Annotated in this window: 55 protein-coding genes (2 of these 55 only partly in view); 33 read left to right on the top strand and 22 right to left on the bottom strand. The window is 68.5% G+C overall.

Going from position 1 to position 55,244, the window contains the following annotated elements; all coding sequences use genetic code 11:
- The 3 genes in view from LAJ19_RS08840 to LAJ19_RS08830 are tightly spaced (at most 4 nt apart) and all read left to right on the top strand, a layout consistent with a single transcriptional unit that may run on beyond the window.
- Nucleotides 1-427, top strand: partial view of a DUF1999 domain-containing protein gene (locus tag LAJ19_RS08840; RefSeq protein WP_225475403.1) — the 3' portion only. Its footprint begins 74 nt before the window's first position; the window shows 427 of its 501 coding nt (coding positions 75-501); its start codon lies beyond the left edge, outside the window; its stop codon occupies nucleotides 425-427.
- Nucleotides 427-651 (top strand): heavy-metal-associated domain-containing protein, encoded by a 225-nt coding sequence (locus LAJ19_RS08835; protein ID WP_225475402.1) that lies wholly within the window; start codon nucleotides 427-429, stop codon nucleotides 649-651. The genes LAJ19_RS08840 and LAJ19_RS08835 overlap by 1 nt, the downstream gene beginning before the upstream one ends.
- 4 nt (nucleotides 652-655) lie before the next feature.
- Nucleotides 656-973 (top strand): DUF503 domain-containing protein, encoded by a 318-nt coding sequence (locus tag LAJ19_RS08830; protein WP_225475401.1) that lies wholly within the window; start codon nucleotides 656-658, stop codon nucleotides 971-973.
- A 58-nt stretch (nucleotides 974-1,031) separates the two neighbouring features.
- Here LAJ19_RS08830 and lepB read toward each other — a convergent pair whose 3' ends face one another.
- Nucleotides 1,032-1,814, bottom strand: coding sequence for a signal peptidase I (gene lepB / locus LAJ19_RS08825; RefSeq protein ID WP_225475400.1), 783 nt, complete (start codon nucleotides 1,812-1,814; stop codon nucleotides 1,032-1,034).
- Between the two features lie 571 nt (nucleotides 1,815-2,385).
- Here lepB and LAJ19_RS08820 point away from each other — a divergent pair.
- From LAJ19_RS08820 to LAJ19_RS08790, 7 genes are read left to right on the top strand one after another with little or no spacing between them, the layout of a single operon-like run.
- Entirely contained in the window at nucleotides 2,386-3,138 is a 753-nt protein-coding gene (locus LAJ19_RS08820; RefSeq protein WP_225475399.1) for a serine/threonine-protein kinase, read from the top strand.
- 46 nt (nucleotides 3,139-3,184) lie between these two features.
- Nucleotides 3,185-3,904, top strand: a complete 720-nt coding sequence (locus tag LAJ19_RS08815; protein WP_225475398.1) for an endonuclease III domain-containing protein — start codon at nucleotides 3,185-3,187, stop codon at nucleotides 3,902-3,904.
- A gap of 48 nt (nucleotides 3,905-3,952) precedes the next feature.
- Nucleotides 3,953-4,996, top strand: coding sequence for a 3'(2'),5'-bisphosphate nucleotidase CysQ (locus LAJ19_RS08810; RefSeq protein ID WP_225475397.1), 1,044 nt, complete (start codon nucleotides 3,953-3,955; stop codon nucleotides 4,994-4,996).
- 1 nt (nucleotide 4,997) lies between these two features.
- Complete coding sequence (locus LAJ19_RS08805; RefSeq protein WP_225475396.1) at nucleotides 4,998-5,579, top strand: GNAT family N-acetyltransferase; 582 nt, start codon at nucleotides 4,998-5,000, stop codon at nucleotides 5,577-5,579.
- 4 nt (nucleotides 5,580-5,583) lie between these two features.
- Nucleotides 5,584-6,507, top strand: a complete 924-nt coding sequence (locus LAJ19_RS08800) for an NAD(P)-dependent oxidoreductase (RefSeq protein ID WP_225475395.1) — start codon at nucleotides 5,584-5,586, stop codon at nucleotides 6,505-6,507.
- 1 nt (nucleotide 6,508) lies between these two features.
- Nucleotides 6,509-6,949 carry a methyltransferase family protein gene (locus LAJ19_RS08795; protein ID WP_225475394.1) on the top strand — a complete coding sequence of 147 codons (441 nt, stop codon included), beginning with the start codon at nucleotides 6,509-6,511 and terminating at the stop codon, nucleotides 6,947-6,949.
- Between the two features lie 46 nt (nucleotides 6,950-6,995).
- Complete coding sequence (locus LAJ19_RS08790; protein WP_225475393.1) at nucleotides 6,996-8,159, top strand: alkaline phosphatase family protein; 1,164 nt, start codon at nucleotides 6,996-6,998, stop codon at nucleotides 8,157-8,159.
- Here the strand turns inward: LAJ19_RS08790 and LAJ19_RS08785 are convergent.
- Nucleotides 8,156-8,578, bottom strand: a complete 423-nt coding sequence (locus LAJ19_RS08785) for a hypothetical protein (protein ID WP_225475392.1) — start codon at nucleotides 8,576-8,578, stop codon at nucleotides 8,156-8,158. The two genes, LAJ19_RS08790 and LAJ19_RS08785, sit on opposite strands and share 4 nt — an antisense overlap.
- A complete protein-coding gene (gene mnmA, locus LAJ19_RS08780; protein ID WP_225475391.1) occupies nucleotides 8,578-9,759 on the bottom strand; it encodes a tRNA 2-thiouridine(34) synthase MnmA in 1,182 nt (393 codons plus the stop codon). The genes LAJ19_RS08785 and mnmA overlap by 1 nt, the downstream gene beginning before the upstream one ends.
- A gap of 128 nt (nucleotides 9,760-9,887) precedes the next feature.
- On the opposite strand from mnmA, the gene LAJ19_RS08775 reads away from it, so the two are divergent.
- Nucleotides 9,888-10,361: a hypothetical protein gene (locus LAJ19_RS08775; protein ID WP_225475390.1), complete on the top strand. Its 474-nt coding sequence runs from the start codon at nucleotides 9,888-9,890 to the stop codon at nucleotides 10,359-10,361.
- Nucleotides 10,362-10,690: 329 nt separating this feature from the next.
- On the opposite strand, the gene LAJ19_RS08770 is transcribed toward LAJ19_RS08775, so the two are convergent.
- Complete coding sequence (locus LAJ19_RS08770; RefSeq protein ID WP_225475389.1) at nucleotides 10,691-11,011, bottom strand: hypothetical protein; 321 nt, start codon at nucleotides 11,009-11,011, stop codon at nucleotides 10,691-10,693.
- 70 nt (nucleotides 11,012-11,081) lie between these two features.
- Here LAJ19_RS08770 and lysA point away from each other — a divergent pair, with 70 nt between their 5' ends.
- Nucleotides 11,082-12,230 (top strand): diaminopimelate decarboxylase, encoded by a 1,149-nt coding sequence (gene lysA, locus LAJ19_RS08765; protein WP_225475388.1) that lies wholly within the window; start codon nucleotides 11,082-11,084, stop codon nucleotides 12,228-12,230.
- 61 nt (nucleotides 12,231-12,291) lie between these two features.
- Nucleotides 12,292-13,209 (top strand): nuclease-related domain-containing protein, encoded by a 918-nt coding sequence (locus tag LAJ19_RS08760; RefSeq protein WP_225475387.1) that lies wholly within the window; start codon nucleotides 12,292-12,294, stop codon nucleotides 13,207-13,209.
- Nucleotides 13,210-13,274: 65 nt separating this feature from the next.
- Here the strand turns inward: LAJ19_RS08760 and LAJ19_RS08755 are convergent, their stop codons facing one another.
- Nucleotides 13,275-13,895, bottom strand: a complete 621-nt coding sequence (locus LAJ19_RS08755) for a phospholipase A2 (protein ID WP_225475386.1) — start codon at nucleotides 13,893-13,895, stop codon at nucleotides 13,275-13,277.
- Nucleotides 13,896-13,996: 101 nt separating this feature from the next.
- On the opposite strand from LAJ19_RS08755, the gene LAJ19_RS08750 reads away from it, so the two are divergent.
- Nucleotides 13,997-14,590, top strand: a complete 594-nt coding sequence (locus LAJ19_RS08750; RefSeq protein WP_225475385.1) for a TetR/AcrR family transcriptional regulator — start codon at nucleotides 13,997-13,999, stop codon at nucleotides 14,588-14,590.
- Nucleotides 14,591-14,779: 189 nt separating this feature from the next.
- The gene (locus LAJ19_RS08745; RefSeq protein WP_225475384.1) at nucleotides 14,780-15,553 is read left to right on the top strand and encodes a TerC family protein; all 774 of its coding nucleotides are present in this window, start codon (nucleotides 14,780-14,782) and stop codon (nucleotides 15,551-15,553) included.
- Nucleotides 15,554-15,580: 27 nt separating this feature from the next.
- Here the strand turns inward: LAJ19_RS08745 and LAJ19_RS08740 are convergent, their stop codons facing one another.
- Complete coding sequence (locus LAJ19_RS08740; RefSeq protein ID WP_225475383.1) at nucleotides 15,581-16,498, bottom strand: DMT family transporter; 918 nt, start codon at nucleotides 16,496-16,498, stop codon at nucleotides 15,581-15,583.
- A gap of 87 nt (nucleotides 16,499-16,585) precedes the next feature.
- Between LAJ19_RS08740 and LAJ19_RS08735 the strand changes: the two genes are divergently transcribed.
- The gene (locus tag LAJ19_RS08735; RefSeq protein ID WP_225475382.1) at nucleotides 16,586-16,843 is read left to right on the top strand and encodes an NAD(P)H-dependent oxidoreductase subunit E; all 258 of its coding nucleotides are present in this window, start codon (nucleotides 16,586-16,588) and stop codon (nucleotides 16,841-16,843) included.
- Between the two features lie 13 nt (nucleotides 16,844-16,856).
- Here the strand turns inward: LAJ19_RS08735 and LAJ19_RS08730 are convergent, their stop codons facing one another.
- Both LAJ19_RS08730 and LAJ19_RS08725 read right to left on the bottom strand, forming a co-directional pair.
- The gene (locus tag LAJ19_RS08730) at nucleotides 16,857-18,143 is read right to left on the bottom strand and encodes a S41 family peptidase (RefSeq protein WP_225475381.1); all 1,287 of its coding nucleotides are present in this window, start codon (nucleotides 18,141-18,143) and stop codon (nucleotides 16,857-16,859) included.
- Nucleotides 18,144-18,343: 200 nt separating this feature from the next.
- Nucleotides 18,344-19,066 carry a hypothetical protein gene (locus LAJ19_RS08725; protein ID WP_225475380.1) on the bottom strand — a complete coding sequence of 241 codons (723 nt, stop codon included), beginning with the start codon at nucleotides 19,064-19,066 and terminating at the stop codon, nucleotides 18,344-18,346.
- 58 nt (nucleotides 19,067-19,124) lie between these two features.
- Here LAJ19_RS08725 and LAJ19_RS08720 point away from each other — a divergent pair, with 58 nt between their 5' ends.
- The 7 genes from LAJ19_RS08720 to LAJ19_RS08690 all read left to right on the top strand — a co-directional run bounded on the left by LAJ19_RS08720 (nucleotide 19,125) and on the right by LAJ19_RS08690 (nucleotide 27,228).
- A complete protein-coding gene (locus LAJ19_RS08720) occupies nucleotides 19,125-20,306 on the top strand; it encodes a class I SAM-dependent rRNA methyltransferase (protein ID WP_225475379.1) in 1,182 nt (393 codons plus the stop codon).
- Nucleotides 20,307-20,375: 69 nt separating this feature from the next.
- Complete coding sequence (locus LAJ19_RS08715; RefSeq protein WP_225475378.1) at nucleotides 20,376-21,092, top strand: M23 family metallopeptidase; 717 nt, start codon at nucleotides 20,376-20,378, stop codon at nucleotides 21,090-21,092.
- On the top strand, nucleotides 21,089-22,051 hold the full coding sequence (locus LAJ19_RS08710; RefSeq protein WP_225475377.1) for a TolB family protein: 963 nt from the start codon (nucleotides 21,089-21,091) through the stop codon (nucleotides 22,049-22,051). The genes LAJ19_RS08715 and LAJ19_RS08710 overlap by 4 nt, the downstream gene beginning before the upstream one ends.
- 221 nt (nucleotides 22,052-22,272) lie before the next feature.
- Nucleotides 22,273-25,365, top strand: a complete 3,093-nt coding sequence (gene uvrA, locus LAJ19_RS08705) for an excinuclease ABC subunit UvrA (RefSeq protein WP_225475376.1) — start codon at nucleotides 22,273-22,275, stop codon at nucleotides 25,363-25,365.
- Nucleotides 25,362-25,973, top strand: a complete 612-nt coding sequence (locus tag LAJ19_RS08700; RefSeq protein WP_225475375.1) for a hypothetical protein — start codon at nucleotides 25,362-25,364, stop codon at nucleotides 25,971-25,973. Before uvrA ends, LAJ19_RS08700 begins: the two co-directional genes overlap by 4 nt.
- A gap of 112 nt (nucleotides 25,974-26,085) precedes the next feature.
- The gene (locus tag LAJ19_RS08695) at nucleotides 26,086-26,793 is read left to right on the top strand and encodes a DsbA family protein (protein ID WP_225475374.1); all 708 of its coding nucleotides are present in this window, start codon (nucleotides 26,086-26,088) and stop codon (nucleotides 26,791-26,793) included.
- A gap of 3 nt (nucleotides 26,794-26,796) precedes the next feature.
- A complete protein-coding gene (locus tag LAJ19_RS08690; RefSeq protein WP_225475373.1) occupies nucleotides 26,797-27,228 on the top strand; it encodes a disulfide bond formation protein B in 432 nt (143 codons plus the stop codon).
- A gap of 61 nt (nucleotides 27,229-27,289) precedes the next feature.
- On the opposite strand, the gene LAJ19_RS08685 is transcribed toward LAJ19_RS08690, so the two are convergent.
- The 3 genes from LAJ19_RS08685 to LAJ19_RS08675 all read right to left on the bottom strand — a co-directional run bounded on the left by LAJ19_RS08685 (nucleotide 27,290) and on the right by LAJ19_RS08675 (nucleotide 29,940).
- A complete protein-coding gene (locus LAJ19_RS08685; protein ID WP_225475372.1) occupies nucleotides 27,290-28,045 on the bottom strand; it encodes an SDR family NAD(P)-dependent oxidoreductase in 756 nt (251 codons plus the stop codon).
- A 139-nt stretch (nucleotides 28,046-28,184) separates the two neighbouring features.
- Nucleotides 28,185-29,135: an electron transfer flavoprotein subunit alpha/FixB family protein gene (locus LAJ19_RS08680; protein ID WP_225475371.1), complete on the bottom strand. Its 951-nt coding sequence runs from the start codon at nucleotides 29,133-29,135 to the stop codon at nucleotides 28,185-28,187.
- A gap of 43 nt (nucleotides 29,136-29,178) precedes the next feature.
- A complete protein-coding gene (locus LAJ19_RS08675) occupies nucleotides 29,179-29,940 on the bottom strand; it encodes an electron transfer flavoprotein subunit beta/FixA family protein (protein ID WP_225475370.1) in 762 nt (253 codons plus the stop codon).
- Nucleotides 29,941-30,222: 282 nt separating this feature from the next.
- On the opposite strand from LAJ19_RS08675, the gene LAJ19_RS08670 reads away from it, so the two are divergent.
- Nucleotides 30,223-30,903 carry a hypothetical protein gene (locus tag LAJ19_RS08670; RefSeq protein WP_225475369.1) on the top strand — a complete coding sequence of 227 codons (681 nt, stop codon included), beginning with the start codon at nucleotides 30,223-30,225 and terminating at the stop codon, nucleotides 30,901-30,903.
- Here the strand turns inward: LAJ19_RS08670 and LAJ19_RS08665 are convergent.
- Nucleotides 30,900-31,301: a carboxymuconolactone decarboxylase family protein gene (locus tag LAJ19_RS08665; RefSeq protein WP_225475368.1), complete on the bottom strand. Its 402-nt coding sequence runs from the start codon at nucleotides 31,299-31,301 to the stop codon at nucleotides 30,900-30,902. The genes LAJ19_RS08670 and LAJ19_RS08665 overlap by 4 nt on opposite strands.
- Nucleotides 31,302-31,540: 239 nt before the next feature.
- On the opposite strand from LAJ19_RS08665, the gene LAJ19_RS08660 reads away from it, so the two are divergent.
- The 5 genes from LAJ19_RS08660 to LAJ19_RS22065 all read left to right on the top strand — a co-directional run bounded on the left by LAJ19_RS08660 (nucleotide 31,541) and on the right by LAJ19_RS22065 (nucleotide 37,341).
- On the top strand, nucleotides 31,541-33,781 hold the full coding sequence (locus LAJ19_RS08660) for an ATP-dependent Clp protease ATP-binding subunit (protein ID WP_225475367.1): 2,241 nt from the start codon (nucleotides 31,541-31,543) through the stop codon (nucleotides 33,779-33,781).
- Between the two features lie 268 nt (nucleotides 33,782-34,049).
- Nucleotides 34,050-34,331 carry a DUF2087 domain-containing protein gene (locus LAJ19_RS08655; RefSeq protein ID WP_225475366.1) on the top strand — a complete coding sequence of 94 codons (282 nt, stop codon included), beginning with the start codon at nucleotides 34,050-34,052 and terminating at the stop codon, nucleotides 34,329-34,331.
- The gene (gene radA, locus LAJ19_RS08650; RefSeq protein WP_225475365.1) at nucleotides 34,324-35,682 is read left to right on the top strand and encodes a DNA repair protein RadA; all 1,359 of its coding nucleotides are present in this window, start codon (nucleotides 34,324-34,326) and stop codon (nucleotides 35,680-35,682) included. Before LAJ19_RS08655 ends, radA begins: the two co-directional genes overlap by 8 nt.
- 249 nt (nucleotides 35,683-35,931) lie before the next feature.
- Nucleotides 35,932-36,837 carry a cation diffusion facilitator family transporter gene (locus tag LAJ19_RS08645; RefSeq protein ID WP_225475364.1) on the top strand — a complete coding sequence of 302 codons (906 nt, stop codon included), beginning with the start codon at nucleotides 35,932-35,934 and terminating at the stop codon, nucleotides 36,835-36,837.
- Between the two features lie 99 nt (nucleotides 36,838-36,936).
- Complete coding sequence (locus LAJ19_RS22065; protein WP_225475363.1) at nucleotides 36,937-37,341, top strand: ArsR/SmtB family transcription factor; 405 nt, start codon at nucleotides 36,937-36,939, stop codon at nucleotides 37,339-37,341.
- A gap of 541 nt (nucleotides 37,342-37,882) precedes the next feature.
- On the opposite strand, the gene clpB is transcribed toward LAJ19_RS22065, so the two are convergent.
- Entirely contained in the window at nucleotides 37,883-40,441 is a 2,559-nt protein-coding gene (clpB, locus tag LAJ19_RS08635; protein WP_225475362.1) for an ATP-dependent chaperone ClpB, read from the bottom strand.
- Between the two features lie 389 nt (nucleotides 40,442-40,830).
- On the opposite strand from clpB, the gene LAJ19_RS08630 reads away from it, so the two are divergent.
- The gene (locus tag LAJ19_RS08630) at nucleotides 40,831-41,025 is read left to right on the top strand and encodes a hypothetical protein (RefSeq protein ID WP_225475361.1); all 195 of its coding nucleotides are present in this window, start codon (nucleotides 40,831-40,833) and stop codon (nucleotides 41,023-41,025) included.
- A 121-nt stretch (nucleotides 41,026-41,146) separates the two neighbouring features.
- Nucleotides 41,147-41,284, top strand: coding sequence for a hypothetical protein (locus LAJ19_RS08625; RefSeq protein WP_225475360.1), 138 nt, complete (start codon nucleotides 41,147-41,149; stop codon nucleotides 41,282-41,284).
- A 143-nt stretch (nucleotides 41,285-41,427) separates the two neighbouring features.
- Here LAJ19_RS08625 and LAJ19_RS08620 read toward each other — a convergent pair whose 3' ends face one another.
- The 6 genes from LAJ19_RS08620 to glnA form a co-directional block, all read right to left on the bottom strand.
- Nucleotides 41,428-42,150, bottom strand: coding sequence for an ABC transporter ATP-binding protein (locus tag LAJ19_RS08620; protein ID WP_225475359.1), 723 nt, complete (start codon nucleotides 42,148-42,150; stop codon nucleotides 41,428-41,430).
- On the bottom strand, nucleotides 42,143-42,952 hold the full coding sequence (locus tag LAJ19_RS08615) for an ABC transporter ATP-binding protein (protein WP_225475358.1): 810 nt from the start codon (nucleotides 42,950-42,952) through the stop codon (nucleotides 42,143-42,145). Before LAJ19_RS08615 ends, LAJ19_RS08620 begins: the two co-directional genes overlap by 8 nt.
- Nucleotides 42,949-44,574, bottom strand: a complete 1,626-nt coding sequence (locus LAJ19_RS08610) for a branched-chain amino acid ABC transporter permease (RefSeq protein ID WP_225475357.1) — start codon at nucleotides 44,572-44,574, stop codon at nucleotides 42,949-42,951. The genes LAJ19_RS08615 and LAJ19_RS08610 overlap by 4 nt, the downstream gene beginning before the upstream one ends.
- Nucleotides 44,571-45,578 carry a branched-chain amino acid ABC transporter permease gene (locus LAJ19_RS08605; protein ID WP_432804240.1) on the bottom strand — a complete coding sequence of 336 codons (1,008 nt, stop codon included), beginning with the start codon at nucleotides 45,576-45,578 and terminating at the stop codon, nucleotides 44,571-44,573. The genes LAJ19_RS08610 and LAJ19_RS08605 overlap by 4 nt, the downstream gene beginning before the upstream one ends.
- Nucleotides 45,579-45,922: 344 nt before the next feature.
- Nucleotides 45,923-47,080, bottom strand: a complete 1,158-nt coding sequence (locus tag LAJ19_RS08600) for a branched-chain amino acid ABC transporter substrate-binding protein (protein WP_225475355.1) — start codon at nucleotides 47,078-47,080, stop codon at nucleotides 45,923-45,925.
- A 567-nt stretch (nucleotides 47,081-47,647) separates the two neighbouring features.
- A complete protein-coding gene (gene glnA / locus LAJ19_RS08595) occupies nucleotides 47,648-49,006 on the bottom strand; it encodes a type I glutamate--ammonia ligase (RefSeq protein WP_225523237.1) in 1,359 nt (452 codons plus the stop codon).
- 343 nt (nucleotides 49,007-49,349) lie between these two features.
- On the opposite strand from glnA, the gene LAJ19_RS08590 reads away from it, so the two are divergent.
- Nucleotides 49,350-51,503: a glutamine synthetase III family protein gene (locus LAJ19_RS08590; RefSeq protein ID WP_225475354.1), complete on the top strand. Its 2,154-nt coding sequence runs from the start codon at nucleotides 49,350-49,352 to the stop codon at nucleotides 51,501-51,503.
- Nucleotides 51,504-51,613: 110 nt separating this feature from the next.
- Nucleotides 51,614-52,426, top strand: a complete 813-nt coding sequence (locus LAJ19_RS08585; RefSeq protein WP_225475353.1) for an AAC(3) family N-acetyltransferase — start codon at nucleotides 51,614-51,616, stop codon at nucleotides 52,424-52,426.
- A gap of 29 nt (nucleotides 52,427-52,455) precedes the next feature.
- Here LAJ19_RS08585 and LAJ19_RS08580 read toward each other — a convergent pair whose 3' ends face one another.
- From LAJ19_RS08580 to LAJ19_RS08570, 3 genes are all read right to left on the bottom strand, one after another.
- Complete coding sequence (locus LAJ19_RS08580; protein WP_225475352.1) at nucleotides 52,456-53,439, bottom strand: NAD(P)/FAD-dependent oxidoreductase; 984 nt, start codon at nucleotides 53,437-53,439, stop codon at nucleotides 52,456-52,458.
- Between the two features lie 76 nt (nucleotides 53,440-53,515).
- Nucleotides 53,516-54,877: an FAD-dependent oxidoreductase gene (locus LAJ19_RS08575; protein ID WP_225475351.1), complete on the bottom strand. Its 1,362-nt coding sequence runs from the start codon at nucleotides 54,875-54,877 to the stop codon at nucleotides 53,516-53,518.
- A gap of 146 nt (nucleotides 54,878-55,023) precedes the next feature.
- Nucleotides 55,024-55,244, bottom strand: the 3' portion of a protein-coding gene (locus LAJ19_RS08570; RefSeq protein ID WP_225475350.1) for a helix-turn-helix domain-containing protein. The gene runs 385 nt beyond the window's last position; 221 of the gene's 606 nt are visible here — the last part of the coding sequence; its start codon lies off the right edge, out of view — the gene reads right to left on this strand; its stop codon occupies nucleotides 55,024-55,026.

The raw sequence follows: 55,244 nt of genomic DNA, 5'->3' as shown, positions 1-55,244 counted from the left end.
CGACCCACACTACGACGCGCTGCCCGACCGGGAACGCGACGGGCGGCTTCACACCAGCCTGCCCGCCCTGAAGTTCTACGAACGCAGCGAACACTCCTTCGTGGCCGAGGAGAACGGCACCCTGCACGGCTTCGTCCTGGCGCAGTCGGTCTGGCAGGGTGACCGGCCCATCGTGCTCGTCCGCACCCTGAGTGTGCACCCGGATGCCCCGGCCGACGTTCCCGGCGCCCTGCTGCACGCCACCGTGAAAAGCGCCTACGACAGCGCCGTGTACGAGATTCACTTTCCCATGACGCCCGCCCTGCACGCTGCCGCGCAGGCAGAGAGCGCCGTGCTGACCGGCGCGTACGCCGTGTGCCACCTGGGCACCCGCGCCGACACGGCCCCCGGTGAGCGGCTGCCCATACCCCCCGCACAGGGCGCATAATGACCGGCATGACGAACACCGCCACCCGCGTACTGCTGGGCGTGCGCGGCATGAGCCGCGACGCCGGAACCACTGTCGCCGAGGCCCTCAGGGCCATTCCCGGAATCGTGCGCGTCACCCCGGACGAAGGGCAGCTGGAAGTGCACTACGACCCCTCGCAACTCACGGTCATGGACCTGGTGCGCGCCATCCGCCGCCAGGGGTTCCTGGCCGGCATGATCTGAGCGCGTGGCCCTGGGCTATGTGGGTGTCCTGACCGTCCGGGTCGAGATGCCCTGGGTCGCCAGCCTCAAGGAGAAACGCGCGCTCGTGCGCCCGGTCGTGGAACGCCTGAAGGTCCGCTTTCCCCTCACGGTGGCCCGGCTCGACGGCCTGGACGCCCACGACTGGGAAGTGATCGGCGTGGCCACCATCAGCAACGACTACGGCTGGGTGGAGGAGACCCTGCGCATGGCCGCGGACTACATCGCCAAGGAAGGTCCGTACCGCGTGACCAGCGAGGAGATCGACATCACCCCGCTCGGCGCCGACGACAGCGGCGAGTAAACGCCAGAGCCATGCAGCGCCGGCCGGGAGAGTCCCCCGGCCGGCGCTGCGCTGCGGCTTACTGCTTCAGGGTGCTGAACCCCGCCGGGCGCGTCAGCATCCGCCAGTTCAGCTGGCTGGCCCCACTGAACTCGGGCGGGTTGCCGCCCACGCAGTCATACTTTGCGTTCGTTTTGCGCATGATCGGCCACACCACGGCCGCCGCGCGTCCCGCCACGTCGCGCCGCGCGATGCCCCCCATGATCCGCGAGTCCTCGCTGCCCCCGGCCGTGCGGTTGTCGCCCATCACGAAGTACTGCCCGGCCGGCACCGTGAACTCCTGACGGTCCGGCACCACGCCCACCAGCGAGCCGGCAATGCGGCTGGACGTGGCGTTGTTCGCCACCTCACTCTGCGTGTCCCAGCAGCCCTGCTCTGACCAGAACGCCGTGGTCCAGCTGGAATCCAGCTTCTTGCCGTTCAGGGTGACCTCACCGCCCTGAATGCGGATGGTGTCGCCCGGCAGGCCGATCAGTCGCTTGATCAGGAACGGCCGGTACGCCCACAGTCCGAACGCACTCTTGTTCAGATTCTCAATCTTCGCGCTGGCCTCGCGCGGCGGCTTGAAAATCAGGATGTCCCCACGCTTGAATTCCCCCACGCCGGCCTTGTGCAGCCACGTCTCGTACTTCGGCACGAACACGCGCTCGCCGTTGCGGAGGTTGGGCATCATGCTTACGCCGTCCACCCCCACCAGGGTCGCCACGAACTGCGTGATCACCACGGCGAACACGATGGGTTCCAGAATCTCCTTCCACAACTTCTGAAGGGCGGACGGGGCGGGCTGATCAGGAGTGGTCATGCACCGCGCAGGATACCGGATGCGCGGCGTTCGGGCGTGCGCCGCCCCTATCCGGGCAGGATCTGCACGCGCGGCGGATTGGCAGGAGCAGCTGTCACGCCCGTCTGAACGGCCGCCCCGGCGCCACAGCACCCGCCGCGCGCCCGGGAGGAGGGTGCTGTGTCCACTCCAGCACTCTCGAGTTCGCCCGGGTGGCGCACCGCGCCACGGGGCGGCCCACGGGGCCGTCAGGGCCGCTGGCAGCCGCAGCCCCCAGAGATAAGAGGGCCAGTGCCGGATGAGCCGCGCCCAGAGCGCCGACACGCGAAGCAAACCGGGTCCGGGGTGCAGACTCAGCAGGCGCCGCCGCGCTGGACCCGGCCGCCATGAACGCCCCCATCAGACTGCCCAGGCCCGCGCACGCCTGCCTGCCCGGCGGAGCCTGTGCTCAGGCAGGCTCCGCCACACGGCCGCGCACACCACTCTGCGCGCGGCCGCCCCCACCCAACGGCAGCCCGTGTGAACAGCCGCCGCCGGGCGCCCCCGCCGCGGAGGCTACCCGCCCGGCGTGGCCGTGGGGTAGTTTGAGGTGATGCCTCTAGCAGGACAGGTTGTAGGAAACGGTGTCCGACTGGTCCGCCCGGTCGGGCGCGGTTCGCACAGCCTGGTGTACTTCGCTGTAGCGCGCGACGGCCAGCCCTGCGCCGTGAAGATCTTTCCCGCGCACCTGGGCGGGTACGCCGACCGGGAGTACGCGCACGCGCATGACCTGCTGCACCCGCGCCTCGTGCGCGTGATCGACCGGGCCACCGTAGAGGAACAACCGGCACTGATCAGCACCCTGGCGCGCGGAGAGGTGATGTTCCGCCGTTACACGCAGCGCCCTGCCGTGCAGCACGAACGCCGCGCGTTCCTGCTCACCATGGCGCACCTCCTGGACGCCCTGGGGTACCTGCACGGGCGGGGCGTGGTGCACCGCGACATCAAACCGGAGAACATCATGGTCGAGGAGGACGGCAGCGCAAAACTCGTGGACTTCGACCTGTCCGGCCCCGCCTTCGAAACCTTCGACGCACCCATGCGCATGGGCACCGCCGCCTTCCAGAGCCCCGAGGCAGCGCGCGGCGAACCGCTCGGCCCTGAAAGCGACCTGTACGGCGTGGGCGTGCTGCTCGGCTGGGGCATTCACGGCTTCCTGGCTGACACCGACGAACCGCACCCGCACACCCTTGACCCGCTGCAACCGCTGTACCTCTCGCTGATCCGCGCCGACCGGGAGGCCCGCCCGAACGACGCGGCGCTCGTCCGGCAGGAACTGCTGCGCCTGGCGGGTCTGCCCTACTGACACGCCGCCCACGGTTGCGCACGCCTGCAGTCCCTAGTGTGAAGGGATGCCCCGGCCGCCCGAAGAGTTCACCGTTCCCGACACGCTGAGCGAGGTGACGCGCCGCCTCGTGCAAGACCACCTCAGTGGCGGCCCGGCGGTCCCGCGCGCCCGACCGGCCGAACTGCTCGGCGCCCTGATCCGCACCATCCTCGGCCAGCAGAACACCCGCGCGGCCGCCGACCGGCAGTACCGGGCCCTGCAAGACGCCTACCCCCGCTGGGAGGCGGCCGTGCTGGACGGCCCGGACGGCATCGAAGCGACCCTCAGGGCAGCCGGCGGCGGCCTGCACCGCAGCAAGGCCATCAGCCTGCACGGCCTGCTGAGCGCCCTGGAGGCGCACCCGCCGGACCACCTGCTGTCCCTGGCGTTCCTGACCGGCCTGGGCGACGACCCCGCCCGGCGCGCCCTGGAAGCCCTGCCCGGCGTGGGCCGCCACACCGCGAGCCTGCTGCTGCTGTTCGACCTGCACCGCCCCGCCATGCCGGTGGAAGGCAACCTGGATCGCCTGGCCCGCCGCCTGGGCTGGGTGCCGGACAGCTGGACGGCCGCCCGCGTGGAACGCTGGTATGACGCCGTGGTCCCCCGCACCGTGCCCGAGCGGCTGGCGCTGCACGTGGCCGGCGTGCGGCACGGCCGCGAGGTGTGCCTGAGCCGCCACCCGCGCTGCCCGGCGTGTGTCCTGGCCGACCTGTGCCCGTCCGCGGCGCTGCTGGGACCCGGCTGAGGGTCTCTCCGGCGGGCTGAACCGCGCGGGGCCGCTATGCTCGGAAGCATGACGTTGCCCTTGACCGACCTCCCCACCGAACGGATGGTCGCCGAACAACTGGCGCGCGAGGCGGGCGCGCTGCTGCAGGCGCACCTGCGCGCCGGCCTGACCGTGGAACACAAGACCAGCGCCGACGATCCTGTCACCGCTGCGGACCGGGAGGCGTCCAGCCTGATCATGGAGCGCCTCTCGCAGGTGTTTCCGCTCGACGGGCTGCTGTCCGAGGAGGAGGCGGACAACGCCGCCCGCCTGGACGCCAGCCGCGCGTGGATTGTGGACCCCATCGACGGCACCAGGGAGTACTCGAGCGGTCACCCCGACTACTGCGTGAGCATCGGCCTGACCGTGGACGGTGAGCCGGTGCTGGGCGTCGTGTACGCGCCCGCCACGGACGAACTGTTCAGCGGCGTGGTCGGCCAGGGCGTGACCCTGAACGGGGAGCCGGTGCCTGCCCCGGCGCAGGGCCCGGCGTGGCGCGTGGCGGTCTCCGATACCGAGTACTCCCGAGAACTGCACGCCGTTCCGCTTCCCGGCATGCATCCCAGTGGCAGCATCGCCCTGAAACTCGCGCGGATCGCGGCGGCCCAGGCGGACGTGACCTTCAGCATGTCCCCCCGCAGCGAGTGGGACATTGCCGCCGGGCACGCCCTGCTGCGCGCCGCAGGGGGCGAACTGCGCCGCCGTGACGGCCGGCCCATCCGGTACAACCAGCGGCGCCCGAGCCTGGAGCAGGGCATCATTGGCGGTCAGCCGGCCGCCCTGGCGTGGCTGGAGGCGCAGGTGCGCGAGCATCACCTGCCGGTTGCGCACCTGGGCCTCACCGAGACCGACCCGGCCTGGAGCGTCCTGAGCCCCGGGGACCGCGCCGCGCTTGCCGAGCATCCCGGCGTGAACATCCGGCACGCGGGGGCGCAACTGCTGGCCCTGCTGGTCGTGGAGCCGGGCCGGACGGTGGGGCGCGCCGAGGGTGACGCCTTTCACCTCGAGCGCCTCACGCGTGACGTCACGCGCGCCCTGGGTCCCCTGCGCGCCGCGGGCCATCCGGGCTGACATGCCCGCCCCGGACCCCCTCACGCCGCGCGTCACCCTCAAACCCCTGCTGGAGTTCACGCCGGCTGAGTGGCGCACCCTGCACGGCTTTTTCCGCAACCGCGAACTGGCGGACTGGAATGACGCCAAACCCATCCGCATGCCGGAATGGCTGTTCAGGCGGGTCATGCAGGAGGAGGAACGCACCGGGGAACGTCACGGCTTCGGCATCATGAACGAGCGCGGCGAACTGATCGGCAGCGCCGAACTGTACGACCTGCGGCCCTCTGCGCCGCTCACTGCCACGGCCGCCACGCTGGGCGTCATGATCGGCCAGCCTGCTCTGTGGGGCCAGGGGTACGGCCGTGAGGCGGTGCACGCCCTGCTGCGCTGGGCCTTTCAGGAGCGGGACACGCCCCTGACCCGCATCCGCCTCACCACCTTCGGCCACAACCGCCGCGCCCAGCGGGCCTTCCTGGCCTGCGGGTTCAGGGAGGTGGGCCGCACCGCCCGCGAGGGCCGCATGGACGTGCACATGGAACTCACCCGCACCGGGTGGCTGGCCCTGCGCGCCTCACCCGGCGGGCCGGACGGGGCACAATGAACGCATGCGTGTCCTGCTGCCCGACCTGCCTGAGTTCCGCGCCCTGAGCGAGCACGATGAGGGCGGCGTGCCCGGCGTGACCTTCGACCACTACAGCCGCACGCACGTCCCGGACGGCCCGGCCGACGGCGTGGTCCTCTGGCTGGTGGGTGGGGACACCCGCACCCGGCTGCTCCGCACCCCGGGCCTGAAGTGGGTGCTGACCCTCACCGCGGGGATCGAGCACGTGCAGGGCCACCTGCCGCCAGAGGTGGCGCTGTTCAACGCCAGCCGCCTGCACGACCGCGCGGTGGCGGTGCACGCCCTGAGCGGCATGCTCGCCGCGGCGCGCGGTCTGCACCGCTTCCGCGACGCGCAGGCCCGCGCGCACTGGGACGCGCCGGCCCTGCCGGGCCACTCGGCCCTGACCACCCTGGATGACCGTCACGTGGTGCTGTGGGGGTACGGGCACATCGGCCGGCACCTCGAGGACCTCCTGCGGCCTCTGGGCGCCCACGTGCACGGCATCCGCAGCGCCACCCCCAGCGCCGAGCGTGACGAACTGCTCGCGCAGGCCGACTGGGTGGTGCTGCTGCTGCCCAGCACGCCCGATACCCGCGGCATTGTCGGCGCGCCGGTTCTGGCCCACCTGAAACGCGGCGCGTGGCTGGTCAACGTCGGCCGCGGCAACCTGATCGACACCGGCGCCCTCGTGGACGCCCTGACGGACGGCCACCTGGGCGGCGCGGTGCTGGACGTTACGGACCCCGAACCGCTGCCCGGCCCGCACCCGCTGTGGCACCTGCCGAACGTGATTCTGACCCCGCACGTCGCCAGCACCACCACGGACCTCGTGCCGCGCGGCGCGCAACTCACCCGCGACTTCCTGATCGACCTGCAGCAGGGGCACGAACCAGAGGGTCGTGTCACGCCCGGCCGCCCGTACTGACATGACCCCAGGTCAGGGACTGGTCGCGGCGCAGTTCGCCCTGCTGACCCTGATCGTCGCCGGCGGCCGGAGAAGACCAGCCCGGCCCGCCCCGGTGCACCGGGCTGGACAGTGCCTGATGCTGGCCGGCGCGGTGCTCGCCTTCTGGAGCGGCCACGCCCTGGGCCGCAACCTCACGCCGCTGCCGGCCCCCGTGCCGGGCGGCACCCTGATCCAGACCGGCCCGTACCGCTGGGTGCGCCACCCGCTCTACACGGCGCTGCTGCTGCTCAGTGCCGGCTGGACTGCCGGCCGCGGCGGGCTCGTCAGTGGCCTGGGCACAGCCCTGCTGACGCTCGTGCTGCGCCGTAAGGCCCGCATGGAGGAAACGGCCCTGGCCGCCGCATACCCGGCGTACCCCGCCTACCGCCAGCGCACCGGGGCGTTCCTGCCACGCCGCTGAACGAAGCCCCAAGGCCCCCCTCTCACCCCGCCCGTTATCCTCACACATGACCCTGCCGCCCCACGCGATCCGGCCGGACTACGCTGGTGGCAGCGTCCTGAACCTCGTCGCCACGCTCGGCGCGCACCTGGGCGTACCTGCCCGGCACGCCCCGTACCGCTACCCCCTGCCCCTGGCGGGCGTGCGGCAGATTCTGCTGATCGTTGTTGATGGCCTGGGCGCCGGGCAGCTGAGCGGCGCGGCCGCCCGCGGGGACGTGCCGGCCCTGGCCGCCCTGACGCCCGCCCCGGGCCGCGTGACCAGTGTCTTCCCCAGCACCACCATGGCGGCCCTGACCGCCATTCACACCGCCTGCGCGCCCGGCGAGCACGGGTACCTCGGCCTGACTGTCTGGCTGGAGGAAGCGCAGGCCACCGTGAACCTGATCCGCCTGTACGACGTGTACACCCATCAGCCTCTGGAGGAGACCGCGTTCCTGGCGGCCGTGCCGTCCCTATACCGGCAACTGCGGCGCTCGGGAGTGGGCAGTCAGGTCATCATGCCCGGCGCGTACAAGCACAGCGTCCTGACCCGCTGGGCCTGCGACGGGGCCACGTACTACCCCTACACCCGGCCGGACGAGATCCCGGCGCTCACCGCGCCTCTCCTGCGGCCCGGCGAGCCCTCGTACACGCTGGTGTACTTCCCTGACTACGATTCCCTGTGCCACGCCTTCGGCCCGGACAGCCCCGAAGCGCACGCCGAACTGCGCCGCACAGACGGCGTCGTGGCCCGCCTGCTCGCCGCTCTGCCCCGCACAGGTGAAACCCTGGTGCTCGTCACCGCTGATCACGGCCAGTCCGCCCAGCCGCCCGAAGGGTACCTGGACGTCATCACCCGGCCGGTCATGAAGACCCAGCTGCGCGGCCCGGTCGCCGGGGAGGAACGCGCCGCGTACCTGCGCCCCAGGGAGGCTTTCCGGACGGACCTGGAAGCCCGGCTGGCGCCGCACGCCACCCTTCTGAAGGCTGACGACGCCTGGAACAGCGGCCTGTTCGGTCCCACCGGGCAGCTCAACCCCCGGTTCCGCTCCCGCGTGGGGGACCTGATTGCCGTTCCCTCGCCGGGGCACGCTCTGCGCCGCCCCACCAGCCCCGCCCCCATGCTCGGGCTCCACGGCGGCTGGACGCCGGAGGAGATGCTCGTGCCTGTACTCTGGGCGCGGGTTTAACCCAGCCAGCGCAGGTGCCGGGTGACCCGTGCGTGGTCGGCCCAGTGGGTGTCGTGGCTCCAGCGCAGCCAGCTCAAGGCTGCCCGCGCGTCCGTTTCAGCCAGGGCGACGGCCGTGCCGAGGTCAAGGGCGAGGTTACTCAGGTCATCCAGCGCGTCCCCGATCTCCTCGGGCAGGGCGCAGGGGCTCAGGCCGCGTCCGGTGGCCGGGTCGTACCACCCGACTTCGGACCACACCCCGGCGACGCGGGCACGCAGACCGGAAGCCTCCTCCCGCGGCAGGGGTTCCGGCCAGTCCACGTCAAAGGGTAGAGCCTCCACCTGCCGGGTCAGGGCCTCCAGCCCGTCGGCCAGTTCGCCGGGTGTGAGGCCGCCGCGGTCCAGCAGGGCGCGGTGCACCCACCCAACCAGCGCGAGCATCAGGACAGCAGCACCGCCGGGCGTTTTTGAGGCGGGGCCTTGGGATCGGGCAGGGTGCGGTTATGGTCCTCGATCAGCCCGCCGCCCAGCAGGCGCGGCCCGGCGTACAGCACTGCGCTCTGGCCGGGCGCCACCGCAAACTGCGGTTCGGCGAACTCCAGCTCGAACCCGCCCTCATCGGCGCGCACCACACGGGCTTTCACCGGCGCGGTCCGGTACCGAACCTGCACGTCCAGCTCGGCGGGCAGGTCCGCGAGGTCCACGAGGTAGTTCGCGCTCTGCGCCTTCAGCCCGGTCCAGAGGCAGTCGCCGTAATCGCCCACCCACACGGTGTTGGTGCCGGGGTCCAGGTGGACGACGTGCCGCACGCGGTGCGTCTGGTACAGCCCCAGCCCTTTCTTCTGGCCCAGGGTGTAGAACTGCGTGCCCAGGTGTTCGCCCACCACTTCGCCCGTGCGGATCTCGCGGATGTAGCCCTGCACCTGTGGGAGGTGCTCGGCCACGAAATCCTGAACCTTGCCCGGCACAAAGCAGATGTTCTGGCTTTCGGGTTTCCGGGCGGTGAGCAGCCCGCGCTCCTCGGCGATCTGCCGCACCTGCGGCTTCTCCAGTTCCCCCACCGGGAACAGGATGAACGGCAGGGCGTCTCTTGGCGTGCCCCACAGGAAGTACGTCTGGTCCTTGCGGGGGTCATCGCCCCGCCAGAACTCCACCTCGCCGCGGTCGTTCTCCACGCGCTTCACGTAGTGTCCGGTGGCGACGTACCGGCAGCCGAGCATCCTGGCCTTCTTCACCAGTTCGTCGAATTTCACCTTGGTGTTGCAGTTCACGCAGGGATTCGGGGTGCGCCCGCGGCTGTACTCGTCCAGGAACGGTCCCACGATGTGCCGCTGGAACTGCTCGCGGTAGTCCAGCAGGTAGAACGGCACGCCCACCTGTTCGGCCACGCGCCGCGCCTCGTACGCGGCGTCCGGAGAGCAGCACGTGTCGAAGGTGTCCACGCGCTTGTCATCCGGCCAGAAGCGCATCATGGCGCCTACCACCTGATACCCCTGGTCTTTCAGGAGTGCGGCCGTGACGCTGCTGTCCACGCCGCCGGACATGGCGCACAGCACCCGTTCCCCCGTGGTGGCTACGGCAGGGGCAGGGACGGGCTGGGGGGCGGGCGCAGGCGCACTCATACAGCCGCGCAGCTTAACACCCGGCCGGAATCCGGGCGGTGAGGCGCGCGGCAATTGAAGGGGCAGGGCAGCCGGCAGAACGGAATGAGGACCGCGGTTCGCGCGCGGCGGGGCGCGTACGCTGGGGCATGCGAGTCCTGGTTCTGCTTCCCCTGCTGCTGGGCGCCGCGCTGGCCGCGGACGTGTCCTACGGCAACAGCCGGTTCGGGTACGTGGTGAACGTGCCCAGTGAACTGACGGCCGGGCGCCCGTCGGACAACGGCGGGGGGCTGTCCTGGTCGAGTCCGGACGGACAGGTGCAGGTGACCGCGTGGGGCGGGAATGGGCCCGGTGTGCTGGGCCGGGGCACCGCGGCGCAGTGGGCCGACTGGACACTCCGGGCAGACGTGCGGGCGGGCGCGCGCGTCACGTACCGCCGACTGCTGCCGGGTGCGTTCGTGCAGAGCGGGTACCTGCGGGACGGCCGGATCTACTACCAGAAGGTGCTGGTGCGTGCGGGCATGGAGGCGGGCGTACGCCTGACGTACCCGGTGAGCCAGCGCGCCGTGTGGGACCCGCGCACGGGTCAGATTGCCGGGTCCCTGCGCTGGGCGCCGCGCTGAGGGCCCAGCTCTGAGGGCCCAGGCACGCGGGGGTGACCAGTCGGGCAGACGCAGCAGGTAAACCGGGCAGTCACGCCACGTGGGAGGCGCGGCGCACATCGCGCTACAGGGCCGCTCGTGAAAGGCGCCTGCCCCGGCTGGCGCGAGTGACTGTGATGCATCAGACCAGTTCAGGCTGGAAGGTCCGGAACAGCGGGACCCGGGGAATCAGAAGGTCGCCGTTATCAATAACGGCACAGGTTCGCCTTGCTCCCGTCCAGCCCCGTCAGCGAACAAGCTCACCCAGACTCCTGAAGTCCGGCAGCAACCAATACAAAGCTACGCCGTGATCAATAGTGCGGCTGAGGCACACGGCGTTGCTGCCGTAGGTCACCGGGCCTATCGAGCACGAACTCAACCGGCACGCTCAGGCGGCCCACCCGTTCAGTGGGCACGATGAACTGGGTCAGCCGGTCCGGGACGAGGAAGCCTGATGCCCCGTGGCGTGACAGGTGAGCCAGACCGCGCAGGCCGCCCGCCTGGGGGTGCAGGACGCGGGTGGGGTTGACGCCCGGCGGCTTGGACAGGTCGCGCTTGGCGGGCCGGGAGGGTGTTTTCAGCGTGAAGTGCGGGGTGCAGGTGGTCATACGGCCCTCGCGCGCGCGAGTCACGAACTCCCATCAGTCTGGGCTGACCTGTGCCGCCTGTTGACTCGGTCCGGTCCCGCTACACTGCCCGGCAATGAGTCTCACGTCCGAGCATCTGCACGCCGCTGCCCAGCAGTACGGCACTCCCCTGTACGTCTACGACGCGACCGAACTCGACGCTGCCCTGGCGCGCATTCGCGCTGCCTTCGGGACGGCCCGCGTGTACTACGCCATGAAGGCCAATCCGAACCTCACGCTGTTGCGCCGTCTGCACGCCCAGGGCGTCGGCTTTGAATGTGTTAGTCCAGGGGAACTCGCCCGCGCGCAGCACATCGGCGCGGCCGGCGAGCGCATCATCGTGAACGGTCCTGCCAAGACCCCGGGCGAGTATGCGCTCGGCGCCCGGCTCGGCGCCACCTTCATCCTCGACCGCGAAGACGAGGTCGCCCTCCTTCCGCCCTCCTCCCGCGCCCTGGTGCGCGTGAACCCCGCCCTGAACATCAGCACCCATGATCACCTCGCCACCGGCGCCGCGCACAGCAAGTTCGGCGTGACGCTTGAGCAGGCGCCCCGCGTGCTCGCTGCCCTGCGGGCCGCCGGGCACACCGCCCTGGGCCTGCACGTCCACATCGGCAGCGCCATTCGCGACGCGCGCGACTTCACGGCCGCGTTCGGCCGCCTCACCGAACTGCGCGGACAGACCGGGCCGCTGGGGGTCCTTGACGCGGGTGGCGGCTGGGGTCTCGGCGCGGACCTGCACGGCATCGCCCGCGAAGCGCACGCCACCGCCGCCACCTTCGGTGCGCAGCTGTGGGTGGAGCCCGGCCGGTACCTTGTGGCGCAGGCCGGCACGCTCCTCACCCGGGTGATCGGCACCAAACGCACCGGCCGGAACTTCACGCTCGTGGACGCCGGCATGACTGAACTTCTGCGGCCCATGCTGTACGGCGCGCAGCACCCCGTCACGCCCCTGTGGCACCGCGAAGGCACCGGCACCTGGGATCTCGCCGGGCCTGCCTGCGAGAGCGGCGACCTCCTTGCCCGTGACGTTACGCTGCCCGCCCCGCAGGCCGGTGACCTGCTGGCCATCGGCGAGGCCGGCGCGTACGGGGCCGCCATGAGCAGCAACTACCTCACCCGCGCCCGCCCGGCCGAGGTGCTGCACGAGAACGGAACGTGGACGGTGATCCGCCGGCGTGAAACCCCGCAGGACATCTGGCAGGCCGAGGACGCCGCGGGGTGAGGTGCGCCCGGCGCGGCTCGCTGCGCAGGCTGGGCGGCGCGCCCACCGTGGGAGGAGCCTCGTGATCGTCAAGGCCCCCGAAGCGCAGCTGCACGCCGCCCACGAGGTGCACCGGCAGGTGGTGCACTTCCTCCGGCGTGCTTTCGCGCAGGACCCGCAGGCGTTCGTGTTTCATGACCTGCGGCTGGAATGCCGGGGCGACGTGGCGCAGATTGATCACCTGATCCTGCACCGCTCTGGCCTGGTGATCGTGAACAGCAGCGTGGCCGGCCAGCTCAGCGTGAACGAGCATGGCGAGGGGGTCTGCGAAGTGACCCTGCGGGCCAGCAGCCTGCCTTCGGCTGTGGTTCAGGCGCGGCGGCAACTGGACCTGCTGCTCGCTTTTCTGGAAGACCACGCTGCTGACTTGATGGACTGCTCCCGGCCGGGCTCCGGGCCGCCCTCCTTTGCCGGGGTGCGCCGGGACGTGCTGGTGGCCCTTCCGGCCGACAGTCGCGTTACCGCGACGGGTGACCTGACGGAATGGGTGAGGCCCGGGCAGGTACCGGACCGCGTCAACGCCACAATCAGGGCGGAGGACAGCCGGACCCCCGGCCTGTGTGGCTTCACGGCCACCGAGCTGACCCGCATTCGGACGTTCCTCCTCACGCGTCATGTGCCTGCACCAGTCCTGGCGGCCCCGGTGCCCAGGACGGCCCGCCCGGTGGTCACCGGACCGGTGCGGACGTCGCAGGAGCGGCAGGCGCAGGCGAGGCCCCGCCTGGACGCCGCGTGCCGCTCGTGTGGGGGCACGCAACTGTCGGTGGAGGTCGGGAAGTACGGGGCCTCCTTCCGGTGCGCGGGGTGCGGCGCAACCACGCCCGCGAAACCCGTGTGCGCGCAGTGCGGGCAGCCCGGGAAGCTGAGCAGGAAGGGCCGGACGTTCACGGCAACCTGCGCGGGCGGGCACACCTGGCCGTACTGGACGAATCCCGAATGAGGTGAGCGGCCGGCGGGCCGATGGGTTCGGGGCCGTGCCCCACCGGTGCGAGGGGTTCCGGTACGTCAGAAGTTGCTGCTGCCGCCCACCCGAACACCCTGGTAGTACGTGTACGCGGCGCTGTAGCACGCGGGGCGGGCATACCAGCTCTTGGCGGCGCAGATGACTTTCATGTTCGTGTAGAACACCTCATCGCTGGTCAGGCGGTTAGCGTCGGTGCGCTGGTACACCTTCAGGTTGCGGTACGCGAAGTCGTGGACGTTGCACGCCGGGCGGAAGTCCTCGCGGTAGCCGAGGCCCAGGCCGTCGGGGGCGCTGCACCCGTCGCGGCTCCAGTCCAGGCCGGTGTAGGGGAGGCTCGTGCTGCTGTACGCGGCGTACTGGCTGTTGTAATTGGGAACGGTGCCCCACCCGGTGCGTTTGACGTACTCCAGGCGGTCGGTGACGTAGTCCTGCGCGCCCAGAGCGGGCACGTTGGGGTAGGTGAGCGTGGTGGGGCGCTCGCCGTACGCTTCCTGCAGCGCGGCGATCAGGCCGGGGTCGTTGCCGTAGCGGGCCAGAATGGCCTGGCTGCCGGCGTCCTGAAGTTCGGGGCGTGCAGCGTAGTCGCTCGCCGTGGGAAGGGGGGGCTGTGAACAGGCGGCCAGAGCGACGGACAGGACGACGGCAGGAAGGACTCGGCGCATGGGGTCTCCTTGAAAGGGGGCGTTGGGGGTGTGACGCTTTTCACTGTACGCCGTTGTGTCAGGGCGCTGCCAGGGGTGTGGGGCCGCTATCATGCGGGGTGATGACGGTCCCTCCTGTGTCTTCTCCCGCTGTGCCTGATACGACCCGCGCCCGCATTCAGCAGGAGGCGGCGCGGCTGTTCGTGCAGAGTGGGTATCACGGGGTGAGCATGCGCGAGGTGGCCGAGGCGGTCGGCGTGACGAAACCGGCGCTGTACCACCATTACGCCGACAAGGAGGCGTTGTTCCTGGCCATGCTGGAGGGAACGCTGGCCGGCCTGAGCCGCCTGGTGGCGGCCGCCTATTCGCAGGTGGGCATCCGGCTGCAGCTCGATACCCTGGTGTACGAGCTGCTGGCGAGCGCGCCGGAGCAGCGGGTGGGGCTGCAGCTGGCCGGGGAGTTGCGGCACGTCAGTGCGGCGCGCCGGGCCGCGTTCGAGCAGGAGTACCGCCGGGTGTGGGTGGGGGGGCTGTCGCAGCTGTTCGAGGAGGCGGCGGCGCGCGGGGAACTGCGCGCGGACGTGCCGCCCGCGATGCTGGCGCGGGCGTTCCTGGCCCTGACGTACCCGTTGGTGACGGGCGCTCCTCCGGCGGATCCGCAGGGGACGGCGCGGGCGCTGCTGGCGGTGTACCTGGACGGCGCCACGGCGCGCTGAGTCCGGCGTTCTGCCGGGAACGGCAATCGCTTCATGAAGACGCCTTCATAAATTCAGCATGAACGGTGGTCTGGTTGTCCCGGAGCATGGCAGAGGCGCGCCGCACGGGCGCGGACTCGGGTCCCTCACCCCCAACGGCATCCTGGACGTGCGTGGCAGCGTCCGCTTTCTGTTTTGCGGAGTGACACAATGGAATCACTGTTTACCTGGGTGACCCAGCCGGAGGCCTGGCTGGCCTTCGCCACCCTTCTGCTTCTCGAAGTCGTGCTCGGCATCGACAACGTGATCTTCATCTCGATTCTCGCCGGGAAACTCCCGCCGGAACAGCAGCAGCGCGCCCGCACCATCGGCCTGCTCGCGGCCATGATCATGCGCCTGGGCCTGCTCTTCTCGATCAGCTGGATCTACCGCCTGAAAGAGGACCTGTTCACCCTGTTCGGCATGGGCCTGTCCGGCCGCGACCTCATCCTGATCCTCGGCGGACTCTTCCTGCTGTACAAAGCCGTCAGGGAAATGCACGAGCAACTCGAAGGACCCGGCGCCCCCCACGGCGAAATGAGTTCCATGCGTGTGGCCGGTGCGAACTTCGCGGCGCTCATCGGGCAGATCATGCTGCTGGACATCGTGTTCAGCCTGGACAGCGTCATCACGGCGGTGGGCATGGCCGATGACCTCGGCGTGATGGTCGCGGCAGTCGTGGTGACCGTCCTGATCATGCTGGTCGCCGCGCGGCCGATCGGGGAATTCGTGCAGGCCCACCCGACCGTGAAGATGCTGGCCCTGTCTTTCCTGCTCCTGATCGGCGTGAACCTGATTGCCGACGGGTTCGGCTTCAAGATTCCCAAGGGCTACACGTACTTCGCCATGGGCTTCGCCATCAGCGTAGAACTGCTGAACCTGCGCGTGCGGCGCGGCATACCCGTGCAGCTGCACGACACCGACCGCCACCCGAACGCCAGCTGATCCCCTGCCCCGGGGCCGCGCCCCCGCCTACGTGGCGGGGGTGTTGCTGCGCTCCGTGCGGGCCGGCCAGTTCGCCAGCGCCGCGCCCACCAGAATCACCCCCGCGGCCATCCACACCGACAGCGGCAGGCGCTCATGCAGCGTCGCGGCGCCCAGCAGCAGCGCAATCACGGGCGCCAGGGTGTTCCACACGCTCGTGCGCGCCGCGCCCAGCACCTGCGTCCCGCGCGCCCACGCGAGGTACGCGATCACGTTCGCGCCCAAGCCACTGACCGCCACGCCTAGTAACGCCAGGGGCGGCGTGCCGCGCAGATGCACGTGCGGCGCTGCCAGCAGCAGGTACGGCACGCACCCCAGCGCGAGGCTGAACGCCACGAACGGTAGGGCGCCCACCCGCGCCGAGAGCATCCGGTTGAACAGGGTGTACACCGCCCACGCGGTCGCCGCGAGCAGCAGCCAGCCCAGCCCCGCCAGGGACACCGGCGCGCCCGGCTGCCGGGTCAGGAGCAGCAGGGTCAGCAGGCCCGCAAAGGCCAGCGTCACGCCGCCGGCCTGCCGGCGCGTGACCTTCACGCCCAGCAGCAGGCCCAGCGGCAGCACCAGCACCGGCACCAGACCGTTCACCACGCCGGACACGCCCGCCGGCGACAGGTGAATCCCGGTGAGGAACAGCGCCTGGAACAGGCTGTTGCCCACCAGCCCCACGCCCGCCACGGTCAACCAGGTGCGGCGCGTCCAGCTGGGCCAGCCATGGGCCCGGACCGCCAGCGTGACCAGGAGCGTGCCGGCGATCAGGAACCGGCCCACGTTGATGGTCTCGGCGTTCAGGTGCCCGAGCAGGGCCTTGAGCAGCACCACGTTCCCTCCCCAGATGATCACGGTCACGATCACGCCGAGCAGCGCGGCGCGCTGCTCAGGCACGGACGGGGCGGGGGAGACGGTCACGCCTGCAACTGTACCGGCTGGGTGCGCCGTGGTGGCGGCCACCGCGGAACTGCTCTAGGATGACCCGGCCCGAAGGAGACTGAGACTGTGCCCGTCACGCGCCTGGAAATCTGTACTGAACACCTCACCATCGATCAACGCGAGGACCTGCTGGACGCCGTGTGGACTGCTCTGCGCATCAGTCCTGGCATGGTTACGGCCGACGGAAACGTGGAACTCGTCCTCTCGCAGTGCGGCCCGGCGGTGCCTGCCGAGGACGCCCCGCTGGTCCGCGTGAGCGGGGTGGAGTACCGCAATGTCACCCCGCAGCGCCTCGTGACCCTCATGAAACGCTGGGTGCGCTGACCCGGCCGGGCCGTTACGGCCGCGCAGGCAGGCGCGGTCCCTGCACCTGCGACACGGTGATCAGGGCGGCTTCCAGGGTGGTGTCACGGCCCTCTGTCATCAGGGCGTTCAGGTCTGTGGGGGCCAGCACGTCCGGCTGCACGCGGTCCGGCAGCGGCTGGCCGTCCGGGCCGAATGCCCGGAGGATCGTGACGGACACCACACCACCGTCGGGAAGAGGTTGGAAGATCACGCCGCTGTTCCCCACGCCCTTGGTGCTCTCGCCAACCGCCGGCACCCCGGCCCGCTGGGCGTAGAACGTGAACACCTCCGCGCAGGACGCCGTGTTCGGGCCCACCAGGACCGCGGCGGGACCATGCCACACCGCGCGGTCCGGCGCGGGCCGCCGGCTCTGTGGGCGCACCTCTTGCCCTTCCAGTCCCGCGTAGATCGCGCTGCCCGTGCGGTACTGCGTGCGGTACTCCACGGGGGTGAACACGCTGGCCGCCGCGACGCATTCACTCAGGCTGCCGCCGCCGTTGTAACGCAGGTCCACGATCAGGGCCTGCGCACCGCCCGCCTGCGCCTCCTGGACGCGTTTCAGGAACAGCTCGGAGGCGTCGCGCGGCAGGAAGGTGGGGTAGGTGATCAGGGCCGTGCGGCGGTCCACGCCCGTCCAGGTGAGGGTCGGTTCGTCCCGGGCCTGTAGAGGGCGCGTGCCCAGGCTCAGGGTGAGCTCCGCTGTGCCCGGGCGGCGCAGCGTCACCTGCACAGGCTGCGCGGTGCGTTCCAGACGAATGAATTCGTTCGGACCGACCGGGGCGTTCTGCCCGGCCCGTTTTCCGGCCGCCTCACCGTTTACGCTGGTCAGCAGATCGAAGACGCGCACGCCGGCCTCAGAGGCAGGACTGCCGGGCATCACTGACACCACCAGCAGGCCCCCCTCGACACGAACCACGCGGGCGCCCGTCCGCGGGACCGGCCGGTTCTGCTGCTGTTCCTGAAGGCGCAGGGCGCCCTCCGGATCCCGCACGTTGGTGTGCGCGTCGCCAAAGGCGCTGAACAGGTCGGTCAGCACGGCGCGGCCCGTCTCAAAGGAGCACGTGTCGGTCTGCGCCGCGCAGCGCTCGCTAAGCTGACCCGCAAACCGGGGAATCAGGTCGTCCAGGGAGCCCGTGGCCCAGCCGTAGTAGTCGCGCCGCACCTGATCGGTCGCCGCCTGAAACAGGTCAGTGGCGGGGCTGGCGGCAGCGGCCCCCAGCAGGCCCAGGAGGACGGTGACGCCCGCGTGGCGCAGGCGGGCAGCGGCATTGTGAGGCACACCTGACGCTAGGGCACCGCCTGTCACAAGATCAGGAGCCACGGCACCATCCCTCTTCATGAACCGGGCCGCGTGACCGGAACGGGAGGCTGAAACGCAGAAACGCTCCGTCAGAACGGGGACTCAGCCTGCCTGGATGAACCCCGTGTGGGGGACCGGAGGCCCGGCTCTGCCCCCACATCACGTGCCTGATCCAGGCGTTACAGGCGGGCGCTGGCCTTCATGCCACTCAGACTCAGCGTGTCGCCGAACACGCTCTGCCCGGCGGTGAACGCCATGCCAAAGTACCCATGCCCACCCTTCGCGGCACTGTCGAGCGCCGGCCCGCCCAGCGAGAACGGCGTGGCCTGCCCGGCTTTCAGCGACAGCGTCCCCACGAACTGCGCCTGTTCTCCCGCAGCGTCGCACACCACCATGCGCGGGGCCGTGGCCGTGGCCGGCGACGCGCTGCACGAGGCGGGCAGGAGGGTCAGGTTGGGACGCACATACATGTTCACGCTGCTCAACGTACCCAGACCCGGCGTCCGGTACGTCGCGCTGCCCGTCACGGTAATCTGCTGAAGCACGGCCGGCACGGTATTCCCAGCCAGCGCGTCCTGTTCGAGGTACACCACCTTTCCGTTCAGTGCGCCGCTCGAGGGCAGGGACAGGCGCGTGTCCTTCACGTCCACGCTGGGCGTGGGGATCAGCCCGCACCCCGAGAGAACCGCAGCGCCCAGCACGGCCGAGACAGTCAGGCTGCCGCGGGTCTTGAATTCTGCGCGAGGGACGCCGCGGGGCGCCGCCCCCTGTTCCTGCGCTGGTCCGGTAGCGCGCAGGGCACCTGCGCCCGCTCCCCGGCACGTCTGTAGGAACGCCGCCACGCGCCCAGTGCCTCTGCTGGTGCCGGTCGCCTCGCCCCGCTGTCGGTTCTGCTGCGTCATGGCGCGCAGGGTACCACCGCGACCCGTTACAGGAAGGTGCCTCTGGTAGGCTGCGGCGGTGAAGAAGTCCCCCAGCGTCACCCTGCAACCCCAGGCGGTGCGCCGCATCGCCGGCCGCTACCCGTTCGGGCACACCGGCGATATCGCCCGCGCCGACGACGGCATCCAGCCGGGTGAGGTCGTGAACGTCAAGGGGCCCGACAGCACCAGGATCATTGCGCGCGGGTATTTCAACCCGCAGGGCGCCACGCCCCTGCGGCTGCTCACCTGGCGCGACGAGGACATTGACCTGAAGTTCTACCGCGCCCGCGTGAAAGCGGCCCTGGAACGCCGCGCCGGGCACATCACCGACACGAACGCCCAGCGGGTTCTGCACGCCGAGGCGGACGGGCTGCCCGGCGTGATCGCCGACCAGTTCGGCACTGTGCTGGGCGTGCAGCTGCGCAACGCCGGGGTGGAGCGGCACCGTGACCTGATCATCCGGGCGCTGCGGGATGAAACGGGCGCGGCCAGCGCGTACGAGCGCAGCGACACCGGCGAGCGCCGCAAGGAGGGCCTGGAACTCGTGACCGGCACCCTGTGGGGCGACGTGCCGGGACGCGTGGAGTTCTTCGAGAACGACCTCAACCTGCATTTCAACCCCATGGACGCCCAGAAGACCGGGTTCTTCCTGGATCAGCGTGACAACCGCCGCCTGATGCGCACCCTCGTGCGGCCCGGCGCCGGTTTCCTCGACGTGTACTCCTACACCGGGGGGTTCAGCCTGCACGCCGCGAAGGCCGGGGCGAAGGCGGTCGCCGTGGACAAGGATAATGTCGCGCTGGGCGCGCTGGAAGGAGCTGCGCGCGGCAACGGCGTGCAGGTGGGCGTGCGCTGGGGTGACGCCCTCGAGCAGCTCACCGCGCTGGAGAAGGAAAAGCGGACCTTCGGCGCCATTGTGCTTGACCCGCCGACCCTCGCCAAACGCCGTGATGACGTGCCGCGCGCCAAGCGCATCTTCACGGACGGCGCCGCCCGGGCGCTGCGCATGCTCGAAGGCGGCGGGCACCTGCTGATCAGCACCTGCGCCCACTACATCCGCGTCGATGACCTGCTGGACGCCGCCCGGGTCGCCGCGGCCGAGGCCGACACGGACGCCGAGGTGATCGCCGTGACGTACCAGCCGGCCGACCACCCGCACCTGCTCAGCGTGCCCGAAAGCCTGTACCTCAAGAGCATCCTGCTGCGCCGCCACGCCTGACCGGCGCGGGGCGGCGCAGATGGTAGCGGGGGGCACCCTGAAAACCACGCGCAGCAGGCACCATCGGGTATGTCCGCTCGTCGACTGCTGCTGCTGCCCGTGGCGTTTCTGGGGGTGGCGCTGGCCCACTACGCCGCGCCCCTGCCGCTGGGTGCCGCCGCGCCGCCCAGGGGGCAGTTCGGCCTGCCGTTCGCCGGGCCGCCCGGGCCTGACACCTGGCTCCTCGGGCAGGGCTACGGGAACACCACGGGCGCGTACCGGCAGCGGCGCAGCACCTACGGGAACCTGCAGGGCATCCATGCAGGACTGGATTTCAGCGCGCCGTGCGGCACGCCGGTCGTGGCCATCGGGGACGGTGTGGTGGCCGAGGTGGACGGCCCCCACGGCAGCCCGCCGCACAACGTGGTGGTTGATCACGCCGGGAATCTCTCCAGCCTGTACGGCCACCTGCGTGTCCGTTCGCCGCTCCGGGTGGGTCAGCGGGTCACGCGCGGGCAGGTGATCGGGCAGAGCGGCGACTCGCAGGGCACGTGCGTCAGCGCGCCTCACCTGCACCTGGAACTGCGTGACCGCGCCCACCAACGGTTCTTCAATCCGCTGCCGTACATAGCGGCGGATTGGAACACCCTGGCGCTGGCCGGCAGTTTCGGCCGCGGCTACGAGTACAACCTGGCCCAGCCCCGCAGGTGGCAGACACCCGGCAGTCAGCCCCAGGCGCTGCGCGGGGGCCGCCTGCTGAACGAGTTCACGACCCCCTGGCCGCCCGCACCGGGAGGGGCAAGGTGAGGAGCGTCTGGGTGCTGGCCGCCCTGCTCGGCAGCGCCGCACTGGCCGCGGCCCTGCCGGGCAGGACGGTGCTGAGCGGTGAATGCTGCCCGGGCGCAGTCTGGACTCCGGATTCACGCGCCCTGCTGTTCCTGGACGGACCCCCGGCGCGCAGCAGCACCGGCATGTACCAGGTGAGCGCCTCGGGGGGCGCCGTGACCCGGCGGTTTTCCAGCGTGGCGTTCTTCTCCCCGGCCCTGAAGTGGGCCGTCCGGCCCGGTGCGGGCGAACAGACGACCCTGGAACGTCTCTCGGATGGCCGGCGCTTCACGCTGCCCACCTGGGGAGCGGACGTCACCTGGACCCGCGCAGAGACCCGGCTGGCCTACGCCCGCAGTGAGACCAGCGGCAACTACGACCGGCGCGTGACCCGGGTGTTCGTTGCCGATGCGTTCGGTGCGCCGCGCCTGATCTCGACACTGTCGGGCGGAAGTATTCACGCGTGGCTGAACGACACCACCCTGCTTCTCAGCGGGAAACGGGCCGCGCAGGACCGCGACCGGGAACTGTTTACGCTCGATCTCCGCACGGGCGCCCGGCAGGTGCTGCGTCAGGCGCTGAACCTGCGGGCCGTCACGGTCAGCGCGGACGGGCGGTTCGTGGCCTACACCGTTGCCTTTGACAGCGCGGCCCGCAACGGCCTGTGGGTGCAGGCCGCGGCGGGTGGCGCGCCGCGGGAACTGAACGATTACGGCTCCTACCGCTGGCGTGACGGGTCGCGTCTGCTGCTCATTCCTCTGAAGGCGGCGGGCGGCGCGCACGTGCTGCGGCAGTACGACGCCAGGGCGAACACCTGGAGCACCCTGGGCGACCTGGGGGATCAGGTGCGGCAGAGCGACTGGAGCGTGAGTCCGGATGGCCGGCAGCTGAACTACCTCAGTGCCCGGGACGGAAACGTGCGGGTGCTGACCCTGCCCTGAACTGCGGGCGGCGGAAACCGGACAGAAGCGGCCGTCCTGCAGGGCGCGGCCGGGCGTGAAGGGCAGGTTCATGGGGGCCACTGGTGCCCTGGTGGCATGACCTGCTAGACTGTCTCGTTTCTGAAGCGCAGGGCCTACCTTACGCATTCAACGTAACCCCCGGCGGCCCGGTGATCCCTGATATCTGCTGTCCTGGCCGCACTGTTCGAGGAGAACCCACCTTGCAGAACAACCTGATCGTGAAGGGCGCGAAGGAACACAACCTCAAGGACATCACAGTGGAACTGCCGCGCGATCAGTTCATCGTGATCACCGGCGTGTCCGGCAGCGGGAAGAGCACCCTGGCGTTCGACACCATCTACGCCGAAGGCCAGCGCCGCTACGTGGAGAGCCTGTCGGCGTACGCGCGCCAGTTCCTGGGCCTGATGGAAAAACCCGATGTGGAGAGCATCACCGGCCTGTCGCCGGCCATCTCCATCGACCAGAAGACCACGAGCCACAACCCCCGCTCCACCGTGGGCACCGTCACCGAGATTCACGACTACCTGAGGCTGCTGTACGCCCGCGTGGGCACCCCGTACTGCCCGGTGTGCGGCCGCAAGATCGAGAAGCAGAGCCCCAGCGAGATCACGGACCGGCTGCTGTCGAGTTTCGCGGAGAAGCGCGCCATTCTGCTCGCCCCGGTCGTGCGTGGCCGCAAAGGCGAGTACCGCAAACTCTTCGCGGACCTGCGGCGCGAAGGCTTCTCCCGCGTGCGCGTGGACGGCACCCTCTACGAACTCGACGAGGCCGAGAAGCTGAAGCTCGAAAAGTTTGAAAAGCACGACGTGGACGTCGTCATTGACCGCGTCACCCTGCGTGAGGGTGACCGCAGCCGCATCGCGGAGAGCGTGGAACTCGGCCTGCGCCGCGGTGAGGGCCTGCTGCGCGTCCTGCTGCCCGACGCCGGTGAGGACGGCGGCGCGCACGAGGAACTGTACTCCGAGAAGTTCGCCTGCCCCGAGCACGGCAGTGTGCTGGAGGAACTCGAACCCCGGTCCTTCTCCTTCAACTCCCCGTACGGCGCGTGCGGCGACTGCGCCGGCCTGGGCAGCAAGCGGGAATTCAGCCCGGACCTCGTGGTCGACGAGAAGCTCTCCATCGCGGAGGGGGCCCTTCTCCCGTGGAGCAAAAAAGGCACCGGCGGCGGCGTGTACTACTGGGACAAACTGCAGGCTCTGGCTGAGCACCTGGGCTTCAGTGTGAAAGCCCCGTGGCGTGACCTGCCCAAGGCGGCGCAGAACGCCATCCTGCACGGCCCGGGCGCACCGTTCGAGGTGGTGTACCGCCGCGCCGGGAAGGAAACGATGCGGTTCATGACCGAGTTCGAGGGCGTGATCCCCAACCTGGAACGCCGCTACGCGGACACCGAGTCGGAATTCATGCGCGAGAAGCTGGAAGAACTCATGGAACTGCGTCCCTGCCCCACCTGCGGCGGCACCCGCTACAAACCTGAGATTCTCGCGGTGCGGGTCGGCGGCCTGAACATCTCGCAGGCGAGCGGCATGAGCGTCCTGGACGCCGACGCCTTCTTCCGGCAGCTGCAGGACCGTGACCTCACCCACGCGGCCATTGAGCCTTTCCTGAAAGGCCACCTGGGTGGCACCGCAAAAGCCCACGGTCCCCGCCATTACGAGTACGCCCTGAACGAGTTCGGCGCCGCGGTGGCCGCCCCGATCCTGAAAGCCATCCGCACCCGCCTGAAGTTCCTCGTGGACGTTGGCCTGGACTACCTGAGCCTGGACCGCACCGCGAACACTCTGTCCGGCGGCGAGGCGCAGCGCATCCGGCTCGCCACGCAGGTCGGCAGCGGCCTCACCGGCGTGCTGTACGTCCTGGACGAGCCCAGCATCGGCCTGCACCCCAAGGACAACGGCCGACTGATCGGCACGCTGAAGAACCTGCGTGACCTGGGCAACACCCTGATCGTCGTGGAACACGACGAGGACACCATGATGGAAGCGGACTACCTCGTGGACATGGGGCCCGGCGCTGGCGTGCACGGCGGCCAGGTCGTCGCGGTGGGCACGCCCGCACAGGTGCGGGCGCACAAGGACAGCCTCACCGGCCAGTACCTGCGCGGCGAGCAGAAGATCGAGGTGCCGGCCCACCGCCGGCGCGGCAATGGCCGCCAGCTGAAGGTCATCGGCGCGCGCGAGCACAACCTGCAGAACGTCAGCATCGAGATTCCGCTGGGCACCATGACCGTCGTGACCGGCCCCTCGGGCAGCGGCAAAAGCACCCTGATTCACGACATCCTGCACGCCACGCTCGCGCGGGAACTGAACGGCGCGAAGACCACCCCCGGCCGGTACGAACGCATCGAAGGCATGGACCACCTCGATAAGGTCATCGAGATCGACCAGAGTCCCATCGGCCGCACGCCCCGCAGCAACCCTGCCACGTACACCGGCGTGTTCACCGAGGTGCGCGACCTGTTCACCCGCACGCCCGAAGCGCGCCGGCGCGGCTACCAGGCCGGCCGGTTCTCGTTCAACGTGAAAGGCGGCCGCTGTGAGCACTGCAAGGGCGACGGCGTCATGAAGATCGAGATGAACTTCCTGCCGGACATCTACGTGCCGTGCGAGGTCTGCAAGGGCGCGCGCTACAACCGCGAGACCCTGGAAGTGAAGTACAACGGCAGGACCATCGCCGACGTGCTCGACCTGACCGTTGAGGACGCCCGCACGTTCTTCGAGGCGATTCCCGCCATTGAACGCAAGATGACCCTGCTGTGCGACGTGGGCCTGGGTTACATGCGTATCGGTCAGCCCAGCACGACCCTGTCCGGCGGGGAGGCGCAGCGCATCAAGCTCGCCACGGAACTCTCCAAGCGTCCCACCGGCAAAACCATCTACATCCTCGACGAACCCACCACGGGACTGCACTTCGAGGACGTCCGCAAGCTCATGGAGGTGCTGCAGCGACTCGTGGAGGGGGGCAATACCCTCGTGATCATCGAGCATAACCTCGACGTCATGAAGTGCGCCGACCACATCATTGACCTGGGCCCCGAAGGAGGCGTGCGCGGCGGTCTGGTCGTCGCCACCGGCACCCCGGAGGAACTGGCCGCGCACCCCACCAGCCACACCGGCGAGTACCTGCGCCGGGTCCCGGGCATCGAGCCCGCCCGGACCGGCGCAGGCACCCCCGCCCCCGTTGAGGAGAGCGCCAGACCCGCCAGGCGCGCCTCCCGCAAGGCCACCCCGGACGACGCGGAGCTGGTCGGCGCGGCCCCGGCCCGCAAAGGCCGTGCTAAGAAAGAAAGCGCATGACCGTGCCCGACCCGACCCCCACCCCTGAAACCCCTCCACCCGGCCCGGCCCGGCGGGTGCGCCGGCGCGCGCCGGACACCGAACCGCCCCGCATCACGCCCACCCGCGCGGTCGCGCACCTGATCGGTGGCCTGCTCACCCTGGCCGCCCTGGCGTACTTCCAGTGGACGCCCGGTGAGTGGCCTGCGCGGCTGCTCAGCTGGGTGCTCCTGACCATCGTCGCCGACGAGTTCGACGGCTGGTACGGGTACATCGGTCTGGTTCTCGGCGGTCTGGGGTACTTCAGTCCCGTTTCTCCACCCGAGCAGTGGTCCGTGATTCTGCCCCTGGTGGGCGGCGCGCTGGCCGGCGTGCTGCTCCTGAAACACTCCGGGGGGCTGCTGGTCCTGCCGTTTGCGGGGCTGCTGTTCGCAGGTGTCCTGCTGGGCATCGGGCGGTTCGGCACCAAACTTGACCCCGGCCTGACCCTGCCGGGCAGTGAATCCTTCCAGCGCACGGCGCTGATCGCCATGCTGATCGGCCTGGGCATCAGCGCCGTGCGGCGCGTCGTGAGCCTGATCCTGCGGGCCCGCGCCCGACGCGCCGCGCAGGAAGCCCTGCCGGCCTGACCCGGCCCACGCGGCGCGCCAGCCCGGTGAGGGAACTGGCGCGCCGCCGCTCGGTCTGCCCGCCATGCCGGGTCACCGGACCCGGCCAGAGGAGGGTACACTGCCGCTCAACATGAGCAGACTGCAGTCCGGCAACCCCAACCGCACCTTCCTGGTGATCGGAACCCTCGTCGCCGCGGTGCTGATCGCCCTGGCGGTCTTTGCGATTCAGGGCAAACCGGCCTCCGGGGCAGGCCTGAGCGCCACGTTCGACCTGACCGGCCAGCCGTTTATCGGGCAGGACAGTGCGCCCGTCAGCGTGGTGGTCGTCGAGGACTTCAAGTGCCCGGTGTGCAAAAGCTTCGAGGAGACCATCGCGCCCGAACTGAAAACCCGGTACGTGGACACCGGCAAGGCCAAGGTGTACTCGCTGGTGTGGCCGTTCCTGGCGCAGACGCGTGGCCTGGCGACCGACGACAGCAAACTGGCCGCGCAGGCCGGCCGCTGCGTGTACGACCAGGGCGGCAACGACGCCTTCGCCAGCTTCAAGAGCATCCTGTTCCGCGCGCAGGGCGACGAGAACACCGTGTGGGCGACCAGGACCCGCCTGAAGGACCTCGCCGGGAACCTCGAGGGCCTTGACCAGGGCCGCTTCGCTGAGTGCCTGGACTCAGACGCCACCGCCGCCCGCGTGGACGCCGACGAGGCGCAGGTCAACAAGGCCGGCGTGAACCACACGCCCACCGTGTTTGTTAATGGCAAGGAAGTCATGAGCAGCGGCGGCCAGAGCACCTACGCGATGGCCGACGTCAGCGCGGCCATCGACGCGGCCAGCAAGTAAGACATGACCCGCGATAACCGCCTGTACGCGGCATGGGTTGTGGCCCTGATCGCCACGCTGGGCAGCCTGTACTTCAGCGAGATCCGGCAGTTCAACCCGTGCATCCTGTGCTGGTTCCAGCGGATCTGCATGTACCCGCTCACGGTGATTCTTGGCGTGGCGGCCCTGGGCGGAGACCTGCGGGTGCGCCGTTACGCGCTGCCTCTTGCCGGAATCGGCCTGCTGGTCGCCCTGTACCAGAACCTTGAAACGTGGGGTGTGGTGCCGGTCCTGCGGGCCTGCACGGCAGATCCCGCCAGTTCCTGCGGCACGCCCTGGCCCGTGTGGGGCCTGAACTCCCCGCTGAACACGGTCCTGACCATCCCGGTGCTCAGCATGATTGCCTTCACGCTGATAATCACCCTGCTGAGCTGGAAACGCGACCGGTCCTTCTGAACCCTGGCAGCGCTGTAAGGTCGTGGGGCGCGATGTCATCCACTGCGCTCCACGGCCGTGCTCATACCGGTCGGCCCGCCATCATGAAGCTGGCGGTCATGCCGCCGTCAACGGGCACAATCGTCCCGGTGATGAAACTGGCGTCCTCGCTGCCCAGAAAGTACACGAGGGCCGCCACCTCGCGCGGCGTGCCCAGCCGGCGCAGGGCGTGCAGATCCTCGTAGTCCCGGCGGGTCTGCTCCGGGTTGTCGCTCTGCGCGATGCTGTCCAGCACGGCCTCGGTGCTGATCGCGCCCGGCGCCACCGCATTCACCCGCAGACCGTGCGGCGCGAGGTCCAGCGCCATGGCGCGCGTCAGGTTCACCAGTCCGCCCTTGCTGGCGTTGTAGGCGGCGTTGCCCTGTTCGGCAAACAGGCCCTGCACGCTCGCCACGTTCACCACGGCCCCGCCGCGCGGCAGCTGATCCACCAGCGCCCGCGTGAGCAGCAGGGGCGCCGTGAGGTTCACGTTCAACGTGCGGGCCCAGCCGCGCTCACTGACGTCCAGGACGCTGCCGTGCGCGCCCTGGTACGCGGCGTTGTTCACGAGCACCAGGGCGTTCCCGAGTTCGCGGGCAGCGTGCGCGATCCGCTCACGCCCCGCGGCGGTACTGACGTCCGCCCGCACGCGCCGCTGCCCGCGAAGGGCGGGCGGCAGTGTCAGGTCCACGCTCAGCACGCGCCAGCCGCGCTCGGCGTACAGTTCCGCGATGGCCCGGCCGATGCCGCGCGCCGCGCCGGTCACAATCACACCTGGTGGGGAAGGGGAGTCCGTCATGCCGCTCAGTGTCACGGACGAAGAAGGGCGCAGGCCAGCAATGCTAAGGCTCGCTCAAGCCGGCCCTCCTGAAGAAGGGCTCGGCAAAGGCGCAGGGCGGGACGGGCATCAGCGCCTGTCCCGCCCCTGGCGGCGTAGCTCAGCGTTTGCTGGCTTCGATCAGGGCCGGCACGATCTCGTTGAGGTCGCCGACAATGCCGTAGTCCGCGACCTTGAAGATGGGCGCCTCGGCGTCCTTGTTGATGGCGATGATGTTCTTGCTTTTGCCCATGCCGCTCAGGTGCTGCACGGCGCCGCTCACGCCCAGCGCGATGTACGCCTTGGGCTGCACGGTCTTGCCGGTCTGGCCGACCTGCTCGGCGTAGGGGCGCCAGCCTGCGTCCACCACGGCGCGCGTCGCACCCACGCCCGCACCCAGGTTGTCGGCCAGGCCTTCCACAAACCGGCTGAAGTTCTCGGGGCTGCCCACGCCGCGCCCGCCGGTAACGATCACGTCCGCTTCGGTCAGGGCCACGCGGCTGCTCTTTTCCACGCTCTTCCCGGTGACCTCCACGCGGGGGGCAGGGAGGGTCAGTTCGACGTCGTACTGGTCGCCGGCCACCCCGGCCGCACCGGCCGGAGCGAAGGAGCCGGGCTTGACGGTAACGACGATCACGGGCCCCTCAGCCTCCACAGTTTCAGTGACGCGGGCCAGGTACGTGTAACGCTGGGCCTGCAGGGCGGCGCCATTGCTGCTGAGCCGGGTGGCGTCCTCAAGGTAGGGAGCGTCGAGTTTCACGGCGACGCGGGGCGCATACTCGCGGCCCGAGCGGCTGCCGCCAATGATGACCGTGTGGGCTTCGCCTTCCTGGGCGATCTGAGCGGTGGCCGCGGCCCAGACTTCGGCGTTGTACGTGGCGAGCTGCGGCAGGTCCGCGACCAGCACCTGGTCGGCGACACTGGCGGCCTCGGTGGCGACGCCCGCGACGCTCTGCCCCAGGACCAGCAGCGTGATGGGCCCTTCACGGCCCGAGTCGCGGGCCGCGGTGACCATTTCCAGGGTGGATTTCGCCAGTTTACCGGCGGTGTGTTCAGCGACGATCAGAATCATCAGGGGTTCACCTTTGGGGTTGCGAGAGACGGGGTGCGGCGGGTCAGGCGATGACTTTCGCTTCGCTGCGCAGGAGCTCCAGCAGCTGCTGCGCGGCGGCCTGGGGGTCCTTGCCGTCAATCATGCGGTTCAGGCGGGCGCGGGTCTGGATCTCAGCATTCACGGTGCGGACCCGCGCCTGGAGGCCGTAGGTGGCCGGGTCATCCTTGCGGAGTTCCTTCTTCTTGGCTTTCATGATGTTCGGCAGCGTGGGGTAGCGGGGTTCGTTCAGGCCCTGCTGGGTGGTGACAACAGCGGGCAGGGTGGCGCGGAAGGTCTCGTTGCCGTCATCCACGTCGTGGCGGCCGGTGAGGGTCTCCCCGTCGATGTTCAGTTCGTTCGTCCAGGTGAGCTGCGGCCAGCCGAGGCGTTCGGCGCTGGCGGCGCCGAGGGCCTGGGAGTCCCAGTCGGCTTCCTGGCCGCCCACCAGGATCAGGCTGACGTTCTCCGTCTGCGCGATCTGTGCGACGACGCGGCTGAGGGTCACGGCGTCGAACCGGTCCTCGGTCTCGACGTGAATGGCGCGGTCGACGCCCATGGCCAGGGCGGTACGCAGGGCGTCCTCGTTGCGTTTCGGGCCGATGGCGAGCGCAATGATCTGTTCAACGGCTGCGCCGCTTTCGCGCAGGCGCAGGGCTTCTTCGACGCCGTACTCGTCCATGCCGTCAATCACCAGGGTCGCGCCTTCGAGGTCGACCTGCTGGGCGTTGATCTTGACGCGGGCTTCGGCGTCGGGCACTTGTCTTACCAGGGTCAGGATGTTCATGGGTCCTCCGTGGGGCGGGGCCAGCGGGCGTGAGGTCCGCCTGGCCTGCCCGGCCTTTAAATTGTACTTGGTTCAAGTTTAGCAGAAGCGCAACAGTTGAGACGAGCCAGTATCCCACCAGGTGACGTGCCATGGCCGTCCCCGCCGGACACCCCTCCACCCACCAGATTCCCATACAACCCTCATGGGGACCCCAGAGAAGCCTTTATGTTTTCAGGCGTCTTAATCCGCCGTCAACTGCTTCAGCAGTAGTTCTCATGTTCGCAGACGACGCTGGAATCCATGAAACCCCTGCTGACCCTCACCCTTCTGACCCTCGCTGCCACCACCGCCACGGCCGGCGCCCAGAGCCTCAGCGGCGTCGAGCTCGGCCTCACCGGCGGGTACGCCGGCGGCCTCAGCGGCGAGCTGTTCGTTCACGCGCCCAACGTGGCCGGCCCGATCGGCGTAAAAGCCGGCGTCGCCTACACCCGCGCCAGTGACGCCATCAACGACAACAGCCCCGAACTGCCCGGCATCTCCGGCCCTGATGACACGTTCGGCAAAGCCAAGGCCGCCGGCCGCGCCAGCGAATCCGGCAGCCACACTGTCATCTCCCTGGACGGCACCTACGGCCTGGGCGAACTGACCCCCGGCGTGGACGCAGCCCTGTACGGCGGCGCGCGCTACGGCGTGTTCCGGTCCGTTGCCGACTACGGCAGCAACGGCGCCACCACCTACAGCAGCAATGCCTTCGGCATCGGCGCGGGCGTGATGGTCAGCTACGCCCTGACCGGCACCCTCAGCCTCGTGGGCGACCTGGGCGTCGACCACTACTTCAAGTCCGCCATCCGCACCGACGACGGCAACGGCAACACCGACACCATCGCCACGAACGACGGTTCCTACAGCACCTTCGACAACACCTTCGTGCGTCCCGGCACGGTTTTCAAGGCGCGCATCGGCGTGAAGAGCACGTTCTAACCCTCCTCCAGCCCGCCACCGGCCTCCTCCTCGGAGGCCGGTGCGCTGCTGTCCAGGTGCACCCGCAGCAGCTCGAACGCCGCCACCACCCGCGGGAACCCCAGGTAGGGCACGCACAGCAGCAACGCGTCCCGCACCTCCGCCTCCGACGCGCCTGCGTTCATGGCGCCGCGCAGATGGGTACGCAACTCCGGGGGGCTGCCCAGCGACACAAGCAGCGCACACGCCATCAGCTCCTTGGTTTTCAGGTCCAGCGCCGGCCGGTCGTACACCGTGTCGTACGCAAACTCCCGGATATACCGCGCCAGGTCCGGATCCAGCCGCCGCAGGCGCTCCTCGATGCGGTCATGCTGGGAGCCAAAAATCACCGTGCGGGCGTGCGCAGGAAGGTCACTCATACAGCCAGGGTAGCGGTCCAGGCAAGAAGCCCGTCAGAGGCCCCGGCGTACAGTCAAACGTGTGGAACAGGTGTGTGCAGATCGTAAGGTTTTCCCTGCCTCGCGCCCGCCAGCGGCGATACTCTACACTCAGGCTGTCCACCAGGTAAGGTCCACGTTCACCCCGTCGCGGCAGTCGGAATCACCCGCACCATCCGCTCTTTTCAGCGCACCTGTCGCGCTCTCCCTGGGGGTCACCCATGAACAGATACGATGACCGCGCCCGCCTCGTATTCCACTACGCCCGAGAGGAAGGCAACCGCCTGGGGCACGCCATGGTTGGTCCTGAGCACCTGCTGCTGGGTCTCATGCGTGAGGGCGGCACCGCCGCCAGCATTCTCGGGGAATTCGGCGCCTCCCTGGATGGCCTGCGCCGCCGCGTGGAGGAAATCATCGGCCGCGGCGAAGGCAACCGCCTGAATGACGCTCCGAGCATCACCCCGAGGGCTCGGCGCGTCATGGAACTCGCCTCGAGCGAAGCCCGCGCGCTCGGCGCCCAGGTGACCAGCACCGAGCACATCCTGCTGGGCATCATCCGTGAAGGTGACGGCGTCGCCTTCCGCATCCTGCAGGAACTCACCAAGGACGTCGACACCATCCGCTGGCGCATCCTCGCGCAGGGTGAAAGTGCCGGCGCCAAACCCGCCAAACCGGTCGCCACGCCCTTCCTCGACGAGTACGGCCGCGACCTGACCAAGTGGGCGCGCGAAGGCAAACTGGACCCCGTCATCGGCCGCAGCGAGGAGATCCGCCGCGTCACGCAGATCCTCACGCGCCGCACCAAGAACAACCCCGTGCTGATCGGCGACCCGGGCGTTGGCAAGACCGCTATCGTCGAGGGCCTCGCGCTCGCCATCCATGAGAAACGCACCCCGCCCAACCTGCATGGCGTGCGCCTCGTCAGCCTGGACCTCAGTGGCGTGGTGGCCGGCACGAAGTACCGCGGGGAATTCGAGGAGCGCCTCCGGCAGATCATTGAGGAACTCCGCAACGCCAAGGTCATGGCGTTCATCGACGAGCTGCACACCCTGGTCGGTGCAGGCGGCGCCGAAGGGACCCTGGACGCCGCGAACATCCTCAAACCCGCCCTGTCGCGCGGAGAGATTCAGGTGATCGGCGCCACCACCACAGGCGAATACCACCGGTACATCGAGAAGGACGCCGCCCTCGAACGCCGGTTCCAGCCGGTGATCGTCCTGGAACCCAGCCCCGCCGAGACCCTCCAGATCCTGCGCGGCCTGAAACCCAAGTACGAAGAGCACCACGGCGTGCAGATTCCCGAGCAGGCCCTCGAACTTGCCGTGCGCATCGGCGAGCGCAGCCTCCCGGGCCGCAACTTCCCCGACAAGGCCATTGACCTGATCGATGAGGCCGCCAGCCGCGTCCGCCTGAACATGAGCATCGGCCTGCCCGTCGCGGAAACCGACGAAGGCGAACCGTACGTCACCCGCGAGGACATCGAGAGTGTCATCAACTCCATGGGCGGCATCTACAGCGAAGAAACCGCCGCGCAGCTTGTGGACCTCGAGCAGCAGCTCGCCGACCAGGTGTACGGCCAGCCGGACGCCATCCGCGCACTCAGCTCCGCCCTGCGCCGCGCCCGCGTCGGCCTGGGCGGCCGCACCCGCGTCGCCGCGAGCTTCCTGTTCGTCGGTCCCAGCGGCGTCGGCAAGACCCACCTCGCCAAGGCCCTGGCCCGCACCCTGTTCGGCAGTGAACGCAGCCTGATCCGCATGGACATGAGCGAATTCCAGGAAAGCCACTCGGTCAGTAAACTGATCGGCTCGCCCCCCGGGTACGTGGGCTTCGAGCAGGGTGGCCGCCTCACCGAAGCGGTGCGCCGGCAGCCGTTCAGCGTCATTCTCCTCGACGAGATCGAGAAGGCGCACCCGGACGTGTACAACACCTTCCTGCAGGTGCTCGACGACGGCCGCCTCACCGACGGCCTGGGCCGTACCGTGGACTTCCGGCGCACCATCATCATCATGACCAGCAACACCGGCTTCAACGTGAACCCCACCGTGGGTTTCAGCCCGGTGACCCCCGACAACAACCAGCCGCTGCGGCACATCTTCACGCCCGAATTCCTTGACCGCCTCGACGAGGTGATCCGCTTCAGGTCGCTGGGCGAAGAGGAACTCGTTCGGGTCGCGCAGCAGCTCATGGGCGAAATGCGCGAGGAACTCGCCAGCCGCGAACTCACCGTCACCTTCGACCCGGCCATCGCCGCGTGGCTCGTCGGGAAACTCAAGGCGCGCAGCCCCAAACACGCCGTGGGCAGCAGCCGCCAGCTGCGCACCCTGGTCCGCGAGGAGATCGAGGACCCCCTGGCCCTGGAGCTTGCCAGCAACCACGGCGAGGAAGTGCGCGTGGTGCTCGGGCAGGGCAGCATTCAGTTCGAGAAGGGTGAGGAAGCGGCCTCCCGCCAGATCCTCGCCTGACCCCTTCAGCTCCCCCCGCCGCCGCGCCCCCAGCTGGGCGCGGCGGTTTTCCATACCGCGACCCGCAGGCGGTAACAGTGCCGCGGCCCCCGGCCAGCCCGTGCCCCTGCCTGGTCTGGGCCTGCCTGATCTGGGGCAGGCTGATCCGCTCCAGGTGCCGCGGCGACCGTGCGCCCGGCAGCACCCCCGGCTCCTTCCAGCGCGGCGAACTCAGCCAATCGCGCTCCGCGGAACCATTCCCGGCCGTCACTTCGCTACGATAGCCCTCATGACGAAAAGCATCGCTGACTTCCAGGACGAACACGGCCGCATCACCGGGTGGCCCAGTGACCGCCGCCGCGCCCACCAGCTGGCCATCCTCGACTACCTCACGGGCCTGTTCGAACCCGGCGTCTCCTACGACCAGGGGCAGGCCGAGCAGATCCTGGCCGACCACACCACCATGGATGACCCCAGCTTCCTGCTGACCGAACTGCTCGATGGGGATTACCTCGCCACGGAAGACGGCCTGTACTGGCGGGCGGACGGCCGCCCGGGCGTGCGTGGCTAAGGTCCGCACCAGCTACGTCTGCACCAGCTGCGGGTACACCAGCGCCAAACCTCTGGGCCGATGCCCGAACTGTCAGGCCTGGAATTCCTTCGAGGAAGAAGTCCCGGCGGTCACGGCGGCCTCCGGGCGCGGTGCGTACGGAGGTGTGGTGGGCGGCAAACTCACCCCGCTGTCCGGCGTGGGCCGGCGGGAGGAGCCCCGCACGCCCAGCGGCATTCCCGAACTGGACCGCGTGCTGGGCGGCGGTCTGGTCGCGGGGGGCGTCACCCTGATCGGCGGGGAACCCGGCATCGGCAAAAGCACCCTGCTGTTGCAGGTCGCTGACCGCGTGGCGGCCGGAGGCGGTACGGTCCTGTACGTCGCCGGCGAGGAGTCCCTGGAGCAGATCCGGCTGAGGGCTGACCGCTTGGGCGTCACCGCGGACATTCAGCTCACCCGTGACACCCGCGCCGAGCACGTGGCCGCCCTCATGCAGGAGCACCGGCCGGCCCTGTGCATCGTGGATTCCATCCAGACGGTCACGGTGGAAGGCGACGGCGCGCCGGGCGGTGTGGCGCAGGTGCGCGACGGCACGGCCCTCCTCACCCGCGCCGCGAAGGAAACCGGCACGGCCACCGTCCTGGTCGGGCACGTCACCAAGGACGGCACGGTGGCCGGACCGAAGGTCATGGAGCACATTGTGGACACCACCGTCTTCCTGGAAACGGTCGGGTCATACCGCCTGCTGCGCAGCGTGAAGAACCGGTTCGGGCAGGCCGGCGAACTGGGGGTGTTCGAAATGCGTGCAGAGGGCCTGATCGCCGTGGAGAACCCCAGCGCTGCGTTCCTGGCCGAACGGCCCGTGGGCGTGCCGGGCAGCGTGGTGGCCGCCACCATCGACGGGCAGCGCCCCATGCTGCTGGAAGTGCAGGCCCTGGCCAGCAAAACCCCCTACCCCAACGCCCGCCGGGTGGTGGTGGGCCTGGATGCCCGGCGCGTGGACGTGGTCCTCGCGGTGCTGGAACGTCGGCTGGACCTGACGCTGGGCGGCCTGGACGTGTACGTGAACCTTGCGGGCGGCCTGAAGGTGCCGGACCCGGGCCTGGACCTGGCGGTGGCGCTGGCAGTGTACTCCGCCGTGGTGGGCCGCGCCCTGCCGGACAACGTCGTCGTGTTCGGCGAGGTGGGCCTCGCGGGCGAGGTGCGCAGCACCGTGGCGTCCCTGCGGCGTGCGGAGGAGGCGCGGCGTGCCGGGTACTCCCGTCTGATCGTGCCGCCCGGCCTGGACGGCGTGGCCGGCGTGAAAAGTGTGGAGGAAGCGGTCGCGCACGTCTGGGGGGGGCAGTCTCCCGGGCGTACCCGGGAGCGCTGAACGCCGGCAGTCAGCAGAAGCCCTTCATAAGCGGCCCCAGCTCAGTGCTGGGGCCACTCTCCTTGTCGCGGGTGCGTCACACGCAGTGGTCACCCTCGACCAGTCGCGGCGGATTTGGCCGGCTGGGCCGGGCTCCTTCTCCAGGAGACTTTGGGCTGAAGTTAAGCATCTCCGGAGGCGCCTGAAGCGTAGTGGTCTCGTAAATGGTGTTCATGCCCATGTATCAGGCGCGAGTGCCACGCTGACGTCATGACGGACCATTCTCACGCGGCGGGGCCCAGGAGGACGCTGGGGGCCATCCAGGAGCACGTGAGGCCCAGCCGCAGGACCACACCCGGGAAAAGGCAACTGACAGCGGCGCTGGTGCTGACCAGTGGCTTCCTGTTCGTGGAGGTCGCGGCCGCATTCGTGTCAGGCAGCCTGGCGCTGATGGCCGACGCGGGGCACATGCTGGCCGACGTGGTCGCGCTGGCCCTGTCATTGATGGCCGTGCGGGTCGGCACGAGCGTGGCCGGGCGCCGCCGGACGTTCCAGTTCCGGCAGGCCGAGGTGCTGGCCGCCACAGTGAACGCCGGACTGCTGTTCGCCGTCGGGTTGTACGTGGTGGCCGAAGCGGCCCGGCGCCTGGCGCAGCCGGTCGAGGTGCAGTCGGCACCCATGCTGGTGGTGGCGTTCCTGGGAATGGTCGTGAGTCTCCTGAGTGTGCGGCTGATCTCCGGGGTGGAGGAGGGGCGCGCGGGCCTCAGGCCGGTGTACCTGAACGTGATGGGGAACCTGTTGGGGAGTGGCGCAGTGATCCTGGGCGCGCTGGCGCTGTGGTTCACAGGCTGGACGTGGATTGATCCGGCGCTGGGCGCCCTGATCGGATTATGGGTGCTGCCGCGTACATGGTCGTTGCTGCGCGCCAGTGTGAACGGGCTGATGGAATGCCCGCCCGAGAGTCTGGATCTGGAGGCGTTGCGCCAGGATCTGGGGCGGGTGTCCGGCGTGGTGGACGTGCGGGACCTGCATGTGTGGAGCGTGTCGAGTGGCGTGCAGAACCTGACGGTGCACCTGGTGGCGCGTGTGGGGGGCCCCGCCCTGGTGGGTGCTGTGGAGACTGTTGCCCAGCGGTATGGGGTTGAGCACAGCACCGTGCAGCTTGAGTCCTCATAGGTTCTGAACTGCGTGGACGAAGACTCACCTCGCTGATTTCAGACGAAAAGGCGGAGCACTGTTCCTCGGATCTTTTACAGGCCCTGACCTCCCTCTTCCTTGAACTGCACAACGTCCGCACAGCGGCGCCACGGTTCACAGAAGGTAGATCTTACGCGCCCCTTTGATCATCCTGATCCGCACCGCTGCCGGATCGTCGAACTCCTCCGGCAGCGACCGCTCCCTGTCGGTGAGACCGCCCAGCACCTTTACCTGAACCAGCCCCAGACCTCCAGGCCCCTGCGCGTCCTGCGCGACGCCGGACTCATTCATGTGCAGGCCCAGGGCAACCGCAGCGGGTGGCATCTGCGTTCACAGGCCTTCTCTGACCTTCACGCGTGGCTCGCCCCCTCCCGGCGGCTGGGGAAGAGCGCTTTGATCAGCCTGACCGCCACCTGCAGCTTCAGTCTTCGGCCCCACCGCACACAGACCAAAAAGGAAAGCCATGGCCAGCGTCCCACCTAATCATCCCGCACCGCACCGGAGCGACCGCCCCCTCATGCTGGAACGCACCTTCAATGCCCCCGTGACCTCGTGTTCAAGGCATTCACCAGCGCCGGGCAGCGGCGCCACTGCTGGGACAGAGCGGCTGGACCCTCATGCATTGCGAAGTGCACCTGAGCCCTGGCGGCCGCTGGCATGACTGCATGAAGTGCGAGGACCCGGCGCAGGGCAGCGTCTACCGCATGGAATCCTGGGGACTGGGCGTGGACCACGAGATTCAGGCCTTCACCTGCCTCACGTACACCGGGGCTTTCTCCGGCACCGAAGGCAGCGTGAATGACGCTCTGCCTGCTTCCGTCTCTGCCCTAATGTTCGATGAGGTGCCGGGCGGCGCGCGCCATCAGCCGGTCCACGAATGCCCGAGGCGCTCGAGACGGTCATGGAGATGGGCATGCCGCAGGGCCTCACCCCGGCGTGGGACCGCCTTGCCGAACACCCCGCACCGCAGGAACGCGCAGAGCGGGGCCCCCAGGAAACTGGTGGGCCCCGCTCTGCTGGACGCTCAGTTCAGTGCGCCGGTCTGGAAGCTCAGGGTACGGCCGTCGTAATCCACAGTCAGGCTGCTGCTGTCGGGCACGTTTCCCTGCAGGATCTCACGCGCCAGGGGCGTTTCGATCTCCCGGCTGATGGCGCGGCGCAGCGGGCGCGCCCCGAACGCCGGGTCGTACCCGACCTGGGCGAGGTGATCCTTCGCGGCGGGCGTCAGGTGCAGGCTCACGCGGCGCTCGGCCAGCCTCCGGATCAGGCCGCGCATCTGGATGTCCACGATCCGGTGCAGGTCCGCGGCCGTCAGCGCGTCGAACACGATGATGTCATCCACGCGGTTGAGGAACTCCGGGCGGAAGTGGCCCTGCAACTCACCCATCACGGCGTCACGGATGGCGCCGGCGTCCGCTCCGCGGTGCTGCATTTCCAGGATCAGGGGTGAGCCGATGTTGCTGGTCAGGATGATCAGGGTGTTCCGGAAATCCACCGTGCGGCCCTGCCCGTCGGTAAGGCGGCCGTCATCCAGAACCTGCAGAAGCACGTTGAACACGTCCGGGTGGGCCTTTTCAATCTCGTCGAACAGCAGTACCGCGTACGGGCGGCGGCGCACCGCCTCGGTCAGCTGACCGCCCTCCTCGAACCCCACGTAGCCGGGAGGCGCCCCGATCAGGCGGGCGACCGTGTGTTTCTCCATGTACTCGCTCATGTCGATGCGGACCATGGCGTCCTGACTGTCGAACAGGAACTCTGCCAGGGCCTTGGCCAGTTCGGTCTTGCCGACGCCGGTGGGTCCCAGGAACATGAAGCTGCCCAGCGGGCGGTTCGGGTCGCTCAGGCCCGCGCGGCTGCGGCGGATGGCGTCTGCGACGCTCACGATCGCGCGGTCCTGCCCGATCACACGGTCGTGCAGCTGCTCTTCGAGTTTCAGGAGTTTCTCGCGTTCGCCTTCCATGAGTTTGGAGACGGGAATGCCGGTCCAGCGGCTCACGACGGACGCAATGTCCTCCTCGGTCACCTGGGTGTGGGCGAACTCGGCGCCCTTGAGTTTCTGCTCCAGGTCCGTGACTTCCTTCTCCAACTGCGGCAGCCGGCCGTACTCCAGTTCCGCGGCGCGCTGCAGGTCGTAGTCGCGTTTGGCCTTCTCCATGTCGGTGCGCACCTGGTCGAGCGCCTCGCGTTTCTCGCGCAGGGCGGCCACCTCGTGCCGCTCGGCGTCCCAGCGGGCACGCACGTCGGTCAGTTCGTCCGTGAGGTTCTTCAGGGCACCTTCGATGTCCAGCAGGCGGTTCTGGGAGTCCTGGTCCTTCTCGCGTTTCAGGGCTTCGCGTTCAATTTCCAGCTGCAGTTTCCGGCGTTCCAGCTGGTCGATGCGTTCGGGGCTGCTTTCCAGCGCCATGCGCAGCCGCGCGGCGGACTCGTCGATCAGGTCGATGGCCTTGTCGGGCAGCTGCCGGTCGGTGATGTACCGGTGGGAGAGCTGTGCGGCGGCCACGAGCGCCGGGTCGGTGATCTCCACGTTGTGGTGCACCTGGTAGCGTTCCTTGATGCCGCGCAGGATGCTGATGGTGTCCTCGACGCTGGGTTCCTCCACGAACACCGGCTGGAACCGGCGTTCAAGGGCGGGGTCTTTTTCAATGTCGCGGTATTCGGTGAGGGTGGTCGCGCCGATCAGGTGCAGTTCGCCGCGGGCCAGGGCGGGCTTGAGCATGTTCCCCGCGTCGGGGCTGCCTTCGGTCTTGCCGGCCCCCACGATGGTGTGAATCTCATCCACGAACAGGATGATCTCGCCGGCCGAGGCGATCACCTCATCAATGACGCCCTTGAGGCGCTCTTCGAACTCCCCGCGGAACTTGGCGCCGGCCAGCAGGCTGCCCATCTCCAGGCTGACGATGCGTTTGTTTTTCAGGCCCTCGGGCACGTCACCCTTCACGATCCGGATGGCGAGCCCCTCGGCGATGGCGGTTTTGCCGACGCCCGGTTCGCCGATCAGCACGGGGTTGTTCTTGGTGCGGCGCAGCAGGATCTGCATGGCGCGGCGGATCTCCTCGTCCCGGCCGATCACCGGGTCGAATTTGCCGTCCCGGGCGCGCTGCGTGAGGTCGGTGCCGTATTTGGCGAGGGCGTCGAACTGCTGCTCACTGGTTTTGGTGGTCACGGTTTTTCCTTTGCGCTGCTCGGTGACGGCCCGGTTCAGGTCGGCTTCACTGGGGAGGCCCCGGCCACGGTACTCGGCGCGCAGGGCCAGCAGCAGGGCGTCGGCAGCGACGAAGGAGTCGCCCAGCTGCGAGGCGAGGGTGTCGGCTTTCTGGAAGGCGCGGGCCAGGGCCGGATCCAGGTACAGCTGGCCTTCGCCGCCCTGCACGCGCGGCAGTCTGCTCAGTTCGGCGTCCAGCGCTGTGCGGATCTGGTTCAGGTCGCCGCCGGCGAGGGTCAGCGCCCGGCTGGCGGTGTCGTTGTCGGTCAGGACGCGCAGCAGGTGCGCTGGTGTGAGGTTCTGGTGCTGGCTGCTCTGTGCCAGGGCCTGTGCGGCCTGCAGGGCCTGGAGGCTGGCTTCGGTGAATCGTTCAGGGTTCAAGGTTGGGGACCTCCATGCAGTGGGGGAGAGGTACGGTACAGATGTCCATATTCTGAAACTTGAGTGCAGTCGTGTCAAGTTTATTGAAGACCAATTAGCGTGCAAGGAGAACAATTCTGTGCTCCGCCGATCATGCCCTGTCACGCCTCTCTCTCTGGACCCTGTGCACCCCGCCCCCCGGAGGCCCCTATGAACCGCACAGTGCTGCCCCTCGCTGCTCTGCTCTCCCTCCACCGGCGCCGCTGCTCAGCCCCTCCTGACCATCGGCGGCACCCACGCGAGAGGGACACTGTGAACGTCGGCGGCCGCACCTGCGTTGTGCTGGACCAACTGCAAAAGGCACTGAGCGCTGCCGCAGACAGCACCCAGACCGCCACCACCGAAGGTGCATGAACGAATGGCTCCTCAACGGCACCTGGCGCTTGCGCGTCACTGGAATCCGCTTTGTTCCCAGCCCGAAAGACAGACGGCCGTGGGGCTGGGTGGTCACCACTGAAACCCGCAACGGCGGCAGGCAGGCCCTCTCCCTGGACTGCACCGGCATCGAGGAGGGCATCAGCGTCACCCTGAAAAACGGGGATTAAAAAGTCCTGGGCCTGACCGGCACAGCCGCCGCTTTCAATGACCGGTTCATGATTCAGCTTCCCCCTGACAGCGGCCTGGTCATGGACCTGCCCTTCTCCTGGGACGCCTCCGGACGCCCAGGTGCAGGCCAACACCCCCACCAAACTGATCGTGTCTGTGGACGTCAGTGCCCTGCGCCGCGGAGACAGCCCCCCGAACCAGACCGTCTCCTACGGCAAGTCCCCCAGCTTCCGGGTGAACCTCACCTGCCGGAAGTAGACCCGGGTCGTTCCGCCGGTGCAAGTGATTGCAGGAGAAGCGTGATTCCCCAGTGACCTTCTCAGGCCCCCTTGACCAGTCCCATCCGGTGCTAATGACACGGCGCCGGTCACTCTCAGGAGTGGCCGGCGCCGTGGGGGAATTTACTCGTCGCCCAGGTACGCTTTGCGGACGCTCTCGTCCTGCGCGATGTCGGCGGCGTTCCCGAAGAGTTTGATCTCTCCGGTTTGCAGCACGTACGCGCGGTGCGCGATACCCAGCGCCATGTTGGCGTTCTGTTCGACCAGCAGCACGGTCGTGCCGCGCTCGCGGTTGAGCTTCACGATGATGTCGAAGATCGCTTCCACGAACAGCGGGGACAGGCCCATGCTCGGTTCGTCCAGCAGCAGCAGCCGCGGGTTGACCATCAGCGCGCGCGCAATGGCCAGCATCTGCTGTTCCCCGCCGGACATGGTGCCGCCCAGCTGGTTCTCGCGTTCGCGCAGGCGCGGGAAGAACTCAAAGCCCTCCTGAATACGCTGTTCGATCAGGGCGCGGTCGGTCACGGTGTACCCGCCCACGTCCAGGTTTTCACGGACCGTGAGGTCCTTGAAAATGCGCCGGCCTTCGGGCACGTGGCTGATGCCGCGCTGCAGAATGTGGTGCGCGGGAATCCCGGCGATGTTCTGCCCTTCGAAGCTCAGCTGGCCGCGGCGGGGTTTCATCATGCCGCTGATGGTGCGCAGCGTGGTGGTCTTCCCGGCGCCGTTCCCGCCGATCAGGGCGACGATCTCCCCTTCGTTCACGGTCATGCTGACGCCCTTGAGGGCGTGAATGTGGTCGTAGTACGTGTGAATGTCCTGCAGTTCCAGCATGGGGTTAGGCATGGGGGCGTTCTTCCTTCCCGTATTCACCGGCGGCGGCGCCGCGGCCCAGGTACGCTTCCATCACGCGGGGGTCGTTACGCACCTGGTACGGGCGACCCTCGGCGATCTTGGTGCCGTAATCCAGCACGGTGATGTGCTCCGACAGGGTCATCACCAGGCGCATGTCGTGCTCGATCAGGCACACCGTTACGCCAAGCTCATCACGGATGCGGCGGATCAGGGCCTTCAGATCCTCGGTTTCGCGGGGGTTCATGCCGGCCGCCGGTTCGTCCAGCAGAATCAGTTTCGGCGTGGTCGCCAGCGCGCGCGCAATTTCCAGCTTGCGCTGGTCCCCGTAGGGGAGGTTGGTGGCCATCTCGTTGCGCCACTTGCTCAGACCCACGAAGTCCAGCATGACGCGCGCGGCATCCTGGGCTTCCCGTTCGCCATCGTGGAATTTCCGGGTGCGCAGCACCGCGTCCACGAAGCCGCTTTTCAGGCGGGCGTGACGCCCCACCATGATGTTTTCTTCGCTGGTCATGGTGGAGAACAGGCGGATGTTCTGGAAGGTGCGGGCAATGCCGGCTTCCGTCACCTGGTCGGGGCGCAGCCCCACGAGTTCCCGGCCGCCCAGGCGGATGGTGCCGCGCGTGGGCTCATAGATGCCGGTGATCATGTTGAAGAACGTGGTTTTCCCCGCCCCGTTCGGCCCGATCACGCTGACGATGCTGCGGTCAGGGATGTCCATGGTCACGTCGTTCACGGCAGTCAGGCCGCCGAAGACCTTCGTGACGCCCGCCACTTCAAGTATGTTGCCGCTCACCTGCTGCCCCCCGCCTTGTCATTTTCCTTCGCCGGAGCGAACCCGGCGCTGTACACGTCGCCGCTTGCGCTGTTCAGTGCGCCCGCGTTGCCCTGCGCACTTTCGTCTTCCTGGTTGTCATCGTTATGCAGTTCCAGTTGTCGTCTGCGGCTGGGCAGCAACCCTTCTGGACGCAGGAGCATCATGGCCACGAGGATCGCGCCGAAGATCAGGCGCTGCAGCTGCCCGGGGTTCACCTGCTGCGGAATGCCGAGGTTCGCCGTGGCTTCCCCCAGACCCGGCAGGATGCGCAGGTTCAGCAGGGTGACCACGGCGGCGCCCAGGATCACGCCGGGGAAGGAGCCCATGCCGCCCAGAATCACCATGGACAGAATCGCGATGCTCTGGTTCAGGACGAAGCTCTCGGGGCTGATGAACTGCTGCTTGGCTGCGAAGATCATGCCCATCACCCCGGCGAAGCTCGCGCCGGTGGCGAAGGCGATCAGTTTGGTCTGCATCAGGGGCACACCCATGGCCTGCGCGGCAATCTCATCGTCACGGATGGCGATCCAGGCGCGGCCGATGCGGCTTTTGTCCAGGCGGACGTTCACGAGCAGGATCACGCCGATCATTACAAGCACCAGCGCATACAGGAACAGCAGGTAGTACTGGTCCTCGGTGAAGCCCAGCGCGCCGGCCATCGCGTCAAACCACGGCACGGACGCACTCTTGATGGGGGTGATGCCCTGCGAGCCGGCCGAGTACAGCGCGAGGTTGTTCGCCAGCACGCGAATCACTTCACCAAGGCCCAGCGTGATGATGGCCAGGTAGTCGCCCTTGAGTTTCAGGACCGGCAGGCCGATCAGGACACCCACCACGGCCGCAGCGAAGATACTCAGCGCCAGGAACAGCCAGAAGAAGCCCGGGTCAATGCCGTTCGCCAGGCTGTCGGCCCGGGTGGACAGCAGCACCAGAATCGACCGGATGGTCAGGATCACGCCGGCCACCAGACCGACGCTGGCCAGGCGGAAGCTCCAGGCCGTGGCGGGGGTCGGTGCGCGGCGCCGGTTGTGGCGGCTGATGACCACCAGGCTCGCCACAGTGACGAGCGTCAGGACGATGCCCATGGCGAGCGTCCCGGCGTTCGTGGCGCCCGGGTTCTCCCCGTAGTACCGCAGGACCTCGCCGAAGCGGGGGCTGGCGAAGATGCCCCAGGCGTAGGCACCCACGGCGAAGAAGGCCACGTAGCCCAAGTCCAGCAGGCCCGCGAGGCCCACCACGATGTTCAGGCCCAGCGCCAGCGCGGCAAAGATCATGATCTGGATACTGAGGTCCAGGAGGCTGGTGTCCTCCCGGCCAGCCATGGGCAGCACGAACAGCAGGCTGCCGATCCCCACGAGCGCCTTTGCCCAGGGTGCGGCGCGCCACAGGTGGGCGAACAGGATGTTGGCCAGGAACAGGCTGACCATCAGGGCTTCCACGATGGGGTTGCGCAGCGTGCGCCCAAGGCCACCGAGCTGTTCAAGCAGCTCGCCGTTGTGGGAGACGAGCAGGGCGGCGCTGGTCATCACGAAGAACAGCAGCAGCAAGATGGTCCGGTCGGGCGCGGCAGGCCGCGCAGGTCGGGCGGTCGCGACGGTCATACTTTCTCCACGTTACTTTTGCCCAGCAGGCCGGTCGGTTTGAAGATCAGGATCAGCACCAGCGCAATGAACGCCCCGAGCTTGCTGTACGAATCGTCAATTACGGCGAGGTTCTTGATGCCCAGCAGGTCGCCGAACACGTTGAACACGCCGATCAGTTTCTCCAGCACGCCCAGCAGCAGCCCGCCGAGCACCGCGCCAGGAATGGAGCCGATGCCGCCCAGCACTGCGGCCGTGAAGGCCGTCACACCGGGAATGAAGCCGCTGTAGGCGTTGATCGTACCGAATTTCATGCCGAACAGCACGCCGCTGATGCCGCCGAGCGCCCCGCCGATCAGGAAGGTGGCGCTGATCATGCGGTTGCCGTCGATGCCCATCAGGCCTGCGGTCACCCGGTCCTGCGCCACGGCGCGAATGGCTTTACCCATGCGGGTGCGGTTCACGATGTAGTTCAGCACCGCGAGACTCAGCAGGGACACGATGACCAGGATCACGTCCTTGAGCTGAAGGTCGATGCCGATGCGGACCAGGAACTGTCCCAGGCCAGCGCAGCTGCTCTCGGGGCCGCAGAACTTCCCGGCGAATCCGGCAGGCAGGGTGTACGTCAGGTCAAAGCGGCCCTGGAAGCCCTCGAGAACGCGCAGCACGTCCTGCAGAATCAGGGACACGCCGATGGCGGTGATCAGAGGCACCAGTTTCGGCGCGCCTCGCAGCGGCCGGTACGCAAGGCGCTCAATGATGACGTTCAGCAGGCCCGAGACCAGCATGGCGGCCAGCAGCGCGATGATCAGCTTCAGGTAACCGTTCATGCTGGAGTCCTTCAGCACGCGGAACACCTCGAAGCCCACCACCGCGCCGGTGACGAACACCTCGCTGTGAGCGAAGTTGATCAGTTGCAGGACGCCGTACACCATCGTGTAGCCCAGCGCGATGATGGCGTACACGAAGCCCAGCACGAGCCCCCCGACGATCACGTTCGCCAGGAAGGGCAGCAGAGTGGACAATTGTTCCAAGGAAACTCAACTCCTTTCATGGGGTGGGGGCGCAGGCCAGGAAGGGGCAGGGAAGACGGGGCGCCACAGGAAGCGGAAGAACGACACGGTCAGCGGCACGAGTGAACTCGTGAAGGCATAGCTGGGCAATCGGTCAGTTTTGCGTCAGTCAGCCCGGATGCTAGCGTTTCCACGCCATCACCGCGGGAAAGGTGTCCGGCCCCACCGATCAACGGGCCGCTGTAGGCGGCGCGTGTCACGACAAGGGCCGGGCGCGCGGCCCGGCCCCAGGATGGTACGGGGTGGTGGGAGGCTGGGCGGGAGGGTGCGTCTATACACGCACCTCCCGGAGCCATTTACTGCTTGACGGGTTTGACCGGAACAGAGGTGCTGAGCTTGAACTGCCCATCGGTGACGTTCATCACGTACAGGGTGGCGGCCTTGCGGTCACCGGCCGAGTTGAAGCTGACGTTGCCGGACAGCAGGCCCGTGAAGCTGCCCTTACGGATGGCGGTTTCCACCTGGGCGCGGCTGGGCACCTTGTTGGCGTTGGCACGCACGGCGTTCAGCACGCCCTGCACCACAACTTTCGCAGCGTCGTACCCGAAGGCGCCGAATCCCTGGGCGTCGTCGTTAAAGGTCTTCTTGTAGCTTGCGGCGAAGACTTTCGCCGCGGGCAGCGCGCTGATGGGCGCGGCCACCGTGGTGAAGTAGATGTTGTTGGCGTTGGCGCTGCCCACGATCACGGGCAGCTCGCCGCTGTCGAGGCCGTCGCCGCCCACCACAGGGGTGGTCAGGCCGGCTTCACGCAGCTGCTTGATGAACACGCCCACCTGGTTGTAGATGCCGCCGAAGTAGATGGCGTCGGGGCGCTGAAGCTTGATCTTGGCAACGATGCTGGAGAAGTCGCTCTTCTCCTCGGTGCCTTCGTTCGCCACGACGCTGACGCCTTTGGCTTTCAGGGCCTTCTCGACTTCTTTCGCCAGGCCTTCGCCGTAGGCGGTCTTGTCGTTCAGGACGTAGACCTTCTTGGCTTTCAGGTTGCCGCTGATGAAGTTCGCGCCGGCGGGGCCCTGCGCGTCGTCACGGGCAACGATACGGTTCATGTTGCTGAGGTTGCGGTCCGTGACCTGGTTGGCGGTGTTCGCGGGGCTCACCAGGGCGACCTTGCTGGGCTGCAGGGCGGCGCTGGCGGGGATGGCCACGCCACTGTTCAGGGTGCCGACCACCGCGAGGATCTGACGGTCCGCGGCGATCTTGCGCGCGGCTGCGGTGCCGGTGGCGGGGTCAGCCTGGTCGTCGTAGGGGACAAGGACGAGGTCAAAGCCGAGTTTCTTGAACTGCGCCTTGTATTCGTTCACGGCCAGCTGGGCGCCGTTGCGGATCTGGGTGCCCAGGTCGCTCTGGCCGCCGGACAGGGGGCTGAGGGTGGCAATCTTGATGGTGGTCTGGGCGGACGCGGTTCCCAGGGCCAGGGCGGCGAGAACAGACAGAGTCAGAGCGCTTTTCTTCATGAATCCTCCGGGTATGAATGCGCCGCGGGCCAGCCTTGTGCCCGAGGTGCGGTGTAGAGATGCCGCAATTCTAGGTGCGCCTTTAAAGTCTGTCAATGCGCCACTCACGAATGAACTTGAAATGATTCCCGGATAAGAACCCTGACAGGCAAAGATTATTGCTAACGGGTGAATCGAATTAGCAACCTGATTGCGCCATCTCCGGACGCTGGTACGGGATTGACTCGCCTGCCAGCACCCCCGCGCAAGGGCACACCACCTGATCAGCACACGTCCGCGGCTCCGGCAGAGGCCGCACGTGAGCAGATCATTCCCTTCCAGGACGAGAAATCTCTCTTTGCATTTATATCGGTGCTGGTAGCCTGCACGGCTTGGCCCGAGGGCCTGTCCCCGGCAGGTCCCTCAGGAACGAAAGACCTGAACGACCACCGCATTGCGTCTGACAGCGGTTTCCCCGCAACCCCCACCCCACCCTGGGGTGCTCAGGAGGTCAGGATGGAGGTGGCCCTCACCGCAGACACCCCCACTTCATGAACTGTGCCGACCGGGTTTCCGGGGCTGCCGGACTCAGATCAGATCGAGGTAGCGTTCCAGTTCCCAGGCATGCACCGCGGCGCTGTACTCCCGCCACTCTGCGCGCTTCGCTTCCACGAAATGATCCAGGACGTGCTCGCCCAGGGCCCGGCGGATCACATCATCCTTTTCGAGCTCATCCACCGCCTCACGCAGGTCGGTGGGCAGTTCCTTCACGCGGTGGTGACGCTTCTCGCGCACCGTCATGCGGAAGATGTTGCGCTGAATGGCGGGTGCAGGTTCCATCTTCTGTTCGATGCCGTCCAGGCCCGCGGCCAGCATGACCGCGAGCGCCAGGTACGGATTGCAGCTGGGGTCGGGCATGCGGACTTCCGCCCGGGTGGAGTTCCCACGCTTGGCCGGAATGCGGATCAGCGCCGAGCGGTTGCTCGTGCTCCACGCGACGTTCACGGGCGCCTCAAAGCCCGGCACCAGACGCTTGTAACTGTTCACCAGCGGGTTGGTGATGGCCGCCATGCTGCCCGCGTGATCAAGCAGCCCTGCAATGAACTGCTCTGCCGTACGGGACAGGCCGTGCTCACCCGCCGGGTCCGCGAACGCATTCACGCCACCTTTGAACAGGCTCAGGTGGCAGTGCATGCCGCTGCCGTTCACGCCGGGAATGGGTTTGGGCAGGAAGCTGGCCAGCAACCCGTACTCCAGCGCCACACGTTTCACCACGAATTTAAAGGTGGCGATGCGGTCTGCGGTTTCCAGGGCAGGCGCATACCGGAAGTCGATCTCATGCTGTCCCGGGGCGACCTCATGGTGCGCGGCCTCAATCTCGAAGCCCATCTCGACAAGTTTGTTCGTGATCTCCCGGCGGATGCGTTCGCCCTTGTCGATGGGGGCCAGGTCGAAGTACCCGGCCCGGTCATGCGTGACAGTGCTGCCTGTCCCGGAGGACGTGCGCTCGAACAGGAAGAATTCCGGTTCGGTTCCCACAAACATTTCAAACCCCAGCGTCTGGGCCCGGGCAATCTGACGCTTCAGGACCTGCCGGGGGTCTCCTTCAAAGGGCGCGCCGTCGGGCAGGGTCACGTCGCAGATCAGGCGCGCGACCTTGCCGCGTTCGCCTTCCTCACGGGAGAACTGCGGGTAGATCAGGAACGTGCTGAGGTCCGGGCGCAGCAGCATGTCGGACTCCTCCACGCGGGTGAAGCCCTCCACGGCGCTGCCGTCGAAGGTAACGTCGCCGTTGAGTGCCTTGGCGAACTGGGACTTGGGCACCTCCACGTTTTTGGTGGTACCGAGGATGTCCGTGAACTGAAGGCGGAGAAATTTGACTTCTGCGTCCTGAAGCAGGCGCAGGATCTGTTCGGCGGTGGGCGGGGTGGTGGGTTGGGGCGTCATGACGGAATAAACCTCCGGGGCGTGAGCCTTCAGGACCTCCGCAAAGGTCCGGTCTCTCATTTCGAAATGCTACGGTCTGTGCCCTGTCGAGGCGAGCCGTGCAGATTGTTCACTCTCAATCGGGAACCTGAGGAGAGAATTGATGACATTCTGCAATATGAAGGCCACCCAGTCGGGACACCCCTGCTAAAAATCGCATGTTGTTCAGAAGAATGCGTTGACCGTCTTAATGACAGGCTCCTATACTCACGGTTGAGAACACCCAGCGGGTCACGGAAGCGGCGTGAAATCAGGGATGCCAGCGCGCCGCACCACCCCGTCCCGCCGGGCACCAGGGAGCGACATGAACCATGACTTCGACGTGATTTCCGCCGCGCGCAACTGGCGCACGGACACCGCGAGCGCCACCCCCCACGACATCGTGAGCAACGTGTACGCCAGCGACGTCCTGACCCTGGAGCAGCTCAAGGCCCGCCTGAGCAAGCCCATCTTTAAGAGCCTGCAGGCCACGCTGGAACGCGGCGCGACGCTCGACCCGGGGATCGCGGATACCGTCGCCCTCGCCATGAAGACCTGGGCGATGGAGAAAGGGGCAACGCACTACACCCACTGGTTCCACCCCCTGACCGGCGCGACCGCCGAGAAGCACGACTCCTTCGTGTCCCCCAACGGGGACGGCGCCGCGATTGCTGCGTTTACCGGCAAGGAACTGATCCAGGCGGAGCCGGACGCCAGCTCCTTCCCCTCAGGCGGGCTGCGCGCCACCTTCGAAGCGCGCGGCTACACCGCCTGGGACGCCAGCAGCCCCGCGTTCATCATGCGGCACGCCAACGGCGCGACCCTGTGCATCCCCACGGCCTTCGCCAGCTGGACCGGCGAGGCGCTGGACACCAAAACGCCCCTGCTGCGCAGCGTCGAAGCCCTGAACAAGGCAGTGACGCCCGCGCTGAAACTCTTCGGGGCCAGCGAGGGCACCCGCGTGAGCAGCACCCTGGGCGCCGAGCAGGAGTACTTCCTGATCGCCGAGGAGTACTACTACCGCCGGCCCGACCTGGTCATGACGGGCCGCACCCTCTTTGGTGCGCAGCCCCCGCGCGGCCAGGAACTCGAAGATCACTACTTCGGCGCGATTCCCGACCGGGTCCTGAGCTTCATGACGGACGCCGAAACGCAGCTGTACGCGCTGGGCATCCCGGTCAAGACCCGTCACAACGAGGTCGCGCCCGGTCAGTATGAGATCGCGCCGATCTTCGAGGACAGCAACGTGGCCGCCGATCACCAGCAGCTGACCATGCAGGTGCTGCGCAACACCGCCCGCCGCTACGGCCTCGTGGCCCTGCTGCACGAGAAACCCTTCGCAGGCGTGAACGGATCGGGCAAGCACTGCAACTGGAGCATGAGCACCAACGCCGGTGAGAACCTCCTCGAGCCCGGCGACACGCCCCACGAGAACCTTCAGTTCCTGTTCTTCACGTCTGCCGTGATCAAGGCCGTGGACGACCACCAGGACCTGCTGCGCATCAGTGTCGCGAGCGCCAGCAATGACCACCGCCTGGGGGCCAACGAGGCGCCGCCCGCCATCATCAGCATCTTCCTGGGCAGTGAACTGAGCGACATCTTTGACCGCCTGGAAAGCGGCCAGGGTGGCCGTGGCGCCGAAGCCGGACTGCTCGGCCTGGGTACAAGCGTCCTGCCGCCCCTGCCCCGCCACGCCGGCGACCGTAACCGCACCAGCCCGTTCGCCTTCACCGGCAACAAGTTCGAGTTCCGCGCGGCCGGCAGCAGCCAGAGCATCTCGTTCCCGATCACGGTGCTGAACACCATCGTGGCAGACGCCGTCAGTGAACTCAGCGCCGAACTGAAAGCCAAGCTTGACGCGGGCGACGACCTGAACGCCGCCGTCGCCGACATCGTGAAGGCCACCTACAGCAAGCACAAGCGCATCGTGTTCAACGGCGACGGGTACAGCGACGAATGGCATCAGGAAGCCGAGCACCAGCGCGGCCTGCTGAACCTGCGCACGACCCTGGACGCCGTGGAGCACCTGACCGACGGCAAGAACCAGACGCTGTTCGAGAAATTCCAGGTCCTGAGTGACCGCGAACTGGCCGCCCGCCAGGAAATCATGTACGACATCTACTTCAAGACGGTGAACATCGAGGGTGAAACCACCGAGTACATGGCGCGCACCATGATCCTCCCTGCCGCCGTGAAGTACCTGTCCGAACTGCACGCCGCCGGAAGCAGCCGCGCCGTGACGGCCGTGGCCGCCGAGGTGGAAGCCGCCGCGGACGAACTGTTCGACGCGGTCAGCGCCCTCAGCGAGCAGAACGCCGCCACCGGCGGCGACGAGGTGCACGAGAAGGCGCACCACATGCGTGACCACGTGCTTCCGGCCATGACCGCCGTCCGCAAGGCCGCCGACCGTCTCGAGAAGGTTGTCGCGGAGCAGCACTGGCCGCTGCCCACCTACCGCCAGATGCTCTTCGTGAAGTAAAGCCAGTCCCGGCAGGGCGGCGCGCAGCTTCAGCCTGCGCGCCGCCCTGGTCTGTTCTGCGGCGTTCTCATCTCACGGACGTGCGGGGGCCACAGGAGTAGACTGAGGGCGTGCTGAACCTGCTGCGCCGACCGCCCGTGAGCCCCGCCGAGCTGGACGAGGGACTGCGGGCACTCGGGCTGAACGGCACGCAGCACGTCATTGTTCACGCCAGCCTGAAATCGTTCGGCACCCTTGACGGCGGCGCCCGCACCGTAGTTGACGCCCTGGGCCAGGCGGCCGCCACCGTGGTCGCCCCGGCGTTCACGTACAGCACGCTGCTGTCCCGGCCAGCCGCCACAACAAGCGCCCGCTTCCACCGCGACTCACGCGTCAGCCGCGACATCGGCCGCGTGCCGCAGGAACTCGTGGAGCGGCCCGAGGCGCGCCGGTCATTTCACCCCACGCTGAGCTTCATCGCGCTCGGTCAGGAGGCCGGGCGGGTTACCGAGGCGCAGTCCCTCAGCAGCCCGTACCAGCCCGTTGGCGCCCTGTACGACCTCGACGGGTACGCGCTGCTGATGGGCGTGGATTTCGGCAGCAACACCAGCGTGCACTACGGCGAGCACCTGGCCGGCATGCCGCTGCTCACCCGGTATGTGCCCCTGGACGGTCAGGTGGTCCCCACGGCGTTCCCCAACTGCTCGGCGGACTTCGACAACCTCGCGCCTGAGGTGCACCTGCGGGCCCGCAGCGTTCAGGTGGGGGCCTGCACGCTCAGGCTGTACCGCGTGAGGGACCTTGTGGACGGCACGGTGCGCCTCCTGAACCGGGATCCAGAGGCGCTGCTGTGCACCTACCGCGGCTGCCGGTGCCAGGAGGTGCGCACCATGGTGCGCCAGCAGGGCCTGCGTCCCCGCAGGCATACCGGCCTGATCAGTTAGAGCCAGCTCACGCCGGGTCCGTCTGGGCCCTAACTCAGGCGCTTCTCGCTGGAGTGCCCGGGCCGGACACGCAGCTCTGGATTCGCGTGATGCGCGGCGTGATTGGCCGCCACCGCGGCCTGCGCCAGCCCGACCGAGATCAGCTTGAACGCCTGGGCGGACTGGGCGACGTCCCCGGCCACGAAGACGCCCTCAAGGGACGTGTGGCCCCCCGGGCCGTCCGGGATGTACTCCCCCTGCCAGTTCAGCGGCCACGCCTGAAGCGGCGTGAGGTCCGGCAGGTACCCGTTCAGGATCAGGACCGTGTCGGCTGGCACTGCGGTCAGCTCGCCCTGCACGGTCAGCTGCGCGCCGCCGGGCGTCAGGGCGTTCAGCGTGGCGGGGGCAAGCACCTGCAACTGCCCCTGCGCCTGCCCCTGCTCCAGGGCGGCGAGTTCGGCGGGGCTGCCCCGAAAACCCACGCGCCGGTGCGTGAGCGTGACGGCCGCCCCTGCCTGAACGAGTTCCAGCGCGGCGCGCGTGGCCTGCGGCACGCCGCCCACCACCAGCACCCGGCGGCCGGTGAGGGTGGTGGGGTCTGGCAGGTCCGTGCGGACGTCCGCGTGCTCACCGGGGACACGTGCGTCGCGGGGTCGCAGGGCGCCCAGTCCGGGCGCCAGGACCACCGCGGCGGCAGTGAAGGCCTGCGTGCCGTGCGGGGTGTCGGCCGTGACCTGCCACCCGTGTTCCGCGCGGCGCAGGTCGCGCGCGGAGGTGTGCAGGTGCAGGGTCACGTCCAGCCCGTCCAGCTGACGCACCAGGGCCTGCACCACCTGCGCCGCCGGGGTGGCCGGCAGGCCCGGCACGTCGTACACGCGTTTGTCAGGGTACAGGGCGCTCAGCTGCCCGCCGGGCTCGCTGCGCGCTTCCAGAAGCCGGACGCGCAGGCCGCGCCATGCGGCGTAAAAGGCCGCGTGCAGGCCGGCCGGGCCCGCGCCGATCACCAGAACGTCTGCGTGCAGGGAGGCTGTCATGCGTGCTGAGTATGCCAGAGCGCCAAGCCATGAAACGTCCCCGCCGCAATCGGGCAGGGACCCTGCGTTCTGAAGGTCAGGCTTTGCGGTGGCCGAGCATCACTTCACGGTGGACGACCTTCGCGCGCGGGCGGCCCTGCGCCTTGCCGGCGGCCACTTCGTGGGCGTCAAGGACCTGCCAGTCCGCGAACGAGTACACCCTGACCCCCCGGCTGGCCAGCAGGGCGTCCACAGCAGTGCGGGTGGGATGCGCCGCGCCGGGCAGCCGGCTTTCCCTCGCGTCGGCCAGCAGGTGCGCGACGGTGTCCGTCGCGTCCTTGCGGTTGGTGCCGACTACGCCGCTGGGACCGCGTTTGATCCACCCGGCGGTGTACTCGCCGGCGCGGCCGTCCACGCGGCCGTCGGTGTTGGCGATCACGCCTCGCTTCTCGTCGAAGGGCACGCCGGGCAGCGCCACGCCGCGGTACCCGACGGAGCGCAGCACCATCTGCACAGGCAGCACCTCGTACTCGCCGGTGCCGACGGCGTTGCCGTGCTCGTCCAAGCGGTTGCGCTCCACCTTCAGGCCGCCCACGTGGCCGTGCCCGTCATCGAGAATCTCGACCGGAGAGACCAGGAAGCGCAGATGCACCCGCCGCAGTTTGCCTTCAGACTGGTGGGCGGCAAATTCGCGCAGCACCTCGACGTTCTTCTTCTTGGTGTTGTCGGTGATGGCCGCTTCCGCCTCAGGGCTCAGGGCAATCTCTTCACTGTGCACGACGGGTTCGGCGTCGCTGAGTTCCCCGAACTCCCTCAGTTCCTTGGTGGTGAACGCCGCCTGCGCGGGCCCGCGGCGGCCGAGGATCCACACGTCCCGCACGTGGCTGCCTTCCAGGGCGCTCAGGGCGTGCGCGGCGATGTCACTCTCGTGGAGTTCCTGCGTGGTTTTCACGAGGATCCGGCTGACGTCCAGCGCCACGTTGCCAACGCCCACCACGGCCACGCCGCTGGCGTGCAGCACCATGTCGCGCGTGGCGGCGTCCGGGTGACCGTTGTACCAGGCGACGAATTCAGTGGCGCTCATGCTGCCTTCGAGGTCCTCGCCGGGGATGCCCAGTCTGCGGTCGCTGCTGGCACCGACGGTGTACATCACGGCGTCGTAGTGGGCGACGGTGTCGTCGTGGGTCAGGTCTCGGCCAAATTCGACATTGCCCAGGAAGCGCACGCGCGGGTCACTCAGGGTTTTCTCGAAGCCGCGGGTGACGCTCTTGATGGTGAGGTGATCGGGCGCGACGCCGTAGCGGACGAGGCCGTACGGGGTGGGCAGGCGGTCGTAGACGTCCACCTCGACGGGCAGGTCGGTCTGCTTGAGGAGCGCCTCGGTGGCGAAGATACCGCTGGGGCCGCTGCCGATCACGGCGACGCGCAGGGGGCGGTCGGGGGTGTAGGTCTGGGTCATCGGCTGAGTCTAAGCACAGGTGGGGTCAGCTGGGAATGCCAACCGTCCAGGATTCGTGTCACATGTACAGAAACAGCGTGGACAGGTGGGCCCCCACAAGAAACCGCCGCACCCGGGTGGGGGTGCGGCGGTCTGGAAGGAAAGACTCAGGCGGCAGCGATCTGCTGCAGCGCGCTTTCGTTCTTGAGGGTGATCTTGCCGTAGCCGGCGCTGATCACGCCTTCGCGGGACAGTTCTCCGACGACCTTGGTCACGGTTTCGCGCACAGAGCCGACGGCAGCAGCGAGTTCGTCGTGCGTGGCGTAGATCATGGTCTCGCCACTGTCGAGCTGCGTGGCCAGCGCGGTGTCCTTGAGTTCCAGCAGTT

Source organism: Deinococcus taeanensis (assembly GCF_020229735.1).
Taxonomy (GTDB): Bacteria; Deinococcota; Deinococci; order Deinococcales; family Deinococcaceae; genus Deinococcus; species Deinococcus taeanensis.
This window is presented reverse-complemented; position numbering and strand designations above follow the sequence as displayed.

What these genes read in the sequence shown, in the direction of transcription:
- LAJ19_RS08790 (WP_225475393.1), top strand. Translation starts at nt 6,996, where the DNA reads ATGACCCTGCCGCCCCACGCGATCCGGCCGGACTACGCTGGTGGCAGC.
- LAJ19_RS08600 (WP_225475355.1), bottom strand. Translation starts at nt 47,080, where the DNA reads ATGAAGAAAAGCGCTCTGACTCTGTCTGTTCTCGCCGCCCTGGCCCTG.
- LAJ19_RS08655 (WP_225475366.1), top strand. Translation starts at nt 34,050, where the DNA reads ATGACGAAAAGCATCGCTGACTTCCAGGACGAACACGGCCGCATCACC.
- LAJ19_RS08785 (WP_225475392.1), bottom strand. Translation starts at nt 8,578, where the DNA reads ATGCTCGCGCTGGTTGGGTGGGTGCACCGCGCCCTGCTGGACCGCGGC.
- LAJ19_RS08685 (WP_225475372.1), bottom strand. Translation starts at nt 28,045, where the DNA reads ATGACGGACTCCCCTTCCCCACCAGGTGTGATTGTGACCGGCGCGGCG.
- LAJ19_RS08775 (WP_225475390.1), top strand. Translation starts at nt 9,888, where the DNA reads ATGCGAGTCCTGGTTCTGCTTCCCCTGCTGCTGGGCGCCGCGCTGGCC.
- LAJ19_RS08695 (WP_225475374.1), top strand. Translation starts at nt 26,086, where the DNA reads ATGAGCAGACTGCAGTCCGGCAACCCCAACCGCACCTTCCTGGTGATC.
- LAJ19_RS08620 (WP_225475359.1), bottom strand. Translation starts at nt 42,150, where the DNA reads ATGCCTAACCCCATGCTGGAACTGCAGGACATTCACACGTACTACGAC.
- LAJ19_RS08645 (WP_225475364.1), top strand. Translation starts at nt 35,932, where the DNA reads ATGACGGACCATTCTCACGCGGCGGGGCCCAGGAGGACGCTGGGGGCC.
- LAJ19_RS08795 (WP_225475394.1), top strand. Translation starts at nt 6,509, where the DNA reads ATGACCCCAGGTCAGGGACTGGTCGCGGCGCAGTTCGCCCTGCTGACC.
- LAJ19_RS08590 (WP_225475354.1), top strand. Translation starts at nt 49,350, where the DNA reads ATGAACCATGACTTCGACGTGATTTCCGCCGCGCGCAACTGGCGCACG.
- glnA (WP_225523237.1), bottom strand. Translation starts at nt 49,006, where the DNA reads ATGACGCCCCAACCCACCACCCCGCCCACCGCCGAACAGATCCTGCGC.
- LAJ19_RS08755 (WP_225475386.1), bottom strand. Translation starts at nt 13,895, where the DNA reads ATGCGCCGAGTCCTTCCTGCCGTCGTCCTGTCCGTCGCTCTGGCCGCC.
- LAJ19_RS08800 (WP_225475395.1), top strand. Translation starts at nt 5,584, where the DNA reads ATGCGTGTCCTGCTGCCCGACCTGCCTGAGTTCCGCGCCCTGAGCGAG.
- LAJ19_RS08580 (WP_225475352.1), bottom strand. Translation starts at nt 53,439, where the DNA reads ATGACAGCCTCCCTGCACGCAGACGTTCTGGTGATCGGCGCGGGCCCG.
- LAJ19_RS08815 (WP_225475398.1), top strand. Translation starts at nt 3,185, where the DNA reads ATGCCCCGGCCGCCCGAAGAGTTCACCGTTCCCGACACGCTGAGCGAG.
- LAJ19_RS08660 (WP_225475367.1), top strand. Translation starts at nt 31,541, where the DNA reads ATGAACAGATACGATGACCGCGCCCGCCTCGTATTCCACTACGCCCGA.
- LAJ19_RS08675 (WP_225475370.1), bottom strand. Translation starts at nt 29,940, where the DNA reads ATGAACATCCTGACCCTGGTAAGACAAGTGCCCGACGCCGAAGCCCGC.
- LAJ19_RS08690 (WP_225475373.1), top strand. Translation starts at nt 26,797, where the DNA reads ATGACCCGCGATAACCGCCTGTACGCGGCATGGGTTGTGGCCCTGATC.
- LAJ19_RS08810 (WP_225475397.1), top strand. Translation starts at nt 3,953, where the DNA reads ATGACGTTGCCCTTGACCGACCTCCCCACCGAACGGATGGTCGCCGAA.
- LAJ19_RS08745 (WP_225475384.1), top strand. Translation starts at nt 14,780, where the DNA reads ATGGAATCACTGTTTACCTGGGTGACCCAGCCGGAGGCCTGGCTGGCC.
- LAJ19_RS08665 (WP_225475368.1), bottom strand. Translation starts at nt 31,301, where the DNA reads ATGAGTGACCTTCCTGCGCACGCCCGCACGGTGATTTTTGGCTCCCAG.
- LAJ19_RS08750 (WP_225475385.1), top strand. Translation starts at nt 13,997, where the DNA reads ATGACGGTCCCTCCTGTGTCTTCTCCCGCTGTGCCTGATACGACCCGC.
- LAJ19_RS08715 (WP_225475378.1), top strand. Translation starts at nt 20,376, where the DNA reads ATGTCCGCTCGTCGACTGCTGCTGCTGCCCGTGGCGTTTCTGGGGGTG.
- LAJ19_RS08820 (WP_225475399.1), top strand. Translation starts at nt 2,386, where the DNA reads ATGCCTCTAGCAGGACAGGTTGTAGGAAACGGTGTCCGACTGGTCCGC.
- LAJ19_RS08610 (WP_225475357.1), bottom strand. Translation starts at nt 44,574, where the DNA reads ATGACCGTCGCGACCGCCCGACCTGCGCGGCCTGCCGCGCCCGACCGG.
- LAJ19_RS08680 (WP_225475371.1), bottom strand. Translation starts at nt 29,135, where the DNA reads ATGATTCTGATCGTCGCTGAACACACCGCCGGTAAACTGGCGAAATCC.
- lysA (WP_225475388.1), top strand. Translation starts at nt 11,082, where the DNA reads ATGAGTCTCACGTCCGAGCATCTGCACGCCGCTGCCCAGCAGTACGGC.
- LAJ19_RS08630 (WP_225475361.1), top strand. Translation starts at nt 40,831, where the DNA reads ATGAACGAATGGCTCCTCAACGGCACCTGGCGCTTGCGCGTCACTGGA.
- LAJ19_RS08725 (WP_225475380.1), bottom strand. Translation starts at nt 19,066, where the DNA reads ATGACGCAGCAGAACCGACAGCGGGGCGAGGCGACCGGCACCAGCAGA.
- mnmA (WP_225475391.1), bottom strand. Translation starts at nt 9,759, where the DNA reads ATGAGTGCGCCTGCGCCCGCCCCCCAGCCCGTCCCTGCCCCTGCCGTA.
- LAJ19_RS08835 (WP_225475402.1), top strand. Translation starts at nt 427, where the DNA reads ATGACCGGCATGACGAACACCGCCACCCGCGTACTGCTGGGCGTGCGC.
- LAJ19_RS08670 (WP_225475369.1), top strand. Translation starts at nt 30,223, where the DNA reads ATGAAACCCCTGCTGACCCTCACCCTTCTGACCCTCGCTGCCACCACC.
- lepB (WP_225475400.1), bottom strand. Translation starts at nt 1,814, where the DNA reads ATGACCACTCCTGATCAGCCCGCCCCGTCCGCCCTTCAGAAGTTGTGG.
- LAJ19_RS08805 (WP_225475396.1), top strand. Translation starts at nt 4,998, where the DNA reads ATGCCCGCCCCGGACCCCCTCACGCCGCGCGTCACCCTCAAACCCCTG.
- LAJ19_RS08575 (WP_225475351.1), bottom strand. Translation starts at nt 54,877, where the DNA reads ATGACCCAGACCTACACCCCCGACCGCCCCCTGCGCGTCGCCGTGATC.
- LAJ19_RS08700 (WP_225475375.1), top strand. Translation starts at nt 25,362, where the DNA reads ATGACCGTGCCCGACCCGACCCCCACCCCTGAAACCCCTCCACCCGGC.